The 57356-nt window shown below is 63.8% G+C and carries 43 protein-coding genes, 2 tRNA genes and 3 rRNA genes (2 of these 48 only partly in view); 28 read left to right on the top strand and 20 right to left on the bottom strand.

Features of this window, described 5'->3' with window-relative positions:
- Positions 1-718 carry the 3' portion of an AraC family transcriptional regulator gene (locus NFG57_RS01300; RefSeq protein ID WP_108131769.1) on the top strand. 302 nt of this gene lie to the left of the window's left edge, so only the last 718 of its 1020 coding nucleotides appear in the window; its start codon lies off the left edge, out of view; the stop codon is at positions 716-718.
- Between the two features lie 268 nt (positions 719-986).
- A complete protein-coding gene (locus tag NFG57_RS01305) occupies positions 987-2075 on the top strand; it encodes a hypothetical protein (RefSeq protein WP_108449998.1) in 1089 nt (362 codons plus the stop codon).
- Positions 2076-2181: 106 nt separating this feature from the next.
- On the opposite strand, the gene fba is transcribed toward NFG57_RS01305, so the two are convergent.
- The 5 genes from fba to NFG57_RS01330 all read right to left on the bottom strand — a co-directional run bounded on the left by fba (position 2182) and on the right by NFG57_RS01330 (position 6884).
- Positions 2182-3246, bottom strand: coding sequence for a class II fructose-bisphosphate aldolase (gene fba, locus NFG57_RS01310; RefSeq protein ID WP_045992249.1), 1065 nt, complete (start codon positions 3244-3246; stop codon positions 2182-2184).
- Positions 3247-3391: 145 nt separating this feature from the next.
- On the bottom strand, positions 3392-4555 hold the full coding sequence (locus NFG57_RS01315; RefSeq protein ID WP_045992248.1) for a phosphoglycerate kinase: 1164 nt from the start codon (positions 4553-4555) through the stop codon (positions 3392-3394).
- 67 nt (positions 4556-4622) lie between these two features.
- Positions 4623-5651, bottom strand: a complete 1029-nt coding sequence (locus tag NFG57_RS01320) for a glyceraldehyde 3-phosphate dehydrogenase NAD-binding domain-containing protein (RefSeq protein WP_045992247.1) — start codon at positions 5649-5651, stop codon at positions 4623-4625.
- A gap of 136 nt (positions 5652-5787) precedes the next feature.
- Positions 5788-6504 carry an LrgB family protein gene (locus NFG57_RS01325; RefSeq protein ID WP_108131766.1) on the bottom strand — a complete coding sequence of 239 codons (717 nt, stop codon included), beginning with the start codon at positions 6502-6504 and terminating at the stop codon, positions 5788-5790.
- Complete coding sequence (locus NFG57_RS01330) at positions 6501-6884, bottom strand: CidA/LrgA family protein (protein ID WP_045992245.1); 384 nt, start codon at positions 6882-6884, stop codon at positions 6501-6503. Before NFG57_RS01330 ends, NFG57_RS01325 begins: the two co-directional genes overlap by 4 nt.
- A gap of 174 nt (positions 6885-7058) precedes the next feature.
- On the opposite strand from NFG57_RS01330, the gene NFG57_RS01335 reads away from it, so the two are divergent.
- Entirely contained in the window at positions 7059-8111 is a 1053-nt protein-coding gene (locus NFG57_RS01335; protein WP_045992244.1) for a class I fructose-bisphosphate aldolase, read from the top strand.
- A 165-nt stretch (positions 8112-8276) separates the two neighbouring features.
- On the opposite strand, the gene tkt is transcribed toward NFG57_RS01335, so the two are convergent.
- Entirely contained in the window at positions 8277-10268 is a 1992-nt protein-coding gene (gene tkt / locus NFG57_RS01340; protein ID WP_045992243.1) for a transketolase, read from the bottom strand.
- 371 nt (positions 10269-10639) lie between these two features.
- Between tkt and metK the strand changes: the two genes are divergently transcribed.
- The 5 genes from metK to NFG57_RS01365 all read left to right on the top strand — a co-directional run bounded on the left by metK (position 10640) and on the right by NFG57_RS01365 (position 18070).
- Positions 10640-11860 (top strand): methionine adenosyltransferase, encoded by a 1221-nt coding sequence (gene metK / locus NFG57_RS01345; RefSeq protein WP_045992242.1) that lies wholly within the window; start codon positions 10640-10642, stop codon positions 11858-11860.
- A 917-nt stretch (positions 11861-12777) separates the two neighbouring features.
- Positions 12778-13245 carry a hypothetical protein gene (locus NFG57_RS01350; RefSeq protein WP_045992241.1) on the top strand — a complete coding sequence of 156 codons (468 nt, stop codon included), beginning with the start codon at positions 12778-12780 and terminating at the stop codon, positions 13243-13245.
- A 260-nt stretch (positions 13246-13505) separates the two neighbouring features.
- Entirely contained in the window at positions 13506-15605 is a 2100-nt protein-coding gene (gene ligB / locus NFG57_RS01355) for an NAD-dependent DNA ligase LigB (RefSeq protein ID WP_348815182.1), read from the top strand.
- A gap of 39 nt (positions 15606-15644) precedes the next feature.
- Positions 15645-17072: an adenosylhomocysteinase gene (ahcY, locus tag NFG57_RS01360; protein ID WP_348815183.1), complete on the top strand. Its 1428-nt coding sequence runs from the start codon at positions 15645-15647 to the stop codon at positions 17070-17072.
- A 194-nt stretch (positions 17073-17266) separates the two neighbouring features.
- A complete protein-coding gene (locus tag NFG57_RS01365; protein WP_348815184.1) occupies positions 17267-18070 on the top strand; it encodes a UDP-2,3-diacylglucosamine diphosphatase in 804 nt (267 codons plus the stop codon).
- Between the two features lie 63 nt (positions 18071-18133).
- Here NFG57_RS01365 and NFG57_RS01370 read toward each other — a convergent pair whose 3' ends face one another.
- Positions 18134-18718, bottom strand: coding sequence for a TetR/AcrR family transcriptional regulator (locus NFG57_RS01370; RefSeq protein WP_249742728.1), 585 nt, complete (start codon positions 18716-18718; stop codon positions 18134-18136).
- A gap of 144 nt (positions 18719-18862) precedes the next feature.
- On the opposite strand from NFG57_RS01370, the gene NFG57_RS01375 reads away from it, so the two are divergent.
- Positions 18863-19516 carry a glutathione S-transferase family protein gene (locus NFG57_RS01375; RefSeq protein ID WP_348815185.1) on the top strand — a complete coding sequence of 218 codons (654 nt, stop codon included), beginning with the start codon at positions 18863-18865 and terminating at the stop codon, positions 19514-19516.
- 35 nt (positions 19517-19551) lie between these two features.
- On the opposite strand, the gene NFG57_RS01380 is transcribed toward NFG57_RS01375, so the two are convergent.
- On the bottom strand, positions 19552-20481 hold the full coding sequence (locus tag NFG57_RS01380) for an AEC family transporter (RefSeq protein WP_045992236.1): 930 nt from the start codon (positions 20479-20481) through the stop codon (positions 19552-19554).
- A 248-nt stretch (positions 20482-20729) separates the two neighbouring features.
- Between NFG57_RS01380 and metF the strand changes: the two genes are divergently transcribed.
- Positions 20730-21578 carry a methylenetetrahydrofolate reductase [NAD(P)H] gene (gene metF / locus NFG57_RS01385; RefSeq protein ID WP_045992235.1) on the top strand — a complete coding sequence of 283 codons (849 nt, stop codon included), beginning with the start codon at positions 20730-20732 and terminating at the stop codon, positions 21576-21578.
- 246 nt (positions 21579-21824) lie between these two features.
- On the opposite strand, the gene NFG57_RS01390 is transcribed toward metF, so the two are convergent.
- The 4 genes from NFG57_RS01390 to prlC form a co-directional block, all read right to left on the bottom strand.
- Positions 21825-24011 carry a TRAP transporter permease gene (locus tag NFG57_RS01390; protein WP_348815186.1) on the bottom strand — a complete coding sequence of 729 codons (2187 nt, stop codon included), beginning with the start codon at positions 24009-24011 and terminating at the stop codon, positions 21825-21827.
- Positions 24012-24084: 73 nt separating this feature from the next.
- The gene (locus NFG57_RS01395) at positions 24085-25077 is read right to left on the bottom strand and encodes a TAXI family TRAP transporter solute-binding subunit (RefSeq protein ID WP_045992233.1); all 993 of its coding nucleotides are present in this window, start codon (positions 25075-25077) and stop codon (positions 24085-24087) included.
- A 277-nt stretch (positions 25078-25354) separates the two neighbouring features.
- On the bottom strand, positions 25355-25603 hold the full coding sequence (locus NFG57_RS01400) for a YheV family putative zinc ribbon protein (protein ID WP_045992232.1): 249 nt from the start codon (positions 25601-25603) through the stop codon (positions 25355-25357).
- A 60-nt stretch (positions 25604-25663) separates the two neighbouring features.
- On the bottom strand, positions 25664-27712 hold the full coding sequence (gene prlC, locus NFG57_RS01405; RefSeq protein WP_045992231.1) for an oligopeptidase A: 2049 nt from the start codon (positions 27710-27712) through the stop codon (positions 25664-25666).
- A 111-nt stretch (positions 27713-27823) separates the two neighbouring features.
- Here prlC and NFG57_RS01410 point away from each other — a divergent pair, with 111 nt between their 5' ends.
- From NFG57_RS01410 to NFG57_RS01420, 3 genes are all read left to right on the top strand, one after another.
- A complete protein-coding gene (locus tag NFG57_RS01410; RefSeq protein WP_045992230.1) occupies positions 27824-29164 on the top strand; it encodes a sodium-dependent transporter in 1341 nt (446 codons plus the stop codon).
- Between the two features lie 41 nt (positions 29165-29205).
- Positions 29206-29793, top strand: a complete 588-nt coding sequence (locus NFG57_RS01415; RefSeq protein ID WP_108449989.1) for a gamma carbonic anhydrase family protein — start codon at positions 29206-29208, stop codon at positions 29791-29793.
- Between the two features lie 152 nt (positions 29794-29945).
- A complete protein-coding gene (locus NFG57_RS01420; RefSeq protein ID WP_045992228.1) occupies positions 29946-30629 on the top strand; it encodes a metal-dependent hydrolase in 684 nt (227 codons plus the stop codon).
- Here NFG57_RS01420 and NFG57_RS01425 read toward each other — a convergent pair.
- The 3 genes from NFG57_RS01425 to NFG57_RS01435 are packed head-to-tail and all read right to left on the bottom strand — an operon-like array spanning position 30593 to position 34653.
- Positions 30593-31981 (bottom strand): sigma-54 dependent transcriptional regulator, encoded by a 1389-nt coding sequence (locus NFG57_RS01425; RefSeq protein WP_213227304.1) that lies wholly within the window; start codon positions 31979-31981, stop codon positions 30593-30595. The genes NFG57_RS01420 and NFG57_RS01425 overlap by 37 nt on opposite strands.
- A complete protein-coding gene (locus NFG57_RS01430; protein WP_348815187.1) occupies positions 31978-33873 on the bottom strand; it encodes an ATP-binding protein in 1896 nt (631 codons plus the stop codon). Before NFG57_RS01430 ends, NFG57_RS01425 begins: the two co-directional genes overlap by 4 nt.
- Positions 33874-33876: 3 nt before the next feature.
- Entirely contained in the window at positions 33877-34653 is a 777-nt protein-coding gene (locus NFG57_RS01435; protein WP_045992225.1) for a GntR family transcriptional regulator, read from the bottom strand.
- A gap of 428 nt (positions 34654-35081) precedes the next feature.
- On the opposite strand from NFG57_RS01435, the gene NFG57_RS01440 reads away from it, so the two are divergent.
- The 10 genes from NFG57_RS01440 (at position 35082) to rrf (ending at position 48888) form a co-directional block, all read left to right on the top strand.
- Positions 35082-35837: a (Fe-S)-binding protein gene (locus NFG57_RS01440; RefSeq protein WP_045992224.1), complete on the top strand. Its 756-nt coding sequence runs from the start codon at positions 35082-35084 to the stop codon at positions 35835-35837.
- Complete coding sequence (locus NFG57_RS01445; RefSeq protein WP_348815188.1) at positions 35834-37264, top strand: LutB/LldF family L-lactate oxidation iron-sulfur protein; 1431 nt, start codon at positions 35834-35836, stop codon at positions 37262-37264. The genes NFG57_RS01440 and NFG57_RS01445 overlap by 4 nt, the downstream gene beginning before the upstream one ends.
- Positions 37261-37917, top strand: a complete 657-nt coding sequence (locus NFG57_RS01450) for a lactate utilization protein C (RefSeq protein WP_108449986.1) — start codon at positions 37261-37263, stop codon at positions 37915-37917. The genes NFG57_RS01445 and NFG57_RS01450 overlap by 4 nt, the downstream gene beginning before the upstream one ends.
- A 141-nt stretch (positions 37918-38058) precedes the next feature.
- Complete coding sequence (locus tag NFG57_RS01455) at positions 38059-40122, top strand: hypothetical protein (protein WP_348815189.1); 2064 nt, start codon at positions 38059-38061, stop codon at positions 40120-40122.
- A gap of 85 nt (positions 40123-40207) precedes the next feature.
- Positions 40208-43123, top strand: coding sequence for an FAD-binding and (Fe-S)-binding domain-containing protein (locus NFG57_RS01460; RefSeq protein WP_348815190.1), 2916 nt, complete (start codon positions 40208-40210; stop codon positions 43121-43123).
- Between the two features lie 635 nt (positions 43124-43758).
- Positions 43759-45296: ribosomal RNA gene (locus NFG57_RS01465) — 16S ribosomal RNA — on the top strand.
- Positions 45297-45399: 103 nt separating this feature from the next.
- Positions 45400-45476, top strand: a tRNA-Ile gene (locus tag NFG57_RS01470).
- Between the two features lie 38 nt (positions 45477-45514).
- Positions 45515-45590: transfer RNA gene (locus NFG57_RS01475), tRNA-Ala, on the top strand.
- A 200-nt stretch (positions 45591-45790) separates the two neighbouring features.
- A 23S ribosomal RNA gene (locus NFG57_RS01480) occupies positions 45791-48678 on the top strand.
- 94 nt (positions 48679-48772) lie between these two features.
- A 5S ribosomal RNA gene (gene rrf / locus NFG57_RS01485) occupies positions 48773-48888 on the top strand.
- The 16S, 23S and 5S rRNA genes sit together here with 2 tRNA genes alongside, the layout of an rRNA operon.
- A gap of 556 nt (positions 48889-49444) precedes the next feature.
- On the opposite strand, the gene NFG57_RS01490 is transcribed toward rrf, so the two are convergent.
- The 3 genes from NFG57_RS01490 to hisC all read right to left on the bottom strand — a co-directional run bounded on the left by NFG57_RS01490 (position 49445) and on the right by hisC (position 52013).
- The gene (locus NFG57_RS01490; protein WP_348815191.1) at positions 49445-50437 is read right to left on the bottom strand and encodes a 2-hydroxyacid dehydrogenase; all 993 of its coding nucleotides are present in this window, start codon (positions 50435-50437) and stop codon (positions 49445-49447) included.
- Positions 50438-50503: 66 nt separating this feature from the next.
- Entirely contained in the window at positions 50504-50908 is a 405-nt protein-coding gene (locus NFG57_RS01495; RefSeq protein WP_348815192.1) for a VOC family protein, read from the bottom strand.
- A gap of 49 nt (positions 50909-50957) precedes the next feature.
- Entirely contained in the window at positions 50958-52013 is a 1056-nt protein-coding gene (hisC, locus tag NFG57_RS01500) for a histidinol-phosphate transaminase (protein WP_045994655.1), read from the bottom strand.
- Positions 52014-52149: 136 nt separating this feature from the next.
- Between hisC and NFG57_RS01505 the strand changes: the two genes are divergently transcribed.
- Together NFG57_RS01505 and NFG57_RS01510 are read left to right on the top strand one after the other, a co-directional pair.
- A complete protein-coding gene (locus tag NFG57_RS01505) occupies positions 52150-53046 on the top strand; it encodes an AEC family transporter (RefSeq protein WP_045994656.1) in 897 nt (298 codons plus the stop codon).
- A 101-nt stretch (positions 53047-53147) separates the two neighbouring features.
- Positions 53148-53603 carry a copper resistance protein NlpE N-terminal domain-containing protein gene (locus tag NFG57_RS01510; RefSeq protein ID WP_045994657.1) on the top strand — a complete coding sequence of 152 codons (456 nt, stop codon included), beginning with the start codon at positions 53148-53150 and terminating at the stop codon, positions 53601-53603.
- Between the two features lie 151 nt (positions 53604-53754).
- Here the strand turns inward: NFG57_RS01510 and NFG57_RS01515 are convergent, their stop codons facing one another.
- On the bottom strand, positions 53755-54480 hold the full coding sequence (locus tag NFG57_RS01515) for a PspA/IM30 family protein (RefSeq protein WP_348815193.1): 726 nt from the start codon (positions 54478-54480) through the stop codon (positions 53755-53757).
- 5 nt (positions 54481-54485) lie between these two features.
- Entirely contained in the window at positions 54486-54755 is a 270-nt protein-coding gene (locus NFG57_RS01520; protein ID WP_045994659.1) for a YiaA/YiaB family inner membrane protein, read from the bottom strand.
- A 190-nt stretch (positions 54756-54945) separates the two neighbouring features.
- Here NFG57_RS01520 and NFG57_RS01525 point away from each other — a divergent pair, with 190 nt between their 5' ends.
- The 3 genes from NFG57_RS01525 to selD all read left to right on the top strand — a co-directional run.
- Positions 54946-55722 (top strand): helix-turn-helix transcriptional regulator, encoded by a 777-nt coding sequence (locus tag NFG57_RS01525; protein WP_213230837.1) that lies wholly within the window; start codon positions 54946-54948, stop codon positions 55720-55722.
- A 46-nt stretch (positions 55723-55768) separates the two neighbouring features.
- Positions 55769-57145: a DNA repair protein RadA gene (radA, locus tag NFG57_RS01530; protein ID WP_045994661.1), complete on the top strand. Its 1377-nt coding sequence runs from the start codon at positions 55769-55771 to the stop codon at positions 57143-57145.
- 151 nt (positions 57146-57296) lie between these two features.
- Positions 57297-57356, top strand: the 5' portion of a protein-coding gene (selD, locus tag NFG57_RS01535) for a selenide, water dikinase SelD (RefSeq protein ID WP_045994662.1). It continues 978 nt past the right edge of the window; only the first 60 of its 1038 coding nucleotides appear in the window; its start codon is at positions 57297-57299; its stop codon lies beyond the right edge, outside the window.

Raw genomic sequence — 57356 nt, forward strand, 5'->3', positions numbered from 1 at the left:
TCACTTTTCCGCCCACTCGAGCAGTGCGGTCATCGACATCGAACGTGGCCCCCGCCAAGCCTTTCTCAGCTACACCATGGTGGGGGGCGGGGCGGCTCCCGGTCGCCAGATCAGCGAGTTGCCGGTAGGCGTCGGCCAGCGCCTGCTGTCGTTGCTGCTGGGGCCGCAGTGGCGTCCCAGGGCCATCTATCTGGCGACGTCCCCCAGCGTGCCTGCGCTCCTGTATCAACGTTTGCTGGGGGTGGTGCCGACCTTCAACAGCCCTTCCGATGGCTGGCTGCTGGAATGTTCCGACCTCGAGCGTCCTCTGGTGACCGCCGACGGACGTCTGCATCGCTTGATGGAGCAGTATCTGACCTATCGGCCGGAACAACTCCCTCAAGATCTGGTCGATGAAGTGTCGTGGCAAATCCGTCAGCAGCTGGGGCAGGGGGGCGCTGGACTCGATGACATCGCCAGGCGACTGGCGCTGAACCCGAGAACGCTGCAGCGACGTCTGGCCACCAGGGGGCGATGTTTCCAGGATCTGGTCGATGAGGTCCGCAGGCAGTTGGCGATTCATTATCTTCGGGAAACGTCGCTGCCGTTGACCGATATCGCGAATCTGCTGGGCTACTCCGAGTTGAGCGCGCTGACGCGAGGTTGTCGCCGCTGGTTTGGGGTTGCGCCGAGTCGCTGGCGCCAGCACCAGCGGCGGAGATCGAACGGCGCAGGTTAGGCGCTGGTCTTCGAGTCGGCAGCCCGGGTGGTGGGCGCGAGGCGATTGCGCTGAAGTGCGCTTAGGTTATCGCTTCAGCACAGCTGCAGCCGGGTGTGGTCCGAAGGATGTGTTTCACTCTCCATGGGGACGGCCCGTGTACCCCTGATGTGGCCATGCCAAGGGGCGCCCAGGTCTTGGTGGACACTAGACTTGTTGCTGCTGACATCACTGTCATCAAGGTTGCCATCAAGAGAGCTATCACCATGAGCGAAGGAGAGGCGCGACGATGACGCCGCTATGGAAGGCATATCGGTTTACGCGCCGCGAGCAGCATGCCGCGGAAGCGGCCAGATCACGGGAGTCGCTGATCCAGATCCTGGATCGCGCCCGGGACGAGGACGTGTCGCTCAATCCGCGTCCTTCCTCCACGATTCTGGCGCTGGGGCTTCTCTGCCTGTTGCTGGGCACGCTCGGCTTTATCATCACCCTGGCGGGAGGGCTCTCCTGGCCGTGGCTGATTCCGCTGGCGCTGGTCGGGGCAGCCTTGCTGGGTTTCGACTGGCACGCCACCGAGCGGGTGGCCGCCTTCCTGCGACTGTTGGTGCGGCGTGCGGCGGAGCTCGACTTTCGACTGGCCGAGCCCGATGTCGATCTTGATGCGATGCTGACGACGCTCCGGCGAAAGATCACCGACTTTCAGCGTACCTATGCGGACAATGGCGAGCTTGAGTACTGCCGCAGGGCTGCTGATGAGCGCGTCGGTGGCGAATACTGGGTCTATCGCTTTGCCTATGACGAGGGCATGGACAAGGACCGTCGGACCTATCATCGCAACGGCCTGATCTGCGATCTCTTCGAGGTGGCGGCGGTGGATCTTTGCAACCCGCGAGAGGGCAAGTGGCGACTGTTGCACCACGGTTCCACCGGCGAACGCTGGGGAGAGGGCGCCTTTTCTCGCTATTTCGTCGCCTGCACGGCGGAACATGACGCCCTGGCGGCGTTTCTTACCGATGATGTCGTTGACTGTCTCGTGCGTCTTGCCCGCAGTTATCCGGAACTGAACGTTCAGGTCACCCGGGATCATCTGCTGTGTCTGACCTGGTCCGGCGAAGACCCCTACGCGCGGTTATTCGAGCCGGTCTCGGTGGCGACTCCCGCACTGCGCGCTCCCTTTACCTCGAGCCAGGCGCCGGGGGAAGACCCCGATGAGGTCTATCGGGCGCTTGAAAGGCGACTGCGTGCTCCGCGCCATCTCACCGCGCTGGAGCCGCTGCTCAATGCCATCGAGGACATTCGCGCCGAGCTACCGGTGTCCTCGGCCCGCACGGAGGCCAATATTCCGTTGCGGCGACGGCTGGAAGAGTCTACCTGCTGACACCTGACGAGCGGTTTGGTGTTGTACCAGCGGCGCACAACGAAACGCCCCAAGCCTTGCCGGCATGGGGCGTTTTGCGTTACCGCTGCGGGAACCTGATCGACGCTTACTTCACCTTTGGATCAAGTTCACCTCGGGCGTAGCGCTCGAACATGCCTTCCAGGCTGATCGGCTTGATCCTGCTGGCGTTGCCGGCGGTGCCGAAGGCTTCGTAGCGGGCGATGCAGATGTCCTTCATGGCGCTGACGGTGAGCTTGAGGAACTTGCGCGGGTCGAACTCTGCCGGGTTCTCGGCAAGGAAGCGACGTACCGCACCGGTGGAGGCCAGACGCAGATCGGTGTCGATGTTGACCTTGCGCACGCCGTGCTTGATGCCCTCGACGATTTCTTCCACCGGGACGCCGTAGGTCTCTGGGATGGCACCACCGTTGGCGTTGATCACCTCGAGCCACTCCTGGGGCACGCTGGAGGAGCCGTGCATGACCAGGTGGGTATCCGGGATGCGCTCGTGAATTTCCTTGATACGCTGGATCGACAGGGTGTCGCCGGTGGGCGGACGGGTGAACTTGTAGGCGCCGTGGCTGGTGCCGATGGCGATGGCCAGGGCGTCGACGCCGGTGGCCTTGACGAAGTCGGCGGCCTCTTCCGGGTCGGTCAGCAGCTGGTCGTGGCTCAGCTTGCCCTCTGCGCCGATGCCGTCTTCCTCACCGGCCATGCCGGTTTCCAGGCTGCCCAGGCAGCCGAGCTCACCTTCTACCGAGACGCCACAGGCGTGGGCCATCTCGACGGTGCGGCGGGTGACGTCGACGTTGTAGTCGTAGTCTGCCGGAGTCTTGCCGTCCTCGCCCAGGGAGCCGTCCATCATCACCGAGGAGAAGCCGAGCTGGATCGAACGCTGGCACACAGCGGGGCTGGTGCCGTGGTCCTGGTGCATGACCACCGGAATATGCGGAAACTCTTCCACGGCGGCCAGGATCAGGTGGCGCAGGAAGGGGGCGCCGGCGTATTTACGGGCGCCGGCGGAGGCCTGCAGAATCACCGGGGAATCGGTGGCGTCCGCGGCTTCCATGATGGCGCGAACCTGCTCGAGGTTATTGACGTTGAAGGCCGGCACGCCGTAGCCATGTTCGGCGGCGTGGTCCAGCAATTGGCGCATACTGACGAGTGCCATGGAGGTACCTGATTCTTGAAGAGGTCGAGAGCGCGATGCTGTCGCGCCCATGTCGCTTGGGTTGTCAAAGGGCCGGCGATGGCCGGCCCCGGGGCTTAGGCTTGGTAGAAAGCACCGACGAGCGCCGATGCTTTTTCGGCAAACCTCAGCGAGCGGCCGCCTCGAGGGCGCTGACCGCCGGCAGTTCCTTGCCCTCGACGTACTCGAGGAAGGCGCCGCCTCCGGTGGAGATGTAGGACACCTGCTCGGCGATGCCGTACTTGTCGATGGCTGCCAGGGTGTCACCGCCGCCGGCGATGGAGAAGCCGTCGCTTTCGGCGATGGCCTTGGACAGGGCCTCGGTGCCGCCACCGAACTGGTCGATCTCGAACACCCCGACAGGGCCGTTCCACAGGATGGTGCCGGCGCTCTTGAGCATGTCGCCCAGGCGGGCGGCGGTATCCGGGCCGATGTCGAGGATCATTTCGTTGTCGGCGACCTGGTCCACCGGCTTGGTGACGGCTTCGGCGGAGTCGGAGAACTCGGTGGCCACGACCACATCGGTGGGCAGCGGAATCTCGACCCTGGCCATCAGCGCCTTGGCCTTGTCCACCAGGTCGGCCTCGTAAAGAGACTTGCCGACGTTGTGACCCGCCGCGGCGATGAAGGTGTTGGCGATACCGCCGCCGACGATCAGCTGGTCGCACTTCTCGGACAGGGCGTTGAGCACCTCGAGCTTGGTCGAGACCTTGGAGCCGCCGACGATGGCGGTCATCGGGCGCCTGGGAGTCGCCAGCGCCTTTTCCAGGGCATCGAGTTCGGCGGCCAGCAAGGGGCCCGCGCAGGCGGTCGGTGCGAAGCGGGCCACCCCGTGGGTCGAGGCCTGGGCACGGTGGGCGGTACCGAAGGCGTCCATCACAAAGACGTCACACAGCTCGGCGTAGCGCTTGGCCAGGGCTTCGTCGTCCTTCTTCTCGCCCTGGTTGAAGCGCACGTTCTCGAGCAGTACCACGTCGCCGTCTTCCAGGCTCGGTTCCTGCTCGAGATAGTCGGTCACCAGGCGCACGGGGCAGTCCAGCAGGTCACCGAGGTAGGCCGCCACCGGTGCCAGGGTGAACTCGTCGGCCGGCTCGCCTTCGGTGGGGCGGCCCAGGTGGCTCATCAGCAGCACCTTGGCACCTGCGTCGCGAGCTGCCTTGATGGTCGGCAAGCTGGCGCGCAGACGGGCATCGCTGGTCACCTGGCCGTGTTTGACAGGTACGTTGAGGTCTTCGCGAATCAGTACCCGCTGACCCTTGAGGTCGAGATCGGTCATCTTGCGCACGTTCATGTCGGCAGATCCTCGTCTGGAAAGTCTGAGGGAGACAGCGAATGGCAACGGCTGGTCAGTGGCGGTGTCATCGCTCGGGAACCCGGGGAAGGCTGGCGAGGCGCCCGGCCACGTCCAGCATGCGGTTGGCGAAGCCCCATTCGTTGTCGAACCAGCAAAGCAGCTTGAGCAGGCGGCCACCGGCCACCCGCGTCTGAGTGGCGTCTACGATACCGGAGCGGGGATCGTGGTTGAAGTCGATGGACGCCATGGGCTCCTCGGTATACCCCAGCAGGTCAGGAAGCCGTGACTCGCTGGCCTCGCGCAGCAGTCGATTGACCTCGCTGGCCGAGGTATCGCGCTTGACGCAGATGGACATGTCCATGGCCGAGACGTTGATCGTCGGCACCCGTACATGGAGGCACTCGAAGCGCTCCGCCAGGTGCGGCATCAGGCGATTGATGCCTCGGGCCAGGCCGGTGTCCACCGGCACGATGGATTGCATCGCCGAGCGGGTCAGGCGCAGATCGGTCTGGTGGTAGGCATCGATCACCGGCTGGTCGTTCATGGCCGAGTGAATGGTCGTGGTCACACCGTGCTCGATGCCCAGCGCCTCGTCGAGCACGGTCAGGATCGGCACCAGGCAGTTGGTGGTGCAGGACGCTGCCGAGACCACCCGGACGTCGGGCGTCAGGTCGTCGTCATTGATGCCGCTGACGATGGTGGCGTCGACGTCGCTTTCTGCCGGCTGGGAGAACAACAGCCGGCCGGCCCCTGCCGCGAGATGGCGCTCGGCGGTGGCGCGATCCTTGAAGCTGCCGGAGCACTCCAGCACCAGGTCGATGCCGAGTGACCGCCAGGGCAGAAGGTCAGGGTCCTCTTCGGACAGCACCCGGATCGCATGCCCGTTGATGATCAGGTGGCCGTCGCTGCTTTCCACCCGGCCGGGGAAGCGCCCGTGGGTGGTGTCGTAGCGAGTGAGGTAGGTAATGGTATCGAGTCCCGAGAGCTCATTGATCGCCACCACCTCGAAGCTGGGGTCGTTGCGTTCGATGAGGGCTCGCAGGACGCACTGGCCGATGCGGCCGTAGCCATTGATGGCAATACGCTGGGCCATGGGGCTCGATACTCTCCACGGAGGGATGGACACAGGCGCGAAAGTCTATCTCAAATCGCCCCGCGCGTCGCGGCTCCAGCGGCGTCACACTGGGCATAAAACCGCGCAGGTAGCATAAAAATAAAGCTGAATCGGTTCAGCCGAGCATGCCGGCCAGGCGCCAGGCCAGCGGCATCATCAGCGCCGTCAACACCCCGGTCAGCGTCATGCCGAGAGAAGCGAAGGCACCGGCGGTGGGGCCCAGCTCGAAGGCGCGCACGGTACCGATGGCGTGGCCGTTGATGCCCAGCGCCAGCCCCAGCAGGCGCTGATCGGTGATCTTCAAGAGCCGGCCGAACAGGCTGACGCAGGCGGTGGCCGCGACGCCGGTGATCAACAATCCCCCCATCAGGATCGGCACGGAGCCGCCCAGGCGCTCGGTGATGCCCATGGCGATGGGAGCGGTCACCGATTTGGGTGCCAGCGAGGCCAGCAGTTCCGGCGGCGCCCCCAGTGCCCAGGCGATCAGCAACGCATAGCAGGCGGCCAGCACCGTCGACACCGGCAGGCAGACCAGCAGCGGTCGCCACAGCGCGCGTATGTGGTGCATCTGCTGGTAGAGCGGTACCGCCAGGGCCACCGTGGCCGGGCCCAGCAACAGCATCAGCCACTGGGCGCCCTGGCGATAGTCGACGTAGGCGATGCCGGCCGCCTTGAGCGTCGCGGCGAGCAGCAACGAGGCCAGCAGTACCGGCGGGCACCAGCCGGGAGAGCCGAGCCGCCGAAACAGCGCCATGCCGGCCAAGTAGGCGCCGATGGACAGGGCGATGGCCAGCATCGATGTATCGAGGTGATCGACCACGGCGAGGCTCATGAGGTCTTTCCTTGGGCGGTGGTGGTCGCCTCGGAGGGCGTCGCCGGCAGCAGGCGGCGCATCAGCCACAGGGTGCTGGCAACGCTCAACAGAGTGCCCAGGGTCAGCGCCAGCCCCACGGCGAGCCAGTGCCCCGAGATCTGGTCGAGCACCCAGAACACCCCGACCACGCCGGGCATGATCAGCATCGCCAGCAGCATGATCAGCGGCTGTGCCGCCGCTGCCACGTCTTCGTGCATGCGGCCTCGTAGTACGAAGACACCAGTCAATAGCATCAGTCCGACGACGCCGGGGGACAGCGGCAGTTCACCCAGGCTGACCACCAGGTCGCCGACCAGCCACAGCAGCGAAAGCCATAAAAAGCCTCGTAACACGGACATTGCAATCCTCTTGGGTCATTGTCACTGGCCGGGGCCAGGGGAATTGAGCCATTGTGCCGACTCATGGTGCCTTGGTCAGCAGGGGCTCTCGTTGCAGCGCGTCATCCGCTACCCTGTGTAGACTGACTATTCGCCTACCGCCCGACTGGGTCGGGCATGACAGGGAGATTGATGATGAGTGATATTGCCAGCTGGCTGGGTGCCGAGGCAGAGGACCTTTTGACTCATGAATGTCGCGGTATCGCCAAGGAGCAACTCCACCTGCCGGGATCGGACTTCGTCGACAGGGTGATGATGGACTCCGACCGCTCGCCGGCGGTGCTGCGCAGCATGCAGACGATGTTCAACCATGGCCGTCTGGGGGGCACCGGTTACCTCAGCATCCTGCCGGTGGATCAGGGGATCGAACACTCCGCTGGCGCCTCCTTCGCACCCAACCCGATCTACTTCGATCCGGCCAACATTGTGGAGCTGGCGATCGAGGGCGGCTGCAACGCCGTGGCTTCCACCCTGGGTGGCCTGTCGTCGGTGGCGCGCCGCTATGCCCACCGCATCCCGATGATGCTCAAGTTGAACCACAACGAGACGCTGACCTATCCGGCGATCTACGATCAGACCCTGTTCGCCGAGGTCGACCAGGCCTTCGACATGGGGTGCGTCGCCGTGGGTGCGACCATCTACTTCGGTTCTCCCGAGAGCCGTCGCCAGATCGAAGAGATCAGCGCGGCCTTCGAGCGCGCCCACGAGCTGGGCATGGTGACGGTGCTGTGGGCCTATCTGCGTAACCCGGCCTTCAAGCATGAGGGCACCGACTATCATGTGGCCTCCGACCTCACCAGTCAGGCGGTCCACCTGGCGGCGACGCTCAAGGCGGACATCGTCAAGCAGAAGCTGCCCGAGAACAACGATGGCTATCGCACCATCGGCTTCGGCAACACCCATGAGAAGGTCTACAGCGAGTTGACCAGCGATCACCCGATCGATCTGGCCCGCTATCAGGTGGCCAACGCCTACATGGGCCGTGCCGGGCTGATCAACTCCGGCGGTGCCTCCACCGGAGAGGGCGATCTGACCCAGGCGGTGCGTACCGCGGTGATCAACAAACGGGCCGGTGGCATGGGCCTGATCTCCGGGCGCAAGGCCTTCCAGAAGCCGATGCGCGACGGGGTAAGCCTGCTCAACGCCATTCAGGACGTCTATCTGGCGCCGGATGTCACCATCGCCTGATCCAAGCCTGCCTCAACAACCGCGCAGGATAGAGGACCAGGCCGCCTAGGCCGACCATCAAGGTCGCTAGATACAGCAGGGGCACGGCGTAAGCCGTGCCCCTGCTCGTTTCTGCTGGTCACGCTTTTGGTCGCAACAGGCCGGGCGTGCCGGCCCGCGCTGGACTTAACCCAGCAGCGCCTTGGCGCGTTCCACCAGGTTGTCCACGGTGAAACCGAAGTGCTTGAACAGGTCGCCCGCCGGGGCCGACTCGCCAAAGCTGGACATGCCGATGGTGTCACCGTCGAGGCCCACGTACTTGCTCCAGTAGTCGCGATGGCCTGCCTCGATGGCCAGACGGGCGCGAACACTGCGCGGCAGGACGGACTCACGGTAGTCGGCGTCCTGGCTGTCGAAGACGTCGGTGGCCGGCATCGATACCACACGCACCTGCTTGCCTTCGGCTTCCAGGGTTTCGGCGGCCTGCATGGCCAGTGTCACCTCGGAGCCGGTGGCGATCAGGATCAGCTCAGGGGTGCCTTCGCTGTCCTTGAGTACGTAGCCACCACGCTGGATGTTGGCCAGCTGGCTCTTGTTGCGCTCTTGGTGGGGCAGGCCCTGACGGGACAGTACCAGCGCGGTGGGGCCGGCGCTGCGCTTGACCGCGTGGGCCCAGGCGGCAGCGGTCTCGACCGCATCGCAGGGGCGCCAGGTGCACAGGTTCGGGGTGGTACGCAGACTGGTCAGCTGCTCGATCGGCTGGTGGGTCGGGCCGTCCTCGCCCAGACCGATGGAGTCGTGGGTGTAGACGAAGATGGCGCGCTGGTTCATCAGCGCCGCCATGCGCACGGCGTTGCGCATGTATTCCATGAAGATCAGGAAGGTGGCGCCGTAGGGCACGAAGCCGCCGTGCAGGGCGATACCGTTCATGATGGCGCCCATACCGAACTCGCGTACCCCGTAGTGCAGGTAGTTGCCGCCTGCTGCTTCGGCGCTGATGGCCTCGGCACCCTTCCAGAAGGTCAGGTTGGAAGGCGCCAGGTCGGCGCTGCCACCCAGCAGCTCCGGCAGTTGCGGGCCGAGCTCGTTGAGGCAGTTCAGCGAGGCCTTGCGTGAGGCCACGGACTCGCCCTTCTGCTGGGCGGCCTCGACCAGCGCTTCGCTGTTGAGCTCGCTCGGCAATTCACCCTTCTGGCGACGCAGGAATTCGCGGGCCAGCTCCGGGTGCTCCTGCTGGTAGCGCTCGAAGCGAGCCTGCCAGTCGGCCTGGTGCTTCTGGCCACGCTCGCAGGCGTCCCAGCCCTGGTAGATATCCTCGGGGATATGGAAGGGCGCGTGGGGCCAGTCGAGTTGCTTGCGCGCCGCTGCGACTTCCTCTTCGCCGAGTGCCGCGCCGTGGCATTCTTCCTTGCCCTGCTTGTTGGGGGCGCCGAAGCCGATGACGGTCTTGCAGATGATCAGGGTCGGGCGATCCTGCTGGGTGCGGGCCATCTCGATGGCGGCTTTGATCTCCTCGGGCTTGTGCCCGTCCACCGCCGGTACCACGTGCCAGCCGTAGGCTTCGAAGCGCTTGGCGGTATCGTCGGTGAACCAGCCTTCGACCTCGCCGTCGATGGAGATGCCGTTGTCATCGTAGAAGGCGATCAGCTTGCCGAGCTGGTGGGTGCCCGCAAGCGAGGCGACCTCATGGGAGATGCCTTCCATCAGGCAGCCGTCGCCGAGGAAGCAGTAGGTGTAGTGGTCGACGATCTCGTGGCCCGGGCGGTTGAACTGACCCGCCAGGGTGCGCTCTGCCATGGCCATGCCGACGGCGTTGGCCAGGCCCTGGCCGAGGGGGCCGGTGGTGGTCTCGACGCCGGGAGCGTAGCCGTACTCGGGGTGACCAGCGGTCTTGGCGTGGAGCTGGCGGAAGTTCTGCAGTTCTTCCAGACCCAGGTCGTAGCCTGACAGGTGCAGCAGGGAGTACAGCAGCATGGAGCCGTGGCCGTTGGACAGCACGAAACGGTCGCGATCGGCCCACTTGGGATCGTCAGGGTTGTGAACGAGGTAGTCGTTCCACAGCACCTCGGCGATATCGGCCATACCCATCGGGGCTCCGGGGTGGCCGGAGTTGGCCTTCTGGACGGCATCCATGGAAAGGGCGCGAATGGCGTTGGCCAGTTCGAAACGGGACGGCATTGAGGGCTCCTCGCCTGGGGCAAAGTGGCAATCTGACGTTGGCCTGCCCGGTGGGGGCGGCGCAGCGGCGTCAAGGATAGGCGCCGCCTGTCGTGCCTGTGGACAACGAGGGCGGGAGGGGCGGCGCGGATCGATCGGGGACATATTGTCGCCGGAAATGACAGATCCATCAAATGCCGGGGACTTGATCCATGCCTGGCAGGGTCTGCCATGGCCCGGCCTGTCGCTAGGAACCGGACGGTCGAGCGTGTAGAATTTCGTCCCGCCAGGTCCACGCGGAATCTGCATAGTGCGATCGTCGATCACGGTCGCTCCCGTTTCCATCTTGCCAGGCCCGCCTGCCGATTATCCTACAGAGGGTCGAGGACGCCATGAGCGAATACTCCCTGTTTACCTCCGAGTCCGTGTCCGAAGGACACCCGGACAAGATTGCCGATCAGATTTCCGATGCCGTGCTCGATGCCCTGATCGCGCGGGACAAGAATGCCCGTGTGGCCTGCGAGACCCTGGTCAAGACCGGTGTCGCCATCGTGGCCGGCGAGATCACCACCTCCGCCTGGGTGGATCTCGAGGAGCTGGTGCGCAAGGTGATCATGGATATCGGCTATACCTCCTCCGACGTCGGTTTCGACGGCGAGACCTGCGGGGTGCTCAACCTGATCGGCAAGCAAAGTGTCGAAATCGCCCAGGGCGTCGATCGCGAAAAGCCCGAGGATCAGGGCGCCGGTGATCAGGGCCTGATGTTCGGCTATGCCACCAACGAAACCGACTCTTACATGCCGGCGCCGATCCACTACAGCCATCGGCTGGTGGAGCGCCAGGCCGAGCTGCGCAAGCGTGGCCTGCTGCCCTGGCTGCGTCCCGATGCCAAGAGCCAGCTGACCTTCCGTTACGACGATGCCGGCAAGCCCTGCGCGGTCGATGCCGTGGTGCTGTCCACCCAGCATGATCCAGACATCGACCAGGAGCAGCTGCGCCAGATGGTCCAGCGCGAGATCATCGAGCAGGTACTGCCGGCGGAGTGGCTGTCCGACAGCACGCGTTATCACATCAACCCGACCGGCAAGTTCGTCATCGGCGGTCCGGTGGGTGACTGTGGCCTGACCGGGCGCAAGATTATCGTCGACACCTACGGCGGCATGGCGCGACATGGTGGTGGCGCTTTCTCCGGCAAGGACCCGTCCAAGGTCGACCGCAGCGCCGCCTACGCCGGCCGCTACGTGGCCAAGAACGTTGTGGCGGCGGGACTGGCCGAGCGTTGCGAGATCCAGGTGTCCTACGCCATCGGTGTCGCCGAGCCGACCTCGGTGTCGATCAACACCTTCGGCACGGGTCGTATCGATGACGAGCGTATCGTCGAGCTGGTGCGCGATCACTTCGACCTGCGCCCCAATGCCATTACTCGCATGCTGGACCTGCTGCATCCCATGTATCAGCTGACCGCAGCCTACGGTCACTTTGGCCGTGAGCCCTTCGAGACCAGCTATAGCTGGACCGATACCGAAGGCGAGATCCACACCGAGACCTTTACCGCCTTCCCGTGGGAGAAGGTCGACCGGGCCGACGCTCTGCGCGCCGCCGCCGGTATCTGAGCCCTCATCCGACAGTATCGGCACGGTGTCCGCGCCTGCCGACATGACAAGGCCCGCCTGGTTCGCCAGGCGGGCCTTGTCGCACTGTGGCGGCGGGGGGGGGCCGCGAATGTGCGAAGAGACGTTGGCAGAGCGGTCGCAAGTTTTCTGGTGACCTGATGGTGATTGTGCGTCTTTGCCTACCTCTTTGTCGCCGGGTTATGCGTCAAACGGCGACATCATCTCATTCCTTTTCATATCCGCGCATGCGGGCGGAGAAGCCTTTGGCTCACGGCTAATATTAGATGGAGGCAGGATGCAGATGCCGCTTAGTCGGCAGCGCGGTATCGCATCGGCTCGTCATCATCTGTCAGGCAGCCAGTGATGGTCGTTGGTTCTCGGTAGTCAAAGGTTCGATGTGTCGTTGTCCATCGCCAGATCGTTGTCGAGAAACCACTATCGAGAAACCGCTGTCGGGAAACCGCTGTTCAAGAACCATCGGCGGCCAAGTGGCCTGCACGGGAAAGTGACGCCCACGTCGCCGGAAAAGCGGTTAGAAAGCGGCTGGAAGGCGGCCAGAACGTGAGAATGATCAGCGATAAAAAACGCCGGCGAGCCGCCTGATAGATGTCAGGAAAGAGGCGCTTTCGGCGACAGGCATGTATGGCCTGTGTGAATTGGACGTCGGTATATATCCATGTCCTTGGCATTTGGGGCGCGGGACAGAAGGCGGTTCGTGGAAGGACATGCCTTGGCCGCGATTGAAGTGTGGTCGGCACGATGGTGTGGTCGGCACGATGGAAAGAGGCCATAGCGCCCGTGACAGGAATACTGGCTGGTGCCCCGGGCGGCACGAAGAAGAGCCGAAGTGCGGGTGAGACCAGATCAGGGACATGAGCGCTGCGCCAAGACGGTAGCAACGACAGGGGGATCAGAAGATGGGCGAAGCAAGGCACCACTATCACTTCTATCAGCGCCATCATCAGGGGCACTTTCAGCGTCTTCACGCGGACCCGACCTGCTCGCGAACCAGGCTGGCGTCACAGCAGGAACTCTGGCGCAAGGAGTCGCCGTCGCGTAAGGGGGCTGGCGATGACGGGACCACCGAGGCTGGATGGCGATACTCCCATGACGTGGTATCGCCGGACGGTGACGATGATTATCTCCAGTATCGTGAGCTATTCATGACCAAGTTGGCGCTGGAGGCTACCGCCGCATTGGCAACGTTCCTGGTGACTGCCGCCGCCATCATGATGATTCTGCTTCAGCACCAGGGACTCTTGACCGCCGTCATCGTCATTGCACTGAGCGTGCCCGCCTTTGTGCTGTCGACGCAGCGCCTTTCGTGCCTGGGGCATGATGCAACGATGTTCGAGAGCGAACCCTTGGGAGATATTCGATTATGAGCATCGGTCAACAGGTGCTGCTCGGCGTCGCTATTACCTCGCCGTTGCTGGTGCTGACATGGTGGTCGGTGCGACGTACCGATCGCCACCTGAGAAAGCGTCGCCAGTAACCTCAGCATACGGGCTCTCCGTACAGCTGCGCCGTTCAGGTATGTCGTCTGAGCACGCCGTTCGAATGTGCCGATCGGTCGAGGCGTTCGGCCGTCATGTCAGGACGTGGCCTTCGATGGTGACCTTCGGTCGTGACCAAGGAGGGCCAGATGGCCGGGCGTCTCGTATCTTGTCAGAGTTTCGTATCTTGTCAGAAAAGCACCACCCTCTCGTCTCACCGTTCCTCAGCCAGCTGGCGATGCCTGCTGTTCGTGGTGTCGCTGGTCCTGCCGTCGTGGGCCAACGCCAGCTGTCCTGACTGGACGGCGAGCACGGCGTCCAGTCGCATCACCGAGTTGACCAGCCACCTGCGGCAGTGGGAGCTGGCCTACCGCAAGGACGGCAGCTCGCCGGTCAGCGATGATGTGTTCGACCAGACCGAACGTCGGTGGCGCGAACTCCAGCGCTGTTTTCCCGAGCTCGAGGTGGCGGACTTCAAGGATAGGTCTTCCGCGCCGACAGTGGATAGTGCCACCCCTTGGCAGCGCCACCCTGTGGCGCATACCGGGCTTCGCAAGGCGCAGGGCGCCGCCGAGGTGAAGCGTTGGCTTTCGACCGGTGTTCCAGACTCGCCGGCGCCGCAAGCTTCGTCGCCACAGAGACAGGAGTCACAGTCGGCGACGATAGCACCGGCCGACCGCGCTACCGATATCTGGATTCAGCCCAAGGTGGATGGTGTGGCGGTCAGCCTTGTCTATCACGGAGGCCGCCTGGCGGGCGTGTACAGTCGTGGGGACGGGCGGACCGGCCAGGACTGGACACGCCATGCCGCAGTCATCCCGTCGATTCCCCAGCGCCTGGCAGGTGATTGGCAGTCGCTTGCCGACGGCGATGGTCTGGTGTTTCAGGGTGAGCTGTATGAGCGCCTTGAAGATCATGTCCAGCAGCGGGATGGCGGGGCAGGGGCACGCTCCCATGTGGCCGGCTGGCTTGCCCGCGATGAGTTGTCCCCTGCGCTGGGCCAGCGTATCGGTCTGTTCGTCTGGTCCTGGCCGATGGGGCCGCGGGCGCTCGAGGAGCGACTGTCAGGGCTCGAGCGCCTGGGCCTGGGTCAAATATCGCGATACACCCACCCTGTTGAATCCCAGGAGGACGCCGCCGCCTGGCGCGAGCGCTGGTATCGCTCGCCGCTGCCCTTCGCCACCGATGGCGTGGTACTACGGCGTGGGCGCAGGCCCGACGGTGTGACCTGGCAGGCCGAGCCGCCGCACTGGGCACTGGCCTGGAAGTATCCACCGCGAGAGGCCCTGGCGGAGGTAGCCGACATAGCGTTCCGCATTGGTCGCAGCGGTCGCATCACCCCGGTGGCCCGGCTTGTGCCGGTGGAGGTGGATGGACGCAGGCTGAGCCAGGTCAGCCTGGGGAGCCTGTCACGCTGGCGCGAGTGGGATCTGCGGCCCGGCGATCAGGCGATCATCGAGTTGGCCGGGCTGATCATCCCTCAGCTAAAGGGGGTGGCCTGGCGCGCAGCCGAGAGGCTTGACCTCGAGGTTCCCGCGGAATCGGACTTTCACCTGCTGAGTTGCTGGCACCCGACCCCGGGCTGTCGGCAGCAGTTTCTGGCTCGCCTGGCCTGGCTCAGTGATTCATCGGCGCTGGATCTCGACGGCGTCGGGGAAGGCACCTGGAAGGTGCTGGTGGACGCCGGCCTGGTGGCGGGGTTGCTGGACTGGCGGGAACTGTCGCCAGAGCGACTGGCCCAGGCAAGCGGCATCGGCAAGGTCACCGCAGAGCGTCTTGGTGTTGCCTTCTCCGAGACCAGCCATCGCGGCTTCCCGCAGTGGCTAAGCGCCCTGGGAGCGCCCTCGGCCGGGGGTATCTCCGAGCATGACTCCTGGCGCACGCTGGCGACGTTGGACGCAGCCGACTGGCGCCGCCGCCCTGGCGTCGGTGTTGTCGGCGCCAGGCGCTGGCGGGCGTTTCTTTCGCATCCCGAGGTCGTCGTCCTGGCGCGGCAACTGGCCGACGCCGGTATTGCTGGCTTCGTCGGAGCCTTCGACGATGACGCGACACGTTCGATTGCCACGCCGGGCTCGGCAGGCCCTTTGCACCGTCCTTTGAATCGCCCTTCTCATAGCCCTTCGAACCGCTCTCCAGCTAGTCCCTTACACCGCGCACCAGCTTCCCCCTCAGCGACTCGACTGAAAAGTGATGCTGGCGCCCGGCTAGAGATCGACGCAGCGCCCTGGTTGGCGAGTCCGCCATGGTGACTCCTATAGTGAAGGCTGGATAACCAGCAGGAGGCGAGCATGACTCCGACCGAGGCTTCGCAAAGGGCGCAGTGGGCTCAGCGTCAGGATGACTACCGGGTCGCCAATATCGGCCTGGCCGACTGGGGGCGCCGCGAGATTCGTATCGCCGAAAGCGAGATGCCGGCCTTGATGTCCCTCAGGGCCCGGTACCGTGAGGTCCAGCCGCTCAAGGGCGCACGTATCGCCGGCTGTATCCATATGACGATTCAGACCGCAGTGCTGATCGAGACCCTGGTCGACCTTGGTGCGAGCGTGCGCTGGTCGTCCTGCAATATCTTTTCCACCCAGGACCACGCTGCCGCCGCCATCGCCGCAGCAGGCATCCCGGTATTTGCCTGGAAGGGCGAGAGCGAGGACGAGTTCTGGTGGTGTATCGAGCAGACGGTGGATGGCGCCGACGGCTGGACCCCCAATCTGGTGCTGGATGATGGCGGAGACCTGACGCTGCTGTTGCACGAGCGACATCCGGACAAGCTTGACGCCGTCCACGGCATCAGTGAAGAGACCACCACCGGTGTCCATCGACTGCTCGAGATGCTCAGGGCAGGCACCTTGAAAGTGCCGGCCATCAACGTCAACGACGCCGTCACCAAGTCGAAGAATGACAACAAGTACGGCTGCCGTCACAGTTTGAATGACGCCATCAAGCGCGGGCTCGATCACCTGCTGGCGGGCAAGCAGGCACTGGTGGTGGGCTATGGGGACGTGGGCAAGGGGTCGGCGGCCTCGCTGCGTCAGGAAGGCATGATCGTGCGCGTCGCCGAGATCGACCCGATCTGTGCCATGCAGGCCTGCATGGACGGTTACGAGGTGGTTTCTCCCTATCGTGGCGGTATCAATCGTGGCGTCGACAGTCTCGATCTCGAACTGCTCGGCAAGACCGACCTGGTGGTGACCTGCACCGGCAATATCGGCGCCTGTGACGCCGCCATGCTGGGCGCTCTCAAGAATGGCGCGGTGGTCTGTAATATCGGCCACTTCGACAGCGAGATCGATACCGCCTACATGCGCAAGCAATGGCTCTGGGAGGAGGTCAAGCCCCAGGTGCACAAGATCTACCGAGACGCCGGGCCGGGGCAGACGTACGATCCCGACAGCCGCAATGTGATCTACCTGCTGGCCGAGGGGCGTCTGGTCAACCTGGGTAACGCCACCGGTCATCCCTCGCGGGTGATGGACGGCTCCTTCGCCAATCAGGTGCTGGCGCAGATGCATCTGTATGCCCGGCGTTTTGCCGAGCTGGGCCCCGACGAACGCGACGGCATGATCGATGTCACGGTGCTGCCACGCCATCTCGACGAGGAGGTGGCACGCTACATGGTGGAGGGCTTTGGCGGCGTGATCACTCAGCTGACCGAGGCTCAGTCGGAGTACGTCGGAGTGCCGGTGGAGGGGCCATACAAGCCAGACCACTATCGTTACTGAGGCTTGCCGGATAGGGGGCTGTGCGCCGCGCCAGCCTTGATCGGGGGCAGGGAATCAGGGCTGGGTAGTCAGCCTGGGGCGAGCCTGGGGAATAGCGGGGCAGGGGGCGGCACCGGTCATCGTTTCGTCATGGTCGCGCCACGGCAGTGTCACCGGGACAGGACAGGCTGGGTGGGCGTCACAGGAGACTGCCCATGGCCACATCACTGACCGCTCGTACCCTGTTCATTTCCGATCTTCACCTCGGCACCCGGGATTGCCAGGCCGCCTTGCTGTCGCGGCTGCTGCGCCGCGTGCGCCCGGAGCGCCTGTATCTGGTAGGGGATGTGATCGACCTTATCGCCATGCATCGGCGGGCGTCGCTGCCGGCGGAGCAGCAGCGCCTGGTGGGGCGTCTCTTGCGCCTGGCCAAGGGCGGTTGCGAGATCATCTATATTCCCGGCAACCACGACGCGGCCTTGCGTCAGCTGTGTGGCATCCGTATGCACCGGGTGCGCATCGAGCGCCGGGCGATCCACGAGACCGCCGATGGTCGCCGTCTGCTGGTGAGCCACGGCGACGAGTTCGATACCCATGTGCGCCTGGCCCCCTGGCTGATGGCGCTGGGTGATGGCATGCATCAGTTTGTGCTGTCGCTCAATCGCTGGTGCAACAAAGCGCGCAGCCTGCTGGGCCTGCCTTACTGGTCGCTGGCGGCGGCGGTCAAGGGGCGCATCGGCGCGGCCCAGCGCTATGTCGAACAGTTCGAGCAGGCGGCCATCCACCAGGCGGCCCGGGAAGGACTCGATGGCTACGTCGGCGGGCATATTCACAAGGCCGGATTTCGTGCCCAGGACGGCGTGCTCTACTGCAACGACGGCGACTGGGTGGAGCACTGCACGGCGCTGATCGAGCGTCCCGACGGCAGCCTGGCGCTGATCGACTGGGGAGGGCAGGTGATCGAGGCCGAGCCTTCGATGCCCCGCGCCTGCCCCGAGGGCGCCCTGGCGGGGGCCTGAGAGGCCTCCCCCTTCGCCCGTGTTGTATCCGTTCGCTTTACCGGCCTTGCTCAGTCGTTTTCTTCAGGCTTCCTGGCCGACAACGCCGCTCCGACTGACGGGTAGCGCATTGGCCTTTGCCAGTGTTCTGCCAGCCTCCAGTAATTCTTCCGCCAGCTGCGGGTCATTTACCGTACGCGCCATGGCCAGACTGCCGATCATCGCAATCGTCTGGCCGAGCGCGCGCTTTCGCGTGTCGGTGTCCATGTCAGAGGTGTCGACAAAGCGCGTCAGGAAGCCTTCCAGCAGGGCGGTATAGGTGGTGCGCACCTGCTCGTCGCGCTGCGCCACATCGCTGACCAGGCAGGCCAGTGGGCAGGTTGCCTCGTCCTTGGCGAGAGATTGGCTCAAGTAGGCCTCGATGCGGGCTTCTCGACTTTCGAGGTGATCGAGCGCGATGGCCCCGCGCCTGGCAGCATGACGGATGGCATTGGCGTAGAGCGTCGACTTGCTGTCGAAGTGGGCGTAGAAGGCGCCCCGGGTCAGGCCGGCGGCGGCCATCACCTCGTCGATACTGACGGCATCGTAGCCTTTTCGGGTAAAGCAGCGGGCAGCTGCGTCGAGGATACGGGTGCGGGTCTCGTGCTTGCGTTCGCGGCTCCAGGGCATGGGCCGTCTCCGATGGCAGAATATGTTATTGAACATATGGTGTCAGCGGCCATGCTGCAAGACGAGCGAGCACGACTCGCGCACACGTCGGCGTATATATCGGCAAGGGCCGGCGGTTTATCGTCTGGTAACCAGGAGGTTGGCATGGCAAGCGTACATATCGTGGGTCCCGCGTTCTCGAACTTCGTGCGCAGCGTGGTGCTGGTGTGTCACGAGAAGGGCATCGAGCACAGTGTCGGGATGGAGGTCGAAGGACGTCGGGTCGAGCTGCATTCACCGGAGTTCAAGGCGCTCAATCCCTTCGACAAGATTCCCGTGCTGATTCACGGCGAACGACGCCTGTACGAGAGCGTTGCCATCTGCCGCTACCTGGAGGGCGCCTTCGATGGGCCCGACCTGCTACCCAGGGATGACTGGACGCGGGCCCAGGTGGACCAGTGGTGTGCTGCGCTGGCCACCCAGGCCGACCAGGCCATCGTGCGGCGCTACCTGCTGGAACTGGTCTTTCCCAAGGGGCCCAATGGCGAGGTGAGGGAAGACCGGGTACGCGAGGCGGCCCCGGAGGTGGCACGGATACTGGCCATCCTGGAACACCAGTTGGCGGGGAGAGACTTTCTCGTCGGTGATGGCTTCACCCTGGCCGATGCCCTGGCGGCGCCGATGCTCGACTATCTGGAGGCCACGCCGCCCGCCGCCTCGCTGATGGAGGCGGCGCCAAATGCCCGAGCCTACGTGGAGCGTCTGAGATCGCGGCCTTCCGGCAAGGCGGTATTGGTCGCGCCCGTGTTTCCCCGCTAGTCACTCTCGGCGCTAGCGACTTTCGCCTTTCAGCTTTACTGCACCAGTCCAAGCATCCCGCTCAGGTACAGCGGGATCACCAGCGGCGCGGCCAGGGTGGTGATCAACACCGCCAGGGCGCCCTTCTCGGGCGCGATGCCGAGCTCCATGGCTACCACCACCACGTTGGCGGCCATGGGCACCACCCCGATCAACAGCAGCGCCAACGCCATGTCCTGTGACAGCCCGGTGGTGGCCTTGAGCAACAGGACGGCGCCGAGCATCAGCAGTGGCCACAGGGCATAACGCACCGCCACGCAGGCGCCGATAAAGCGCCCATCCAGCGAGCGCACAGAAACACGACCCAGGGTCATGCCGATGATCATCATGCCGAGCAGGGTGTAGGTCGCTGGAAACACCGACATGGCATCGGTCACCGGCGCTGGCACCGTCACGCCGACCCCTTCCACCAAAAGCGCCGCCAGAAAGGCGTAGATCAGCGGCAGCCTGGCGATCTTGAGCAGGCTGTCGCGCACCGTAAAGCGGCCGCGGGCGCTCAGATAGAAGCCGACGGTGAACTCGTAAAGGGTGACGCCGAGTGCACAGAACAGGTACAGGGTGACGCCGGACGGGGGCAGCAACACCAGCGCCACCGGCAAACCAAAGTAGCCGGTGTTGCCGGTACCGGCAGAAAACGCCAGCACCGAGCCTTCCTCATCCCCCAGCCAGCGCTTTCCCAGCCGATTGATGAGCACGGCCACCAGGCTTGCGATCACGAACAGGGCAGCGGTCAGGGCGAGGTAGACCGGCGTCGGACCGCCCAGTACCAGCGCGCGGAAGAAGGTCAGCGGAGCGATCAGGTAGATCAGCAGGGTGGCGATGGGACGAGGGTCGACCTTGAGCCGCCTGGCGGACAGGACGCCGAGGGCGACAAAGGCGAGCAGGGTCCACAGGGGGCCCATCAGCGAGGTCGGGTCGACGGCCATGTTCATCATCCTTGGGTGCCAGGCCCCGTATCATGCCGTCTGGGCGCGCCGGTGTCAGCCCGGGCCGGCTGCCGAGGTCATTTTTTAGAACAGGTGGTTATGAGATTCCCTTTTCTTATATGAAGAGAATTGAAGTTTACCCGCGAAACTTTCATTGGTCGGGGTGAGACTGAGTCGTCACAATGGCACCCATCACCTTTACGGCCGCCGATTTGCGGTAGCCCGACACGCTTCACGAGGACCCCGAGATGAGCGCACAAGAGCACCCGCTGGGCATCAGTTTCGAATTCTTCCCCCCGAATACCGACGCCGGGCGGGAGAAGCTGATGCGCAACCGGGATCTCTTGGCCGAGCGCAACCCGCGGTTCTTCTCCGTCACCTACGGTGCCGGCGGTTCCACCCAGAATCGCACCATCACCACCGTCAATGCGGTGCGCGAGTGCGGCATCACCACCGCGCCGCACCTGTCCTGCGTCGGCAGCGAGAAGGCCCAGCTGCGCGAGCTGCTGACCGACTACAAGGCCCAGGGCATCAACAGCCTGGTGGCCCTGCGCGGTGACCTGCCTTCCGGCATGGGCGGCATCGGCGAGCTGCGCTACGCCAACGAGCTGGTGGAGTTCATCCGTGAGGAGACCGGCGATCACTTCGAGATCGCGGTGGCGGCTTATCCGGAGTCTCACCCCCAGGCGGCGAGCTTCGAGGCGGATCTTCAGAACTTTGCCCGCAAGATGAATGCCGGTGCCAACCTGGCGATCACCCAGTACTTCTTCACCGCCGACGCCTACTTCCACTTCGTCGAGCGGGCTCGTCAGCTTGGCGTGGAAGCACCGATCATCCCCGGCATCATGCCAATCACCAACTACTCCAAGCTGGCGCGCTTCTCCGACGCCTGCGGTGCCGAGATCCCGCGCTGGATTCGCAAGCAGCTCGAGGCGTACGGTGATGACAGCGCCGCCATCGCCGACTTCGGCGAAGAGGTGATCTCGCGTCTGGCCCAGCGCCTGCTCGACGGCGGCGCCCCGGGGCTGCACTTCTACACCCTCAACCAGGCCGAGCCGACGCTGAAGATCGTCGACAACATCACCGGCCGCTCATGACACCAACAACAACGCTGGACGGGTCGCGCTAGCCAGTCGCGACCACAACAACAAGAACGTCGGCCCCGCCCTGTGCGGGGCCGTCGTCGTTCTGGGGGAGGGTAGAAAAACGAAAACGCCTGGCGGTTCGGGCAGGCCAACGGCGGGCGGCCGTCGTCATGGGGGAGCCCCAGGCACGAAAAAGCCCCGCCATGGGGCGGGGCCAGAGGGCGGGGCTCAAGGTGCGGAGTTAAAAGGGGCCAGGGTTCAGCCTGCGGTGGCGCTGCGGGTGCCGCCTCCGCTGGCGCGCTGCATCACGAACAGGCCGATGGCGATGGCCAGCCCCGCCAGGTCGGTGACGATGCCGCCGTAGATCAGGCACAGGGCGCCGATCAGCATCACCAGCCGTTGCCAGGCCTTCACCGGTCCGAAGAACCAGGCCTGGACGGTGGCCGCCAGCAGTATGATGCCGATGGTGGCGGTCGTGCCGACCCGCAGGATCTGGGGCCAGTCGCCTTCCATCAGCATGGCCGGGCTGTAGAAGAACATGAACGGCACGATAAAGGCTGCCAGACCGATCTTGAACGAGGCCACCGAGGTGCCCATGGCGTTGTCGCCGGAGATACCCGCCGCCGCGTAGGAGGCCAGCGCCACCGGCGGGGTGATTGCCGAGACCACCGCGAAGTAGAACACGAAGAAGTGCGCCACCAGCGGCTGGATGCCGATGTCGATCAGGCCCGGGGCGACCACCGAGGCTGCCACCGCGTAGGCGGCGGTGGTGGGCATGCCCATGCCCAAGAGGATCGAGATGCACATGGCGAAGAACAGCGCCAGCAGCTGGCTGACACCGGCCAGGCCCAGCAGCAGCGACGAGAAGCGCGCGCCGACGCCGGTCAGGGCGATGACGCCGACGATCAGGCCGGCGCAGGCACACACCGCGATGATCTGGATCGACATGGTGCCGGCCAGGCTGAGGGCCCGCAGGATGGAACGAATGCCCATCTTGTGGGGTGACAGCCAGCTCACCACCGCGGCGGAGGCGGTCGCCAGCGTGCCGGCGCGGATCACCGAGTAACCCATGAACAGCGCTGTGATCAGGATGATGATCGGGGCGAACAGGTAGACCTGCTTGATCAGCTTGGAGAACTGCGGAATCTCTTCCTTGCGCATGCCGCGCATGCCCTTGCGGGCCGCCTCGAAGTCGACCATGAAGTAGACAGAGGCGAAGTACAGGATCGCCGGGATCAAGGCGGCCACCGCGATCTCGGTATAAGGAATACCGGTGATCTCGGCCATGATGAAGGCGCCGGCACCCATGATCGGCGGCATGATCTGGCCACCGGTGGAGGCGGCCGCCTCGATGGCGCCTGCGCTTCTGGCCGGATAGCCGACCTTCTTCATCAGCGGGATGGTGAGCGAGCCGGTGGACACCACGTTACCGGCGCTGGTGCCGTTGATCATGCCCATCAGGCCGGAGGCGAAGATCGAGACCTTGGCGGGGCCGCCACGGGCGCGACCGGCGCCGGCGAAGGCGAAGTTGACGAAGTAGTCACCGACCTTGGAGGCCTGCAGGAAGGCCGCGAAGATGATGAACAGGATGATATAGGTGGAGGACACCGCCGTGGTCGGGCCGAGGATGCCGGCGTCGGTGTAGACCTGGCTGAAGAAGCGCCCCAGCGACAGTCCCGGATAGCCGAGGAAGCCCGGCAGCCAGGGGCCCATGAAGACGTAGGTCAGGAAGATGGCGGAGATCACCACCAGCGCCAGACCGGCGACGCGGCGGGTCAGCTCGAGGATCAGCAGCGAGCCGGAGATGGCGGCCCAGCTGATGCCCATGGGCGCGAAGGAGGTGCCGGTGGAGGCGCGCAGCGGACTGTTGAAGACCACCAGCAGGTAGCCGGCCACGGCGGCGGCGCAGACCATCAACACGACGTCGGCCAACAGCAACTGGTGGCGGGCCTGACGGGGAAACCAGGAAAGCGCAATGGCACCGATGGTGGCCAGGATCAGCGGCGCGCCGTAGTGCCAGTTTTCGATGGCCGGCTCGATGCGCATGGCGCCGCCGGCCATGGTCTGCTGCATCAGCACCACCTGGATCAGGGCGTAGCCTGCGGGCAGCAGCAACGCCAGGGCGATCACGCTGGCCCAGCGCGGCGCACCGTCCTGACCGTCCTCGACGAAGCGCGAGCCGGTGTAGAGGCCGAAGCCGAGGATCAGCGCGCCGGCGATATGGATGATGCGGAACGACCAGGTCTCGATGGGGTAGATATTGAGCGAGACCAGGTGAAAGACGGTGTAGGCCACGGCGAGTACGCCGAACAGCCACCACTTGCCGCCCTGGAAGACACGGCGATTGGGTTCGACGGCTTCGTCGTCGACGCCCGAGGCGACGATGGGTTCGACCGAAGCGTCGGCCGCATCCTCGTCGCGGGGAGAATCTGGGGTGTGGGTCATGGAACGATACCTTGAGAAACGGACGACCGGCCGGGTGCCCGCCCGCGGACTGGCCGCGGGCGGGTGATCCTGATTACTGCTTGATCATGGACGGATCGATCTCGTAGCCGTTTTCCTCGTACCAGCGCGCGGCGCCGGGGTGGAACGGCAGCACGGTGTTGTACTGAATGTTCTCGGGAATGGTGGTCGCGGCACTGCGGTGCACGTCGAGCATCTTGTCGTTGTTTTCCATGGTCAGCTTGGTGACCTCGTAGACGAAGTCCTCGGGCAGGTCACAGCCGGCGATGGCGAAGTTCCACATGGACACCGCACGGGCGTCTTCCTCGAGGGTGGTGTAGGTGCTGGCCGGGATCTGGAAGGCCGAGACCGGGAACTTGTCGAGGACCTGCTGCTGCTCTTCCTCGGTGAATTCGACGATGTTGACGTCGGTCTGCACCTCGAGCTGGCTGACCGCGGGGATCGGAATGCCGGCGGCGAAGGCAATCACGTCGAGCAGGCCGTCCTGCAGCTGCCCGCCCAGGTCAGACCAGCCGCCGTTGCGGCGATCGAAGTTGACGCCCAGCTCTTCGAGGATGGCCGGGAAGTAGGTGTCGGAGGTGGAGGCTGCCGGGCCGAAGCCGATACGAGCGCCGTCGGGAATCTCGGAGATCGAGGTGATGCCGCTGTCGGACAGGGCGGTGATGGAGAACGGGGTCTCGTACATCGGGAACATGGCGCAGACGTTGTCCATCTTCACGCCGGGGGCCAGCGGGCTCTTGCCGTTCACCGCGTCGGAGGCGGGACCCATGGTGGTCAGGCCGAAGGCCACGTCGCCGCCGTGCACCAGCGCCAGGTTCTGGGTCGGACCACCGGTGACTTCGCCGCCGCCGGATAGACCGAGCTGGTCGGCGACCAGGTTGGCCCAGCCGGAGCCGTAGACGAAGTAGGTGCCGCCCTGGCTCGCGGTGCCCACGGTGAAGCTTTCGGGCCAGTCTTCACGGTCTGCCTGGGCGGCAGCGGACACCAGCAGGGTGCCGGCGAAGGTGGTGGCGAGGACGCCGGTGAGGAGCCGGGTAGAGGTGCTCATGCAATGTCTCCCAATGCGATGGACGTTGTGGTTATCGTGCTGCGGTCTCAAGCCTAGACGCCAAGACCGAGCCTGACCGGACGTCGGTCAACGCAAGAGGTATCGCAAGGGGTGTGCCCGACCCAAGGATTTATCTGTAAATCAGTTGGTTATAAAAGTCGCTTTAGACATTGGTCGAAAATGTCGACAAGGCCTTTGTCCGAAGTTTCGCACGTTTGCCGAATTAGAGTGTGCGGATATCCGCACACCCTTGGGCGTAAAAGCGTCGCGCGCTGGATCAGTGGCGTTTGCCGGGGTCGAGAATGCGAACCGGCTGGATCTCTTCAGTGGCGGGGGCTTCGGAGTCCTGGTTGACCCGGGTGGCGAGCTCTTCGACCACGTCGTCCTCGATCGGTAGCTGTTCGAAGAAGTCGCAGCTGACGCACTCACGGTAGCGCACGCCGTTCTGCTCCCAGGCGCGGATACGGTCCATGGCGGCGCAGCGGGGGCAGACGACGCCGGCGATAAAGCGTTTCTTGACGGTCATGTCGGTCTCCACAAATGGCAACGCCCCCGCTGGCGGCGGGGGCGTCGACGAGACGGATGGTCAGGCGGCGCGGATGCCGCTGTGGCGCAGCAGCGGTTCGATGCTCGGCTCGCGGCCGCGGAAGGCCTTGAACAGTTCGGCGGCATCCCTGGCACCGCCTTGCTCGAGGATCTCGCGGCGGAAGCGAGTGCCGGTCTCGGCGTCGAAGGTGCCGGCCTCCTCGAAGGCACTCCAGGCGTCGGCGGACAGCACCTCGGCCCACTTGTAGCTGTAGTAGCCCGCCGCATAGCCGCCGGCGAAGATGTGGCCGAAGCTGTTCTGGAAGCGGTTGAATTCGACTCGCGGTACCACCGAGACCTTGGCGCGGACATCGTCCAGCAGCGACTGGATGTCGGCGGCAGACGGCGCTGCTGGCTCCAGATGCAGGCGGAAGTCGAACAGCGACAGCTCGACCTGGCGCAGCATGCCCATGGCGGACTGGAAGTTCTTGGCCGCGGTGAGCTTGTCGAACAGCTCGTCGGGCAGCGGCTCGCCGGTGTCGACGTGGCCGGAGATCAGGTCCAGCCCTTCACGCTCCCAGCAGAAGTTCTCCATGAACTGGCTCGGCAGCTCCACCGCGTCCCAGGCCACCCCGTTGATGCCCGACACGTCGGCCACCTCCTGGCGGGTGAGCATATGGTGCAGGCCGTGGCCGAACTCGTGGAACAGGGTGGTGACCTCGTCGTGGGTCAACAGCGCCGGCTTGTCGCCCACCGGGCGGGTGAAGTTGCAGGTCAGGTAGGCCACCGGCAGCTGCAGCTCGACGCCGTGGCGGCGACGCACCCGGCACTCGTCCATCCAGGCGCCGCCGCGCTTGCCTTCACGGGCGTAGAGATCGAGATAGAAGCCAGCGATGGGCTGGCCGTTCTCGAGCACCCGGTAGAAGCTGACATCCTCGTGGTAGCTGGGGGCATCGGGGTCCTGCTCGACCTGCACGCCGTAGAGGCGCTCGACCACGCTGAACAGCCCGGCGACCGCCTTGGGCGCAGGGAAGTAGGGGCGCAGCTGCTCCTGGGAGATGGCGTAGCGGGCCTCGCGCAGTTTCTCGCTGGCGTAGCCCACATCCCAGGGGGCGAGTTCCTCGAGCCCCAGCTCGTCACGGGCAAAGGCCTCGAGCTCGCTGAATTCCTGTTGGCCCTGGGGCAGGGCCCGTCTGGCCAGGTCGTCTAGGAAGCCGATGACCTCGCTGGGGCTGTCGGCCATCTTGGTCGCCAGCGAGTAGTCGGCGTAGCTGGAGAAGCCCAGCAGCTCGGCCATCTCGCGGCGCAGCGCCAGGGTCTCTTCCATGATCGGGGCGTTGTCGTACTCGCCTGCGTTGGGGCCCTTCTCGGAGGCCCGGGTGACGAAGGCGGTGTAGACCTCACGGCGCAGTTCGCGGTCTTCGGCGTAGCTCAGCACCGGGAAGAAGCTGGGGAAGTCCAGGGTGATGCGATAGCCCTTGTTGCCCTTGGCCTCGGCGTTGGCCGCCAGGGTGTCCAGGGCGCTCTGGGGCAGGCCGGCCAGACGGCTGTCATCGTCGAGTTCCAGCGCCCAGGCCTGGGTCGCGTCAAGCAGCTGGTTGGAGAAGGTGCTCGACAGACTCGACAGGCGCGTGCGGATTTCCGCCGAGCGCTGTTTCTTGTCTGCCGGCAGGTCGACGCCGGCCAGGCGGAAGTCACGCAGGGCGTTGTCCACCGAGCGCTGGCGAGCCTCGTCGAGCTCGGCGAAGGCCGGGCTGTCCTTGAGCGCCTGCCAGGCGCGGAACAGACCTTCGTGCTGGCCGATCCAGGTGCTGTAGGCGGAGAGCTTCTCGAGGCAGCCGTCGTGGGCCTCGCGCAGCTCCGGTGTGCTCATGGTCGAGTTGAGGTGCGATACCGGCGACCAGGCCTGGGCCAGGCGGTCGCTCATCTCTTCCAGCGGCGCCGCCAGGCTGTCCCAGCTGGGGGTGTCGCGCTCGGCTTCGGCCACCAGCTTCTCGACGCCTTCGCGCAGCTCCTCGAGCAGTGCTTCCACCGCAGGGGCGACGTGCTCCGGGCGAATTTCGCCGAAGGGCGGCAGGGTGTGGCGTTCTAGCAGCGGATTGCGGGACATGGGCACCTCTCGGGAATTCGACAATGGTTCAGTAAATGCGGGCGACTGCCGGCGGTTTCAATGTGCTAGTCTTGCGGCCTTCGTTTTTCTCGATCTGGACACCGAAAGACCATGAACCAAACGCTGGAACGCTGGAGTTCGCGCCGCGCCTTTATCCTGGCCGTGACCGGGGCCGCCGTCGGTCTTGGCAATATCTGGCGCTTCCCCTACATCACCGGGGAGAACGGGGGCGCCGCCTTCCTGCTGCTCTATGTAGGCTTCGTGGTGGTGCTGGGCCTGCCGGTGATGATGGCAGAGATCATGATCGGCCGGGCCGGTCGGCGCAGCCCGATGCAGTCGCTCGCTGAGCTTGCGCGTCAGCGCGGCACCTCGAGCCACTGGAAGTGGCTGGGGCTGTTCGGCGCCTTTACGGTGTTCTGTATCCTGTCGTTTTACTCGGTGGTGTCCGGCTGGTCCATCGACTTTATGGTCAAGGCCTTCAGCGGAGGCTTCGCTGGCCAGAGCGCGCCGCAAATCGGCGCAGGCTTCGACGCCTTCCTGGCTGACCCGCTGCGGATGACGCTCAACCATACGCTGTTTCTGGTGATGACCATGGTGGTGGTCGCCGCCGGCGTGGCCAAGGGCTTGGAGCGCCTCAATAACCTGCTGATGCCGGCGCTCTACCTGCTGCTGATCGTGCTGGCCGGCCACGCCGTGACCATGGACGGCTTCGGTCCGGCCATGGCCTGGCTGTTCACCCCGGATTTCTCGGCGCTGACGCCGATGGTGCTGGTGCACGCCATGGGACATGCCTTCTTCACCCTGGCGGTGGGGGCCTGCGCGCTGATGGCCTACGGCGCCTATATGCCCGACCACCAGAGCCTGCCTGGCGCCGCCGGCGCGGTGGCGGTGCTTGATGTGCTGGTGGCGCTGCTGGCCGGTATTGCGATCTTCTCGGTGGTGTTCACCCAGGGCATGGATCCGGGGGAGGGTCCAGGACTGGTATTCGTGACCCTGCCGGTGGCCTTCGCCGAGCTGCCCGGTGGTCCCTTCTGGCTGGGACTTTTCTTCCTGCTGCTGCTGCTGGCGACTTGGACTTCATCGATCAACCTGGCCGAACCGATGGTCTCGACCCTGGTGGGCTGGGGGCTGTCGCGGCGCATGGCCGCCCTGGCGGTGGGCCTGTGCGTATGGCTGGTGGGGCTGTTGTGCGTGCTGTCGTTCTCGAGTCTGAGCGACGTCCACCTGATCGGGGAGATGAACTTCTTCGGCGTGGTCAGCACCATTCCGCCGGAGATCTTCCTGCCGCTAGGCGGTCTGTTGATCGCCATCTTTGCCGCCTGGGTGATGCCTGAGCAGGAAGCGCTGCGGGCGCTGGATGCGGGGCCCAATGGCTTTCGCGTGTGGCGCGCCGTGGTACGCTGGGTGTCGATTCCGCTGGTACTGGTGGTGCTGTTCAGCGGTCTGCTGTAGTGCCGCGACCGACCGGCGCACAACCTTCAGGAGAGACAGTGATGGCAGACAGGGTGGCAACGGAAGCGCACGATGGTACGCCGGGGTATCCGGTGATCCGTTCCTGGCAGGGTGTAAGCCCCAGGCTGGGCGCGCGGGTCTATATCGACCCCCAGTGCATGGTATTGGGTGACGTGGAGCTGGGCGACGACTGTTCGGTGTGGCCGATGGCGGTGATTCGCGGAGACATGCACCGGATTCGCATCGGCTCGCGCACCAGCGTGCAGGACGGCAGCGTGCTGCACATCACCCACGCCAGCGACTTCAATCAAGGCGGCTGGCCGCTGACCATCGGCGATGAAGTCACCATCGGCCACAAGGCGGTGCTGCATGGCTGCACCCTGGGCAACCGGATCCTGGTCGGCATGGGCGCCATCGTCATGGACGGGGCAGTGGTCGAGGACGAGGTGATCATCGCCGCCGGTGCGGTGGTGCCCCCCGGCAAGCGCCTGGAAAGCGGCCACGTCTACGCCGGGAACCCGGCCAAGGCGCTGCGCCCGCTGAAGGATTCTGAGCGCGCCTTCTTCCCCTACACCGCAGGCAACTACGTCAAGCTCAAGGATCAGTACCTGGTCTCGGCCCAGGGCTGACGACAGAGCCGCAGTGGTGAAGAACACGGATCTGCCCGCGCAGGTCCGTGTTTTTTTATCCAGTATGTTTCCAACCAATTGTTTCTATTGAACTGCCGGGCGATAATCTGGTCATTTATCCAGTATATGCCTTTTCGAGGAGCCCGCCCGGCATGGCCAACTTCCGCACCCACCTCAGCGTGGCCGCCGCCGGCGGCGCGGTGCTGGCCCATGGCGGCTGGCAGGCGGGGCTGTGGTCGGCGCTCGACAGCCTGCCGATGCTGGCGCTGACGACCCTGGGCGGCATCCTCCCCGATATCGACTCCGACAGCTCCAAGGCGATCCGGCTGATCTTCAATCTGATGGCGGTGCCGGCGGTGGTGGCCGGCGCGGTGATGCTGCAGGAGCGGTTCTCCGACGGCACCTTGCTGCTGGTGTGCGGCGCCATCTATCTGGCGGTGCGCTATGTGGCCGGCGCGATCTTTGCCCGCTTCACCGTCCACCGGGGGCTCTGGCACTCGCTACTGGCCGCGGCCATGTGCGGCCTGGCGACCGCGGCGCTCAGCCACCATCTGTTCGCACCACCGGACGCCATGGCGTGGGCCCACGGCGGCGCCCTGACCTTTGGCTTTGCCATCCATCTGTTGCTCGATGAGCTCTACAGCGTGGATCTGAACGGGGCGCGACTGAAACGTTCCTTCGGCACCGCCTTCAAACCGTTTGACTGGGGCGATCCCGGCAACTCTCTGGCGATGCTGTGCGTGACCCTGAGTCTGGCGCCCTGGCTGCCGTCCTGGGACGCGCTGCAGGGGCTGGTCGATCAGGGCGTGGCGCTGGTGTCGGGGCGCTGGCGATAGTCGTCGGGCTTGAGGGCGTGCTTCTTGAGCTTGTCGTAGAGGGTCTTGCGCGGCAGTCCCAGGTGCTCGCAGACCTCGTTGATACGGCCGTGGTGGCGGGCCAGCGACTGGCTGACCAGCTGTTTCTCGAACAGCTCCACCTGCTGGGGCAGCGGCAGCTCGCCACCGTCGCTGCCGACGCCTTCCATCAAGGCGTCGAGGCGGTAGTCGCAGGTGCTGCCGAGCAGCACGTAGCGCTCTGCCAGGTTGCGTAGCTCACGGGCGTTGCCGGGCCAGTCGTGGGCCAGCAGCGCGGTGACGCCGGCCGCGTCCAGCGGCGGCGCCTCCATGCCGCTGCGGCTGGCGGCCACCGCGGCGAAGTGGTGAAACAGCAGCGGGATGTCCTCGCGGCGCTCGCGCAGCGGCGGAATCATCAGGGTCACCACGTTGAGGCGGTAGTACAGGTCCTCGCGGAACTCGCCGGCCTCGGCGGCCGCCTTGAGGTCGATCTTGGTGGCGGCGATCACCCGAATGTCGAGTGTCACCGGGGTATTGCTGCCCAGGCGCTCGACCTGGCGCTCCTGCAGTACCCGCAGCAGCTTGACCTGCAGCGCCAGCGGCATGGACTCGATCTCGTCGAGGAAGACGGTGCCGCCGGCGGCATGCTCGAACTTGCCGATGCGCCGCTCCACCGCGCCGGTAAAGGCGCCTTTCTCGTGGCCGAACAGCTCGGATTCGATGGTGCTCTCGGGCACCGCGCCGCAGTTGATGGCGACGAAGGGCTTACCGCCGCGGGCGCTGCGCTCGTGGATCGCGCGGGCCACTAGGTCCTTGCCGGCGCCGGTCTCGCCGAACAGCAGCACGTCGGCCTCGACCTGGCTGATGCGCTGGACCATCGACGACAGCCGCTTGATCGCCGGGGTGCGCCCTACCAGACGTGGGCCTGGCGCGGTCTGCTGGGCCTCGAGCTCGGCCTTGAGGAAGCGGTTTTCCAGGCTCAGTCGACGCTTCTCGACGCCTCGCCGCACGACCTCGCCCAGGCGTTCACCGGGAAACGGCTTCTCGAGAAAGTCCCAGGCGCCTTCCCGCATGGCCTCCACCGCGGTGGATACGTCGCCATGACCGGTAATCAGTACCACCGGCAGGTCCGGGTCGCGCTGACGAATCTCTCTGAGCAGGCTCATGCCGTCCATGCCGGGCATGCGGATATCGCTGATCACCACCCCGCTGAAGTCCCGGTCCAGGGTGGCCAGGGCCTGTTCGGCGCTGGGAAAGGGCAGCGGTCGATAGCCGGCCAGTTCCAGCGTCTGGCCCAGGGTGACCCTCAGGTGCTCTTCGTCGTCGATGATCATCACGGGGGCTTCGTCGGTCATGTGGCGTGGCTCTCATCGTGGGGCGGGAGGACGTGCTCGGCCTGGGGCAGCTCGATGGTAAAGCGTGCTCCGCCCAGAGGCGAGACACCGGCCTGCAGGCGGCCGCCGAGATCATCGATGATCCGTGCGGAGATGGACAGCCCGAGCCCCAGTCCGGCGCCGGGGGCCTTGGTGGTGTAGAAGGGCTCGAACACCTGGCGGCGCTGGTCCTCGGGGACGCCGGGGCCGTTGTCGTCGACCCATAGCCTGACGCAGCCATCGGCGGCGGCCACGCCCAGTATCAGCTGTGGTGACGGCGTCTGTGCCATGGCCTGGAGGGCGTTGCCGATCAGGTTGACCAGCACCTGCTCGAGTCTGACCAGGTCGGCCAGTACCCAGGGCGCTTCCTCCGGGGTGTCGAACACCACTTCGACCTGCTGCTCGCCGAGGCGTGCCTTGAACAGGCGCAGGGCGTAGTCGAGGCAGGCGCGGGTCGACACCGGGCTTGGCGGCTCACCGCTCTTGCGCGAGAACTGGCGTAGCTGGGCGCTGATCTCGGCCATGCGGCCGGTGAGTTCGATGATCTCGCCGAGGTTGGCGTCGACGGTGTCGTGGCGCTGTCGTGCGAGAAAGCCCCGGGCGTTCTCGGCGTAGGCGCGGATGGCCGCCAGTGGTTGATTGAGCTCGTGGTTGATGCCGGCGGCGAGCTGGCCGAGCACCGCCAGCTTGGCGGCCTGGGTCAGCTCGTCACGGGTCTGGCGCAGGGTCGCCTCGGTGCGCCGGCGCTCCTCGATTTCGTCGGATAGCCGGCGATTGGTGGCGAGCAAATCGCGGGTCCGGCTGGCCACGTTGCGCTCGAGCTCGTCGCGGGCTTGCGCCAGGGTGGTGCGCTCACGCTCGGCGAAGGCTTCGCGCTCCCGGCGCAGTCGGTGGCGCTGCCAGCCGATGCCTCCGGCCAGTGCCAGCAGGCCGTATAGACCACCCCCCATCAGCATCGCCTGCCACTGGGCCTCGATCACCGGGGCCATGGGCTTGAGGATATGCATCTGCCAGCCCAGGGTGGGAAAGTCCCGAGTGACGCCAAGGTAGTGCCCGGACGCCAGCGGGCCGCTGTTGAAGCCCACCAGTCTGGCGTCGTTGGCGAGGTGATCGACGACCTCGAGGCCGCTCGGTTTCAGCGCTTCATCGGCGTAACGCCGCGAGTCGCGCAGCTCGGCCAGGCGCGGTGGCGCCAGCGGGGTGAGAGAGGTCAGGCGCAGCTCGGGTTGGCTGGCCATGAACACGATACCGTTCTGATCCACCACCAGCAGGCTGGTCCCCGGACTCTGCCAGCTCGCCTCCAGCGTATCGACGCGGACCTTGACCACCATGACCCCGGCCGGGGTGGCGTCGGGATTGACCTCGTCGAGCCAGACCGGTGCCGAGAAGTAGTAGCCGCGATCCATCGATACCACGCCGAGGCCGTGGAAGCGGCCGTAGTGCCCGGCGATGGCGTCCTGGTAGTAGGGGCGAAAACGATAGTTCTGGCCGATGAAGTTGTCGAGGCGGTGCCAGTTGCTGGCCGCCAGGGTGGTGCCCTCGGCGTCGAGCAGGTAGATGTCGGAGACGCCGGTGGTACTGCGGAAACGGTTGAGCAGTCGGTTGAGCGGCATCACGTCCTGGCCGTCCGGGGCGCTCAGGTATCGCTTGACGGTTTCCCGGGTGGCGAGCAGTTCCGGCAGGTATTCGTGGCGTGACAGGTAACCGGTCAGGCCAGTGGCGGAAAGCCGGAGTTCGGTATCGGCATCACGCTTGAGCGAGGCCAGCGCCTGCTCACGGGCCAGGGTGGCGCTCTGCCACAGCACCAGGGCGAGACCCAGCGCCAGCGCCAGCGCCAGGGTGCGACGATTCAGCCAGCGTGACCAGCGGCGCATCGACTAGCGCGACCGGCGCGGCGGCATGACCTGGGCACGCCGCAGCGCTCGCTGCGAGCGGGTCTCGGCGCGCTCCATCTCGAGCAGACCCTCTTCGACGTAGACCAGGTGTTCGTGGGCCAGCGCCTGGGCGTCTTCGGCGCGCCCCTCGAGGATGGCGTCGAGCAGTGCCCGGTGCTGCTGCATCAGGCGGGGGCGTGCCTCCGGCTTCTCGAACAGATGGGCGAGATTGTCGACGATGCTGCGTTCCAGCAGGTGGAAGATGCCGCGAATGGTGTGCAGCAGAAGGACGTTGTGGGCGGACTCGGCGATCGCCAGGTGGAAGGCGGCGTCGGCCTTGGCCTCACCCTGGGGGTCCTCGCCGAGAAAGGACGTCTCGAGCTCTTCGAAGCGCTGAATCAACAGCGCCCTGTCGGTGGGTGTCGAGCGCAGCGCCGCATAGTAGGCTGACAGGCCTTCCATGGCGTCACGGAATTCGAGCAGGTCCAGGTGGAACTCGCCGTGGCGAGACAGCATCTCCAGCAGCGGGTCGCTGTAGCCGCTGTTGAGGGCCTCGGTGATATAGGTGCCACCGCCCTGGCGGCTGACCAGCAGGCCGCGGGCGGCCAGTTTCTGGATCGCTTCGCGCAACGACGGGCGCGAGACACCGAAGCGCTCGGCCAGTTCGCGTTCGGGGGGCAGGCGCTGGCCGGGGGTCAGGCTGCCTTCCAGAATCAGCGCCTCGAGGCGCTCGGTGATCACATCGGCCAGGCGAGGCTGGCGCACGGGCTGGTAGGCCATGGCGGTTTATCATCGACGTGGGAACGAGGCCGCCAGTGTAACGACAACTAATTGGTATTACCAATAAACGGCGTTGTCCTGTTGCCTGTCCTGATCCTCGTTCTTCCCAGATTATCAACCTGTTACGTTCACGGTCGTCGAGACATAGACCAAAGTATAGCGCAAAGTCCGAGCAAAAATCGGCGTCTGGTTTGACACTCTGGAAGAGCGAACCTACTGTGCCTAGATTCGGCGTTGTCAATTGGTTTTACCAATTTACTCCAACTCTATCCCTGGCGGTCGTTGGCAAGACCGATGATGCTCCGGGGGCCTCGGTTCCGGCGGTGCAGACGAGGCGTGCAGCGGTAGCCTGCTCGCCTCTGTTGTGCCGCTATTGATACCGGGAACAACGACAACGTCCTGCCGTGCCTGACCCTGAGGACCCCGCGATGACCGCCGTCAAGCTTTATCCCCCTCGCCCCGACAAGGTCTACCTGTTCGGAACCTGTCTGATCGACATGCTCTATCCCGAGGCTGGCCTCGATGCCGTTCGGCTGCTCGAGCGTGAAGGGATCGAGGTGATCTTCCCCGACGACCAGACCTGCTGCGGCCAGCCTGCCTACACCTCGGGCTATCACACCGAGGCCAGGGCGGTGGCCAGGGCCCAGCTCGATCTGTTCCCCGAGCCCTGGCCGATCATCGTGCCGTCCGGCTCCTGCGGCGGCATGATGCGTACCCACTATCCCTCGCTGTTTGCCGGCACCCCCGAGGAGGCAAGGGCCAGGGAGGTCGCCGATCGGGTGTTCGAACTGACCGAATTCCTGGTGCACGTCTGCCACCTGACGCTTGAGGATCGAGGCGCGCCGGAGAAGGTCGCCATGCATACCTCGTGCAGCGCCCGTCGCGAAATGGGCCTCGCCGAGACCGGCCCCGCGCTGCTGGCCAAGCTCGGCCAGGTCGAGCTGGTGGAGCAGGAGCGGGCCAGCGAATGCTGTGGATTCGGCGGGACCTTTGCGGTGCGCCATCCGGAGGTGTCCGGTGCCATGGTCGAAGACAAGAGTCGTGCCATCGAAGCCGCCGGCGCCGAGCGTTTCGTGACCTCCGACTGTGGCTGTCTGATGAACATCGCCGGGCGTCTGGCCCACCGCGACAGCACGCTCGAAGGCGAGCACATCGCTTCCTATCTGTGGCGGAGGACCTCATGAGCCAGCCTGTTCAGACCTTTACCCCCCAGGCGTTCCATCGTCAGGCCCACGAGGCGCTGGAGAATCCGCAGATCCGTGCCAACTTCCGCAAGGCGATGGACGGCCTGATGGGCAAGCGGCGCAAGGCCTTCGACGACTGGGACCTGGAGACCCTGCGTGAGCTGGGGGCCAATATCCGGCTACGTGCGCTGTCGAAGCTGCCCGACCTGCTGGAGCAGCTCGAGGCCAACTGCGAGGCCAATGGCATCCGCGTGCACTGGGCCGAGAATGGCGAGCAGGCCTGCGAGCTGATCACCGAGATCTGTCAGCGTCATGGTGCGTCCTCGGTGATCAAGGGCAAGTCCATGGTGTCCGAGGAAATGCACCTGAACGCCCACCTGGAGAAGGCTGGCATCGATGCCCTGGAGTCGGATCTGGGCGAGTACCTGGTGCAGCTCAACGAGCAGACGCCGTCTCATATCATCATGCCGGCGATTCACCTCAATACTGGCGAAATCTCCGACATCATGCACGAGCGCACCGGGACCGAGCGCACCACCGACGTGGACGCGATGACCGCAGCGGCCAGGGCCCAGCTGCGCGAGCGTTTCATGACGGCGGATGTCGGGGTGTCCGGGGTCAATTTCGCGGTGGCCGAGACCGGTACCCTGTGCCTGGTGGAGAACGAGGGCAACGGGCGCCTGACCACCACCGCGCCGCCGGTGCACATCGCCGTGACCGGCATCGAGAAGGTGGTCGAGCACCTGGCCGACGTGCCGCCGCTCTACGCCCTGCTGACGCGCTCTGCCACCGGCCAGCACGTGACCACCTACTTCAACATGATCAGCTCGCCACGCAAGGCCGACGAACACGACGGTCCCGAAGAGGTGCATCTGGTGCTGGTCGACAGCGGTCGCTCGCGGGTCTACCAGGACGATGAACTGCTCGACACCCTGCGCTGCATCCGTTGCGGCGCTTGCATGAACCACTGCCCGGTGTACACCCGGGTCGGCGGTCACACCTACGGCACCACCTACCCGGGGCCGATCGGCGCCATCCTGATGCCGCACCTCATGGGGCTTGAAGCGACCAAGGATCTACCGTCGGCGTCGAGCCTGTGCGGCGCCTGTGGTGAGGTGTGCCCGGTCAAGATCCCGATTCCGGACCTGCTGGTGCGACTGCGGCGTGAGGCCGTGGGCGACGGCGTCGGCAACGTGCCAGGGGCCGGGGTCAAGCGCTCGCGCAAGGAGGTCGCCGCGTGGAAGAGCTGGCAGTGGCTGGCTACCCATCCCGGAGCCTGGCGAGGCGCTACCCTGGTCGCCGGCAGCTTCCGTGCGCTGGCGCCGTCCCACCTGGGGCCCTGGACGCAGTACCGCAGCGCCCCGAAGCCGGCCAAGACGTCACTTCACACGCTGATCAAGCGTCATCGCAAGGAGCAGGGCGAATGAGTGCCAGAGACAATATCCTGGGTCGCCTGCGCGATCGCCAGGGCGGACCGCTGTCGGCCCCCGACAGCGACTTCGGCGTGGTCACCGGGCGCCAGTGGTCGCGCCACGAACGACTCGAGCGCTTCGAGCATTGGATCTCCTCGGTGCATGGCGAGGTGATTCACTGTGACTCTGCCGGCTGGACCGAGACCCTCGCCAGGGTGCTGGCGGACAAAGGCGTCAAGCGCTTGGCGCTGGGCCGGGAGCATCCGGTAGCGCAGCAGGCCCGTGAGGCCCTCGCGGATCATGAGGTCGAACTGGTCGACGCCGACCGTGACATCGAGGGCTGGAAGCGTGAGCTGTTCGACGGCGTCGAGGCTGGCCTTACGTCCACCCGTGGCGCCATCGCCGAGACCGGTAGTCTATGGCTGTGGCCGACCCCGGATGAACCGCGTCTGCTGAGCCTGGTGCCGCCTTTGCATATCGCCGTGCTCGATGCCGACAGCGTCGAAGACACCTTCTTCGATGTCGTCACCGGGCAAGGCTGGGCCAGCGCCATGCCGACCAATGCGCTGCTGATCTCGGGGCCGAGCAAGACCTCGGATATCGAGCAGACGCTGGCCTACGGCGTACACGGTCCGAGAGAACTGGTGGTCATCCTGCGCGACGCCTGATTCACCGTGCTCGCGTGCGACACCTGCGACATCGGAGTGGTTTGCGTCCTGACGCGCGTCATGCAAGTTGGCTATAGTGTGCGTTCCCGACGATGTTCTGTTGTCGGCGCAGGAAGCGAAACTCAACTGATGGAGGCAGGCATGTCCAAGCAGCAGTGTCCGGGGTCGAAACGCCCACTTTGCAAGGCCATTTCCCCGTTGCTGGTGATCAGCGGGGTGTCCATGGCGGTCTTGCTGAGCGGATGCCAGGACGACGGCGGTAGCCAGGGCGGGCGGTTTGTCGAGGCGCCGGATGTTGCGCTGGGCGAAGCGATTGAGGGCGAATTGACCTCGCAAAGCGGGATCAACCTCAAGGATGGCTCGCGCCACGACCGTCGCTGGGTCTGCGGCGAGGCCGAATCTGGTGTGCTGTACCGGCTCGATTCACCCTTTGCCGCCAGCCTCTCGGTGTATTCCGAAGACGGCAAGTGGCAGGGAGGTGCGAGCAGCACCCAGGAGGCGCCGGCATCGCTGTTGCTGTCTTCCGCCGAGGGGTGCTCGCTGGTGGTCGTCAGCAGCGACGACATGGCAGGCTTCGGTCCCTACTCGCTGAAGCCGAGTGAGGCCCAGGCGTCCGAGACGCTGGGCGACGATCAGGACGTCGTCGGGGCGCTGGGAGGCGAGGCGGCGAGCTACAGCTTCTCGCTCGAGCAGGCTCGCCAGGTCTCTCTGGTGCTTGCCGGTGCGTCTGACGCATCGCTGGTGCTCAGTGGCGATGGTGTCGAGCATAAGGCCGCGCGCTGCGGTGATGATCAGCAGACCCTGAAGACCTTCCTCGATCCTGGTGACTATGAGGTGCGTGTGACGCCTGGTCAGCCGGTCAAGGAACGCGTGGACGTGGAATGCCAGGATGACTTCGTCAGCGTCGGTGACGGCTATCGTCTGTCGATGCAGCAAGCCGATCTTTCCAGCGGCGAGCGTAATGCCGGACCGCTGCGCGCCGGTGACAGCATCACCGGTACCCTGGCCGACGCCTCCTCCAGCAACACCTACAGCCTCAAGATCGACGAGCCCACCAGCGTCAATCTGGCGCTCGCCTCCAGCGATTTCGACACCGTGCTGCGGGTACGCGGCGGCCAGACCAATATCGAGGTCGATGATTCGGGCAGCGGTACCGACTCTCATCTCGACAGCGTACTGATGCCGGGCGACTACCGGGTGGTGGTCAGCGGCTACGGGGGCGAGTCCGGCGGCTATTCGCTGGAGCTTTCGACCTCGCCCTTCGACGGCGAATTGAAGAACGAAGGGGCCATCGAGCCAGGTGAGTCTGTGCAGGGCATGGCCGGCGGGTTTCAACCCAATGCCTACACCCTGGACATCGAGCAGCCTTCCGAGGTGACGATTGCACTGTCGTCCTCTGCCTTCGACACCCAGCTCTATCTCGAGGGCAACGGTGTGTCGCTCAGTGACGATGACGGCGGCGGTGGTACCAATTCGCGGCTGAGCGAGGTGCTCGAGCCCGGCAGCTATCGCATCGAGGTGGCAAGCTACTCGGGGGTCGCTTCCGGCATGTTCCGGCTGGAGACCGACGTCACTGCCTTCGATGGCGAAATGCGCAACAGCGGTGAGCTGCAGCAGGGAGAGACGGTGCGCGGCATGGTGGGGGCCAGCGGTGTCAATCAATACAGTTTCACCCTGGAAGACGCCGCAGAGGTGACCTTGGAGATGAACTCCAGCGCCTTCGACGCCATGCTTGGCCTGCGCGGCGAAGGAATCGACACCAGCGATGACGATGGTGGCTCGGGTACCAATTCGCGTATCAGCGCGATCCTCGAGGCTGGTACCTACAGTGTCGATGCGCGAAGCTTCAGTGGCTCCGGCACCTACTCGCTGAGCCTGTCGCAGACGCCCTTCAGCGGCGAACTGCGCTCCGAGGGTGAAATTCACACCGGCGAGACCCTCTACGGTCAGCTCGATGCCAGCGGCAGGCTCAACTACCAGCTGGTGGTTGAAGAGGCTGGCGTCATCAGCATCGAGACTCAGTCTGACGCCGTGGATACGCTGTTGGAGCTCGAGGGTGAGGGCGTCTTCTTCCAGGACGACGACGGTGGCAGTACCCAACTCGGCTCGCTGATCGAAACCCGTCTGGAGCCAGGTGTCTATGACGTTACCGTCAGCGGCTATGGCGGGGGCGGCGGCATCGTCCAGATCGACGTCAGGGGCTAACCCCTAGCGCCAAACGCCACTCTTCGGAGTGGCGTTTTAGTATCTGAACGGCTGCAATAGCGAATAATCAGACAGGGAGCGCACCATGACGGCCATCACCACCACCAAGCCCAGCATTTCCATCGATGAGTTGACGGCGATGCTGACCGAACGCCTGCCCATCGAGCGATTGGTCCAGGATCCGCTGCGCCGGCTGGCCTACGGTACCGATGCCAGCTTCTATCGGCTGGTGCCGAGCCTGGTGGTGAGGCCGGAGACCGAACAGGAGCTTGTCGAAGTCATTGGCGCCTGCCGCGAGGGCAACTGGCCGATGACCTTCCGCGCCGCAGGTACCTCGCTGTCCGGTCAAGCCATCACCGATGGGGTGCTGATTCAGCTGGGACGTGGCTGGCGCGATGCCAGGGTGCTCGATGACGGTGCCAGAATTGACCTGCAGCCCGGTGTTATCGGCGCCAGGGCCAACGAGCTGCTGGCGCCCTTTGGGCGCAAGATCGGGCCGGACCCGGCGTCCATCGCCAGTTGCATGATCGGCGGCATCGCCGCCAACAATGCATCGGGCATGTGCTGTGGCACCGCCCAGAATACTTATCGGACCCTGGACAGCCTGCGCATGGTGCTGCTCGATGGCACGGTACTGGATACCGCCGATGCCGACAGCGTGGCAGCCTTTCGTCAAAGCCATGCGGCCCTGCTCGATGGGCTGGAGCGACTGTCGACCAATGTGCGCACCGATCTCGAGCTGGCCAAGCGCATTCGCCACAAGTATCGCCTGAAAAACACCACCGGCTACGCTCTCAACAGCCTGGTGGATTTCCGTGACGGTGTGGACATCCTGGCCCACCTGATGATCGGCTCCGAGGGTACCCTGGGCTGTATCACGCGGATTACCTATCAGTCGGTGCCGGAGCCGCCACGCAAGGCCGCCGCCCTGATCTTCTTCCCGGATCTCGGCAGCGCCTGCCGTGCCACCATCGCCTTGCGTGGCACCGGCGTGGCGGCGGTGGAACTGATGGATCGTGCGGGGCTGCGTTCGGTGGAGCGGCAGCCGGGCATGCCGGAGCAGCTGCGTGAGCTACCGGACGGCGCCACGGCATTGCTGGTGGATGTCCGCGAGGAGGATGGGCCTCGGCTGGAGGCGCGTATCGAGGAGGTCGGCCAGGCGCTGGAAGGCATCACCACCCTCGAGCCCATCGCCTTCACCGAAGACCCGGTCAGCTACGCGCTCTACTGGAAGGTACGCAAGGGACTGTTCCCCGCCGTCGGTGCTGTGCGTGATCTCGGAACTACCGTGGTGATCGAGGACGTGGCCTTTCCCATCGAACGGCTGGAGGAGGGTGTCGCCGCCCTGACCGAGGCGTTCAAGCGCCATGGCTACGACGACGCCCTGCTGTTTGGTCACGCCCTGGAAGGCAATCTGCACTTCGTCTTCCCTCAGGGCTTTGAGCGTCCGGGGGAGAAGGAGCGCTACCAGGCGCTGATGGCCGACGTGGCCCAGTTGGTAGCCGTGGACTTCGGTGGCTCGCTCAAGGCCGAGCACGGCACCGGCCGCAACATGGCACCCTTTGTGGAGCTGGAGTGGGGCGAAGAGGCCTATGCTCTGATGTGGCAGATCAAGGCGTTGTTCGATCCGGGCCATCTGCTCAACCCCGATGTGATGCTGACGCGCAACCCGACGCTGCACCTCGAAAATCTGAAGCCATTGCCCGAGGCCGACCCCATCGTAGATCGCTGCATCGAGTGTGGCTTCTGCGAAGCCGTGTGTCCTTCACGCGAGCTGACGCTGACGCCTCGCCAGCGCATCGTGCTGACCCGCGAGCGAGCTCGCCTGGCAGCCCTGGATGAGTTGAGCGATGAAGAGCGAGAGCGTCGCGATGCCTTCGAGCAGAGTGCGCTTTACGATATCGATGTCACCTGCGCCGCCGATGGCATGTGCGGGACGCGCTGCCCGGTCGGTATCAATACCGGCGAGATGGTGCTCGCCATGCGCCAGGAACGTCATGTCGGCAAGCAGGAATTGGCAAGGCGAATCGGGCGTCACTTCTCCGGGGCTACCAAGATTGCCCGGGGCGGCCTGCGTGCGGCCAGCCTGGGGCGTGGGATCATCGGCGACGCTTTGATGGCCCGAGCCAGTCAGGGTGCTCACAAGGCCAGCGGCAAGCGTGTCCCACAGTGGATACCGGCGATACCCGCCGCCGCCCCGATTCGGGTGCTCAAGTCGTCGCGGCCATCGGCGGGCGCATCGTCCACCGAGGGGCCGCGCGATTCGGTGGTGTACTTCCCTTCCTGCGCCACTCGGGTGTTTGGCGCCGACAAGCGGGACGACTCGGCGCGTGCGGTGATGGAGATCGTACTGAGCCTGCTCGACAGAGCCGGGTATGACGTCATCATTCCCGAAATGCCAGGCCACCTGTGTTGCGGGATGGCGTTTTCCTCCAAGGGGATGGATAACGAGGCGACGCACAAGGCGCGCGAACTCAACCGGGAGTTGCTGGTCGCGAGCCAGAACGGTCGTTTCCCGGTGCTGTTCGATACCAGTCCTTGCAGCTTGCAGGTCGAGGGGCATCTGGATGAGCGCTTGAAGGTGCAGGAGCCGGTGGCCTTCGCCCATGACCACCTGTTGCCGCGCCTGGAGGTGACGCCGCTGGACTGCAAGGTGGCGGTGCACGTGACCTGCTCCAGCCATCGCAAGGGGCTGACCGACTCCTTCGTGGAGCTGGCGCGTGCGTGTGCCAGGGAGGTGGTGGTGCCGGATGGTATCAGTTGCTGCGGATTTGCCGGCGACAAGGGCTTGCGCGTACCGGAACTGACGGCTTCATCGCTGCGCGATCTGTCGGGGCAGGTGGCGGGCTGTGACTTTGGTGTCTCCAATTCGAGAACCTGCGAGATGGGCATGACCCAGCACTCCGGCCTTACCTATCACTCCATACTGGAGTTGCTGGACCGCGCGAGTCAGCCGACTGCTCAAGGGGGCGTATCGGAAGAGCGCACCGTCTCGCTGTAAGGCCCTGCTCCAGATCGTGACTGAAGCCTGAACCGCTGTCGATGACGCCCCGAAGACAGCTCGATGAACTTTTTTGCATAAGGGTATTGCCAAGGGCGGAGGGGATGCGTAAAGTACGCATCCGCTGCCGGCGACGAGCAAACGTCACAGGCGGTGAAGGGTGGTAAAAGTGATTGTTTTGAAAAGGCTTTTTCAAGTCTTCGAAAAATTTTCCACTTGACGGGCAACGAGAAATCGGTAAAATGCTCGCCACTCGATCGGAGTCGCCCGGACGGCATCGCAGGATGCGCGTCAGGCTCGCTTCGCTTTCTCTTGGGTCCTGCAGGCATCGCTTGTACGGCGAAAAAGAAAGCCTTGACGAAACGCTTCGATTCTGTAGAATACGCCTTCCTCGCAGGGCGCTGTGACAAGGGTTCGGGTTAACGATTCGGGCTGCGGCGCAGCAAAGCGAGACGCTCTTTAAGCTCTCTATAGAGTCAAGAGCATGCTCTTTAATAATTTGATCAGGTAATTCATGTGGGCGCTTGCCGATGAGTCAGTGGCACTGTCACTGAAATATCAAGGCAAGCGACTCGTCAAACGAGACGTTTGAACCTTGAGCCAAGTTTGGTCCGCTTAACGGACTATCAGACTTTAAACTGAAGAGTTTGATCATGGCTCAGATTGAACGCTGGCGGCAGGCCTAACACATGCAAGTCGAGCGGAAACGATCCTAGCTTGCTAGGAGGCGTCGAGCGGCGGACGGGTGAGTAATGCATAGGAATCTGCCCGGTAGTGGGGGATAACCTGGGGAAACCCAGGCTAATACCGCATACGCCCTACGGGGGAAAGCAGGGGATCTTCGGACCTTGCGCTATCGGATGAGCCTATGTCGGATTAGCTAGTTGGTGAGGTAACGGCTCACCAAGGCTGCGATCCGTAGCTGGTCTGAGAGGATGATCAGCCACATCGGGACTGAGACACGGCCCGAACTCCTACGGGAGGCAGCAGTGGGGAATATTGGACAATGGGCGAAAGCCTGATCCAGCCATGCCGCGTGTGTGAAGAAGGCCTTCGGGTTGTAAAGCACTTTCAGTGAGGAAGAAAGCCTTGAGGTTAATACCCTCGAGGGAGGACATCACTCACAGAAGAAGCACCGGCTAACTCCGTGCCAGCAGCCGCGGTAATACGGAGGGTGCGAGCGTTAATCGGAATTACTGGGCGTAAAGCGCGCGTAGGCGGCTTGATAAGCCGGTTGTGAAAGCCCCGGGCTCAACCTGGGAACGGCATCCGGAACTGTCAGGCTAGAGTGCAGGAGAGGAAGGTAGAATTCCCGGTGTAGCGGTGAAATGCGTAGAGATCGGGAGGAATACCAGTGGCGAAGGCGGCCTTCTGGACTGACACTGACGCTGAGGTGCGAAAGCGTGGGTAGCAAACAGGATTAGATACCCTGGTAGTCCACGCCGTAAACGATGTCGACTAGCCGTTGGGCTCCTTGAGAGCTTTGTGGCGCAGTTAACGCGATAAGTCGACCGCCTGGGGAGTACGGCCGCAAGGTTAAAACTCAAATGAATTGACGGGGGCCCGCACAAGCGGTGGAGCATGTGGTTTAATTCGATGCAACGCGAAGAACCTTACCTACCCTTGACATCGAGAGAACTTTCCAGAGATGGATTGGTGCCTTCGGGAGCTCTCAGACAGGTGCTGCATGGCTGTCGTCAGCTCGTGTTGTGAAATGTTGGGTTAAGTCCCGTAACGAGCGCAACCCTTGTCCCTATTTGCCAGCGATTCGGTCGGGAACTCTAGGGAGACTGCCGGTGACAAACCGGAGGAAGGTGGGGACGACGTCAAGTCATCATGGCCCTTACGGGTAGGGCTACACACGTGCTACAATGGCCGGTACAATGGGTTGCGAATCCGCGAGGTGGAGCTAATCCCATAAAGCCGGTCTCAGTCCGGATCGGAGTCTGCAACTCGACTCCGTGAAGTCGGAATCGCTAGTAATCGTGAATCAGAATGTCACGGTGAATACGTTCCCGGGCCTTGTACACACCGCCCGTCACACCATGGGAGTGGACTGCACCAGAAGTGGTTAGCCTAACTTCGGAGGGCGATCACCACGGTGTGGTTCATGACTGGGGTGAAGTCGTAACAAGGTAGCCGTAGGGGAACCTGCGGCTGGATCACCTCCTTAAACGACACGTCATCTGACTGTCGGTAAGTGCTCACAATGAATTACCTGATCAAGCAAGAGCAGTGACTGTTTGGGTTAAATGCTAAGACCCAGCGTGACAAATGGGTCTGTAGCTCAGTTGGTTAGAGCGCACCCCTGATAAGGGTGAGGTCGGCAGTTCAAATCTGCCCAGACCCACCATTTCTCAGCTGGTTCTGGTCAACAACCCAAAGCGATATGGGGCCTTAGCTCAGCTGGGAGAGCGCAACACTGGCAGTGTTGAGGTCAGCGGTTCGATCCCGCTAGGCTCCACCATTTCTTCGGTCTCAAGTAAACAGTCGTCAAGTTCTAAGCAAGATACTTGTTCGCCATCAGGCGGTATCAAGTCTCTCGCTTAGAGCTTTTGCTCTAACGCTCTTTAACAATGTATATCATGCTGACAAAGTAAGATACGTTTCAAGCGTATCCGGCAATTGTCGTGACATCATCGATTGACAGACCCTTTGGGGTTATATGGTCAAGCGATGAAGCGCATACGGTGGATGCCTAGGCAGTCAGAGGCGATGAAAGACGTGGAAGCCTGCGATAAGGTTCGGCGAGGTGGCAAACGACCTGCGACCCGGACATCTCTGAATGGGGAAACCCACCCAAGGTAACTTGGGTATCTCATGTTGAATATATAGACATGAGAGGCGAACCGGGGGAACTGAAACATCTAAGTACCCCGAGGAAAAGAAATCAACCGAGATTCCCCTAGTAGCGGCGAGCGAACGGGGACCAGCCCTTAAGCAACACAACTGGTAGGTGAACAGACTGGGAAGTCTGGCCATAGTGGGTGATAGCCCCGTAACCGAAACCTGAGTGTTGTGAAATCGAGTAGGTCGAGGCACGTGAAACCTTGACTGAAGACGGGGGGACCATCCTCCAAGGCTAAATACTCCTGACTGACCGATAGTGAACCAGTACCGTGAGGGAAAGGCGAAAAGAACCCCGGAGAGGGGAGTGAAATAGATCCTGAAACCGTATGCGTACAAGCAGTGGGAGCCAACTTGTTTGGTGACCGCGTACCTTTTGTATAATGGGTCAGCGACTTATTTTCAGTGGCGAGCTTAACCGTATAGGGGAGGCGTAGAGAAATCGAGTCTTAACTGGGCGACCAGTCGCTGGAAATAGACCCGAAACCGGGCGATCTATCCATGAGCAGGTTGAAGGTTGAGTAACATCAACTGGAGGACCGAACCAGGATCTGTTGAAAAAGATTTGGATGACTTGTGGATCGGAGTGAAAGGCTAATCAAGCCCGGAGATAGCTGGTTCTCCTCGAAAGCTATTTAGGTAGCGCCTCACGTATCACCGCCGGGGGTAGAGCACTGTTTCGGCTAGGGGGTCATCCCGACTTACCAACCCGAGGCAAACTCCGAATACCGGTGAGTGCAAGCGTGGGAGACACACAGCGGGTGCTAACGTCCGTTGTGAAAAGGGAAACAACCCAGACCGTCAGCTAAGGTCCCGAAATCCTGGTTAAGTGGGAAACGATGTGGGAAGGCTTAGACAGCTAGGAGGTTGGCTTAGAAGCAGCCATCCTTTAAAGAAAGCGTAATAGCTCACTAGTCGAGTCGGCCTGCGCGGAAGATGTAACGGGGCTCAAACCAGGTACCGAAGCTACGGGTTCGTCGAATGACGAGCGGTAGAGGAGCGTCGTGTAAGCCGATGAAGGTGTGTTGAGAAGCATGCTGGAGGTATCACGAGTGCGAATGCTGACATGAGTAACGACAAGGGGAGTGAAAAACTCCCCCGCCGGAAGACCAAGGGTTTCTGTTCGACGCTAATCGGAGCAGAGTGAGTCGGCCCCTAAGGCGAGGCCGAAAGGCGTAGTCGATGGGAAACGGGTCAATATTCCCGTACCTCACAGTATTGCGATGGGGGGACGAAGAAGGCTAGGTGAGCCAGGCGTTGGTTGTCCTGGTGAAAGCCGGTAGGCTGAGGATTCAGGTAAATCCGGATCCTCAAGGCCGAGAGGCGAGACGAACTGACTACGGTCAGGAAGTCATCGATGCCACGCTTCCAGGAAAAGCCTCTAAGCTTCAGATACTGTGAGACCGTACCCCAAACCGACACAGGTGGTCAGGTAGAGAATACCAAGGCGCTTGAGAGAACTCGGGTGAAGGAACTAGGCAAAATGGTGCCGTAACTTCGGGAGAAGGCACGCCGCATTAGGGTGAAGGTCCTCGCGACCGGAGCCTGACGCGGTCGAAGATACCAGGTGGCTGCAACTGTTTATTAAAAACACAGCACTCTGCAAACGCGCAAGCGGACGTATAGGGTGTGACGCCTGCCCGGTGCCGGAAGGTTAAGTGATGGTGTTAGCTCACGCGAAGCTCCTGATCGAAGCCCCGGTAAACGGCGGCCGTAACTATAACGGTCCTAAGGTAGCGAAATTCCTTGTCGGGTAAGTTCCGACCTGCACGAATGGCGTAATGATGGCCACGCTGTCTCCACCCGAGACTCAGTGAAATTGAAATCGCAGTGAAGATGCTGTGTACCCGCGGCTAGACGGAAAGACCCCGTGAACCTTTACTACAGCTTCACACTGGACGCTGATGTTGCTTGTGTAGGATAGCTGGGAGGCTTTGAAACCCTGTCGCCAGATGGGGTGGAGCCAACCTTGAAATACCAGCCTGGCATCATTGGCGTTCTAACTCAGGACCGTAATCCGGTTCGAGGACCGTGTGTGGTGGGTAGTTTGACTGGGGCGGTCTCCTCCCAAAGAGTAACGGAGGAGCACGAAGGTACCCTCAGCACGGTTGGAAATCGTGCAGTGAGTGCAAGAGCATAAGGGTGCTTAACTGCGAGACAGACACGTCGAGCAGATACGAAAGTAGGTTCTAGTGATCCGGTGGTTCTGTATGGAAGGGCCATCGCTCAACGGATAAAAGGTACTCCGGGGATAACAGGCTGATACCGCCCAAGAGTTCACATCGACGGCGGTGTTTGGCACCTCGATGTCGGCTCATCACATCCTGGGGCTGAAGTCGGTCCCAAGGGTATGGCTGTTCGCCATTTAAAGTGGTACGCGAGCTGGGTTTAGAACGTCGTGAGACAGTTCGGTCCCTATCTGCCGTGGGCGTTGGAGATTTGAGAAGCGCTGCTCCTAGTACGAGAGGACCGGAGTGGACGTACCTCTGGTGTTCCGGTTGTCACGCCAGTGGCATTGCCGGGTAGCTATGTACGGACGGGATAACCGCTGAAAGCATCTAAGCGGGAAGCCCCCTTCAAGATGAGATCTCCCTGAGGCCTTGAGCCTCCTAAAGGACCCAGCAAGACCAGCTGGTTGATAGGCCGGGTGTGGAAGCGCTGCAAGGCGTTGAGCTAACCGGTACTAATGGTCCGTGAGGCTTGACCATATAACACCCAAAGGGTTTTGGTCGATGATGTCTCGAATCAATTGACGGATACGATGAAACGTATCGTCAGCATGATATACATTGCCTTTTTCCGCCTGACGACCATAGCGAGTGGGAACCACCTGATCCCTTGCTGAACTCAGAAGTGAAACCGCTCAGCGCCGATGGTAGTGTGGGGTCTCCCCATGCGAGAGTAGGTCATCGTCAGGCATTTATTCAGAAGAAGCCCAATTCCGAGAGGAGTTGGGCTTTTTCGTACGCATGGGGAAGACCCCCCTCTTTATATGTGGGGCCGCGCCGATAACCCCCTCGGCGCGGTCCGGCCGCTCGCAAGCTCGCGTCGTTCGTCCCCCCTTGCAGCTTCGCTGCAAACCCTGGGGTGACTCACCCCCATGCGAGCGACCTTGCTGTCTAAGCGTCATCGTCAGGCATTTATTCAGAAGTAGGCCCGATTATCGAGAGATAGTCGGGCCTTCGTTTTGTAAAGAGCGCATGCATGGCTCTCTACAAGTTCAGCCCCTCTCTTTATATGTGGGGCCGCGCCGCCGCCCCCGAGGTGCGGTCCGGCCTGGCTCTTCTAAAGGGCGGGCTCGCGTCGTTCGTCTCCTCTTGCGGCGTTGCCGCAGCCCTTGTAAAGAGCGCTGGGGTGACTCACCCCCATGCGAGCGACCTTGCTGTCTACGTGTCATCGTCAGGTATTTATTCAAAAGAAGGCCCAACTCCAAGAGGAGTTGGGCCTTCTTTTGTTCAGGGCAGCGTCGACTCTCTAGAGCTGACAGTGCTGATCGAGAGAACGCCCTTCCTCGAAGGCGGTGAGGCTTTCCAGCGTGGTCGATGCGATCTCACTCAGGGCTTCCCGGGTGAAGAAGCCCTGGTGGCCGGTGACGACGACATTGGGGAAGCTGATAAGGCGGGCAAAGACGTCGTCCAGCGGGATGTCGTCGCTGCGGTCCTCGAAGAACATGCCGGCTTCCTGCTCGTAGACGTCGAGACCCAGGTAGCCGAGCTTGCGACGTTTCAGGGCTTCGATACAGGCGCGTGTGTCGACCAGGGCGCCGCGGCTTGTGTTGATCAGCATCACCCCGTCCTTCATTCGGGAAAAGGCCGACTCGTCGATCAGGTGGTGGGTGTCTGGGGTGAGCGGACAGTGCAGCGAGATGATGTCGCTGTGTGCCAGCAATTCATCGAACTCGACCTGCGCGATGTCGGCTTGGTTAGGGATGCGGATGGGGGCTGGGTCGGTGACCAGCACGCGGCAGCCAAAGCCGCTCAGGATACCCGCCAGGGAGCGGCCGATCTGGCCGAAGCCGACGATCCCGACGGTCTTGCCGGCGAGGTTGAAGCCGAGCAGGCCATTGAGGTCGAAGTTGTCCTCACGCACCCGGTTGTAGGCCTTGTGGATCTTGCGGCTGAGCGTGAGCATCAGGGCGACACAGTGCTCGGCAACGGCGTCGGGGCTGTAGGACGGTACGCGACACACCTGGATGTTGAGCCGGCGAGCGGCGTCGAGGTCAACGTTGTTGAATCCTGCACACCTGAGCGCGACCAGACGCACTCCTACCACGGCCAGACGCTCGAGCACGGTGCGATCCAGCTCATCGTTGACGAATACGCACACTGCATCGAGTCCCTGGCAGAGGGTCACGGTGCGGGCGCTGAGGCGTTGCTCGAAGTTCACGATACTCAGCTGCGGGTGATGCTCATCGGAAAAGAAGGGGCGTTCGTAGGGCTGAGAGCTGAAGAAGCCTACCTTGAGCATGGTGCTTGCCTCGCGGGTCAGGGACAGTGGCGGAATCGGCTGAAGCGCTGTGTGGTTGCGGTGACGTCAGGCTTGCGTCTCGTAGAGTTCGATAGGCGTTCCGTCAGGATCGGCGAAGAAGGTGAAGCGGGCACCGGTGAACTCGTCGACTCGGATAGGTTCGGGTCGCGCGCCACGCCGCTTCAGCAACGCGACGCTGGCGTCCAGGTCTGATGTTGCCAGGGCAAGGTGACGAAGACCGCAGGCCTCGGGATAGCTTGGCCGAGGTGGCGGAGAGGGAAAGGAGAACAGCTCGAGCTGGATGCCTCCGGGCAGGGCAAGGTCCAGCTTGTAGCTGTCACGCTCGTGGCGGTAGGCCTCGTTGAGGATGCGGGCGTCGAGCACCTCAATATAGAAGCGCCGGGCGCGTTCGTAGTCGGCGGTGATCAGGGCGACGTGGTGCACTCCGGTCACCGGCAGACGCTCACTCATGGGGGCCTCTTGCAAAGAAGGGGCGCCGCGCGGCGCCCGATGTTGTGGCCTAGCGACAGAGGTCGCTGAGCACCTCGATCAGCGAGTCCATCTCGTCATCGGTGCCGATGGAAATACGCAGATGATCGCGCAGCGTCTCGGTATTGAAGTGGCGTACCAGGATGCCGCGCTCGCGCAGACCGACGAAAAGCTGGGCTGCGTCGTGCTTGGGGTGTGACGCCAGCACGAAGTTGGTCTGTGACGGTAGCACCTCGAAGCCCAGGTCATCGAGACGCTGGCGAGTACGTTCGCGTGTGGTGATCACCGCCTGACGCGTGGCCTCGAAGTAGTCGCTGTCTTCCAGTGCGGCGATGCCGATGGCGCTGGCCAGGGCGTCCACCGGGTAGGAGTTGAAGGAGTCCTTCACCCGGGTCAGGCCCTCGATCAACTCCGGTGAGCCCACCGCGTAGCCAAGGCGAAGCCCTGCCAGGCTGCGCGACTTGGAGAAGGTGCCGGTCACCAGCAGGTTGGGGTAGCGCTCGACCAGGGGAACGGCGCTCTCGCCGCCAAAGTCCACGTAGGCTTCGTCCACCAGCACCACGCGGTCGGTGACCTTGTCGAGCAAGGCCGCGATGGCCTCGCGGCCATGGCCGTGACCGGTGGGGGCATTGGGGTTGGCAAAGATCACGCCGCCGCTGTCGCTGGCCAGGGCGTCCAGGTCGACACGCCACTGATCGTCCAGCGCGAAACGCTGGCTGTCGATGTCGTACATGCGGCAGTAGACCGGATAGAAGCTGTAGGAGATATCCGGCATCGCCAGCGGCTTGTCCTGGCGGAAGAAGGCCTGGAAGGCCAGCGCCAGCACCTCGTCGGAGCCATTGCCGGCGAAGACGTTGGCGGAGGTCGTGCCGAGGGCCTGGGCCAGGGCCTCACGCAGGGCGCTCGAGGTGGGGTCCGGGTAGCGCCGCAGATGGTCCGCCGAGAACTCGCGCAGGACCCGTTCCACGCCAGGCGCGGGCGGGTAGGGGTTCTCGTTGGTGTTGAGCTTGATCAGCTTCTCGCGGGGCTGTTCGCCCGGCACGTAGGGGGTCAGTTCCCGAACGTTGGGACTCCACAACTGGCTCATGGTCTCTCGCTTGGCAGGCTTGGCAGAATCGAAGGCTTGATTACCACTTTGGTCATGGTGACCGCTGCCAGGGCCCTGCGCAAGTCGCTGACGTGCTAGGCTGCGAGCGCTGACCGTTTGCCGCCTAAGAGACTCCATGACCGCTCAGATCCTCGCCACTCTGCTACCGGTATTTCTGATTTCGGGGGCCGGTACCCTCTATGGCAAGTTGCGCTCTCCCGACATCCGTAGCCTCAACACCCTCAACATGGAGCTGTTCGTGCCCATGCTGGTATTTGTGGTGCTGGCCGACCGCCAGGCGCCGCTTGAGGACTACGCCTGGCTGGCGTTGGCCGGCGCCGTGGTGGTAGTGGGGTCGGGGCTGCTGGTATGGCCGGTGGTGAAGTGGCTCAGGCTCGAGCCGAAGACCTTTGTGCCGCCGATGATGTTCAACAATTCCGGCAACATGGGCATCCCGCTGCTGATCCTGGCCTTCGGTGAGCAGGCGCTGCCGGCGGCAGTGGTGCTGTTCATCGTCGAAATGCTGCTGCACTTCTCGCTGGGACTGAAGATGCTCAGTCCCCATACGCCGCTGTGGCGCCTTTTGCGCATGCCCATCGTGCTGGCGAGCCTCGCTGGCCTGGCGGTCAATCTGTCCGGGCTTTCGCTACCGGGCTGGCTGCTGGAGGCGATGCATATGCTCGGTGGTGTGTGCATCCCGCTGTTGCTGTTCGCCCTGGGCGTGCGGATGCTCGACATCGACTTCGGTGACTGGAAGACCGGACTGCTCGGAGCGGTGCTGTGCCCGCTTTCCGGGTTATTGCTGGCCTGGCCGTTGATCATGCTGCTTGAACTAGAGGGGCTCAAGGCCGCGTCGCTGTGGGTGTTCGCTGCCCTGCCGCCGGCGGTGCTCAACTACCTGGTGGCCGAGCAGTATCGCCAGCAGCCGCATTCGGTGGCGTCGCTGGTGCTGATCGGCAACCTCGGTAGTCTGATCGTGATGCCGATCGTGCTTGGCCTGGTGTTCGCCCACGTGATGCCTCCGGTGTCGTGAGCCGGCAGCGATACAGGGCTGTGCGCAACGAAGCTGGGAGGTTATGCTGTCGGCAGGCTGCCGATTCGTCGGTTCCATGCTCAATGGTTAGGAGGACTAATATGCAACTCAGGACTTTGCTGGCGGGATCCGCCATGCTCGCCCTTTTGGCCGGCTGTGCGAGTGGCCCCAGCGACGAGGGATCCGGTGGTGAAGCCATCCAGGCGACCTCGGCGACCTACCAGGGGACCCTGCCGTGCCGTAACTGCGACGGCATCGCCCTGACGGTTACCATGGAAGGTGAAGACCAGAGCGCCCCGGCGCAGCGCACCTTCGATCTGACCGCGGCCTACCAGAACCATCCCCAGAATCCGCCGAACGAGAACTACTCCGGCAACTGGGATGTGCTGACCGGTACCGCCGACAATCCGGAGGCCACCGTCTACGAGCTGGTCCCCAACGGTGAAGGCCAGACCTACTACTTCATGCGCGTCAATCCGCAGACTCTGGAGCTGATCGACCCCCAGCGTCGTCGCTTCCAGAACAACGACATGCTGCAGCTGACCCGCCAGCAGTAAGTCGCACGACATGCAAGTGTCGAACACAAAGGGCGGCCCCAGGTGGGCCGCCCTTTGGCGTCTTGACGTGATGGTATTGTGCCGACAGGCCCGCTCGGCACCGCCTGGAGCTGTTTCGAAGCGCTGGCGGTGCTCGCGCTGATCGCAGGGCTCATGCCCCACTGGGCGATTCGCCTGGAACGGCGGCCGCGCTCCCTTGGGCCTTCAGCCGGGCAAGCACACTCCTGGCGTCCATCGATCCCTCGAGGATACCCGACGTCCTGAGGCGTCGATCCAGATCCTGGCCGCTGGCCTCTTCATCCAGCTCCTTGAGGGCCGTCGTGACCTCTGCCTGGTGTTGCTGGGACGTGCGGATGCGTTCGTAGCTGGTTGCAATTTCGTCCATGTGTCGCTGGAGCCCGGTACTGCAAGCGCCCAGCTTCCGCCCAAGGCCAGCATTGCCGCCTCGCGCCTTGGCCAGTTTCATTTCGCGCTGGTAGTGGCGCAGTGACTGGGCTGCTTGTCCGAGATCCTCGCGCAGGGTCTGTTCCTGTCGCGACAAGGCCTCGGCGTGCTGTCGCTGTGAGGTCAATTGGCTTTCGACCTCGGCGATGCGGCTGGCCACGGCCAAGGCCAGCGCTTCATCGTCCTGTTCGAGGGCCGCGCGAGCCTGGTGCTCTCTGGCTTCGAGCTGCTCGGCCAGTTGCTGGTTGTGGCGCTCGAGCTGTCTGCGTTCGGCGATCAGGCCAGCGAGATCGAGGCGTGCCCGGTGCAAGGCCTGCTCGGCCTCACGGATCTCCTGGGCCATGATCCGCAATGCGTTGGCATCCACCAGCTTTTCTACCGGTTCGTGAGCTGTCGCCCGAACCAGGGTGTGCAGTTTCGTCCAAAGTGACATGGTGGCTACTCCGTGTATTCCTTGAGAAGTTGCTGGGTGCGGGCCTCGGAGATGCGGTTGTGGAAGCGCCGGCTCTCGTGGTCATCGCGTAGCGTCTTGGACAGGGTGATGGTGGTGGAGACCAGAAACAGTGAACACACGCCGAGATAGCCTTTGACCAGCAGGTCGATGGGCGCCATCACGATACCGACCGCCATGGCGGCCAGCGCGATGGCAAAGGTGACCTTGACGAAGAACAGCCAGCCTGACGAATTGTTGCTCGCTTCATTTTCCATGGAGATCTCCTGCTTGCTGGGTGGTGGAGCCGACATCGCCTACAGGGTGTGGCGAGCGCGGCGTCGATGGCACTATGGCGAGGTCGGGGCGCGGTACGCCAGCAGGATCCGGAAGGTAGCGTGTTGTTGAGCCGTGAGTCGCGTATTCTGCTACCTTGGCCGGGGCTTTCGGCGATGAGGGATGTGAGTCATGGCGCAGACGGTGGCGATTGTGGATGCGCTCAAGGCGGCACTGCGGGCCAATGGCGTCACCTATCAGCAGGTGGCGGCGGCGCTTGGCCTGTCCGAGGCCAGCGTCAAGCGGCTGTTCGCCGAGCGCCAGTTTTCGCTGCAGCGCCTGGATCAGGTGTGTGCCCTGGTCGGTCTCGAGATCACAGACCTTGTACGCCAGCTGGAGCCCCAGGCGCTGGTCGACGCGATCGCCCCTGAGCTTGAGCAGGAGCTGGTCTCTGACATGTCGCTGCTGCTGGTGGCCTTCTGTGCGCTTAATCGCTGGCGCTTTGAAGATATCTGTGCGACCTATTCGCTCGGCGAGCCTCAGGTGATAACGCACCTGGTGCGGCTCGATCGTATGGGATTGATCGAGCTGCTGCCGGGCAATCGCATCAAGCTGCTGATCAGCTATGACTTCCAGTGGCAGCCGCAAGGGCCTATCCAGCGCTTCTTCGAGTCCCGGGTCCAGGAGGATTTCCTGGCGTGTCGCTTCGATCGCCCGGGCGAGATAAGACTGTTCGTCAATGGCATGCTGTCGGTGCGCTCCAATGAGGTGATGCAGCAGAAGCTTCGGCGGCTGGCGCTGGACCTTCGCCACTGTCATCAGGAAGATCTGTCGCTGCCGCTGGAGCAGCGCTTTGGTGTCAGCCTGATGATCGCCATGCGCCCCTGGGAGATGGAGGTGTTTCGCCGCTACCGCCGTGTTGAGGACGACAAGTGCTACCCGGGACACGGCGGCAAGCCGCAGTGTTGACCATCGCTGACGAACGAACCCGATTGAACCGATAGAGAGAGGATTCATGGCCAAGGCCAAGAGCGCCTTCGTGTGCACCGAGTGCGGTGCCGAGTACCGCAAATGGCAGGGGCAGTGTTCCAGCTGCCAGGAGTGGAACACCTTGACCGAGGTGCGTCTGTCCTCGCCTGCCAGAAGCGGGTCGAGCGCCGGCGCGACGGCGCGCGGTGGCTACGCCGGCAGCCTGTCGCGTGAGGTGGTGGATCTGGCCAACGTGGATCTGTCGGAGGTGCCGCGGTTGTCGTCGACCTTTGCCGAGTTCGACCGCGTACTCGGTGGCGGTCTGGTGCCGGGCTCCGCGGTGCTGCTGGGCGGCCACCCCGGGGCCGGCAAGTCCACCTTGCTGCTGCAGACCGCCTGCAAGCTGGCTCAGGAGCGCAGCGTACTCTACGTCACCGGCGAGGAGTCGCTGTCCCAGGTGGCGATGCGCGCCCACCGCCTGCAGCTGCCGACCCAGGGGCTCAAGATGCTGGCGGAGACCAGCGTCGAGACCATCCTGGCGGTGGCCGAGCGCGAGCGCCCCGAGGTGCTGGTGATCGACTCGATCCAGACCATGCATCTGGAGGACATCTCGTCGGCGCCGGGTGGTGTGGCCCAGGTACGCGAATCCGCGGCGGCACTAACCCGTTTCGCCAAGCAGTCCAGCACGGTGCTGCTGCTGGTCGGCCACGTCACCAAGGACGGCAGCCTGGCCGGGCCCAAGGTGCTCGAGCACATGATCGACGCCTCCCTGCTGCTGGAAGGCGGCGCCGATTCCCGCTTCCGTACCCTGCGCGGCCAGAAGAACCGCTTCGGCGCGGTCAACGAGCTGGGCGTCTTCGCCATGCTGGAACACGGCATGAAGGAGGTGAAGAACCCCAGCGCGATCTTCCTTTCGCGTCAGCAGGAGCAGGCCCCCGGCAGCCTGGTGATGGTGGTGTGGGAAGGCACCCGGCCGATCCTGGTGGAGGTGCAGGCACTGCTCGACGAGTCGGCGCTGGGCAACCCGCGCCGCGTCGCGGTGGGGCTGGACGCCAATCGCCTGTCGATGCTGCTGGCGGTGCTGCACCGTCACGGTGGCCTGTTTACTGGCGACCAGGACGTCTTTCTCAACGTCGTCGGCGGGGTCAAGGTGCTGGAGACCAGTGCCGACCTGGCGGTATTGCTGGCGGTGGTGTCGAGCCTGCAGGGCAGGGCACTGCCGCGCGAGCTGGTGGTATTCGGCGAGGTTGGCCTGTCCGGGGAGATTCGCCCCGTGCCGAGCGGCCAGGAGCGTATCGTCGAGGCCGCCAAGCACGGTTTTACCCGTGCCATCGTGCCCCGGGGTAACGCTCCCAAGAACTCCCCGGCGGGGATGGAGGTGGTGGCGGTGGACAAGCTCGCCGACGCCCTCGAAGTGCTGTAACCCCATCCATGAACTGATCACCAGGGCGCCAGACCATACCCTGATCACAGCCGGTTACCCGGGTTGTGATCAGGACGATGGTGACTGCGCCGTGCCGATTCCGCCGGTCCTGCTGGTGTAGAATGGGCCCATCATTGCCAAGGAGACTTCCATGAGCGCCATCCGCTTGACCCAATACAGTCACGGTGCCGGCTGTGGCTGCAAGATCGCC

Origin of the sequence: Halomonas sp. H10-59 (genome assembly GCF_040070555.1) — a bacterium.
Lineage (GTDB): Bacteria > Pseudomonadota > Gammaproteobacteria > Pseudomonadales > Halomonadaceae > Halomonas > Halomonas litopenaei.

What these genes read in the sequence shown, in the direction of transcription:
- NFG57_RS01305 (WP_108449998.1), top strand. Translation starts at nt 987, where the DNA reads ATGACGCCGCTATGGAAGGCATATCGGTTTACGCGCCGCGAGCAGCAT.
- fba (WP_045992249.1), bottom strand. Translation starts at nt 3,246, where the DNA reads ATGGCACTCGTCAGTATGCGCCAATTGCTGGACCACGCCGCCGAACAT.
- NFG57_RS01315 (WP_045992248.1), bottom strand. Translation starts at nt 4,555, where the DNA reads ATGAACGTGCGCAAGATGACCGATCTCGACCTCAAGGGTCAGCGGGTA.
- NFG57_RS01320 (WP_045992247.1), bottom strand. Translation starts at nt 5,651, where the DNA reads ATGGCCCAGCGTATTGCCATCAATGGCTACGGCCGCATCGGCCAGTGC.
- NFG57_RS01325 (WP_108131766.1), bottom strand. Translation starts at nt 6,504, where the DNA reads ATGAGCCTCGCCGTGGTCGATCACCTCGATACATCGATGCTGGCCATC.
- NFG57_RS01330 (WP_045992245.1), bottom strand. Translation starts at nt 6,884, where the DNA reads ATGTCCGTGTTACGAGGCTTTTTATGGCTTTCGCTGCTGTGGCTGGTC.
- NFG57_RS01335 (WP_045992244.1), top strand. Translation starts at nt 7,059, where the DNA reads ATGAGTGATATTGCCAGCTGGCTGGGTGCCGAGGCAGAGGACCTTTTG.
- tkt (WP_045992243.1), bottom strand. Translation starts at nt 10,268, where the DNA reads ATGCCGTCCCGTTTCGAACTGGCCAACGCCATTCGCGCCCTTTCCATG.
- metK (WP_045992242.1), top strand. Translation starts at nt 10,640, where the DNA reads ATGAGCGAATACTCCCTGTTTACCTCCGAGTCCGTGTCCGAAGGACAC.
- NFG57_RS01350 (WP_045992241.1), top strand. Translation starts at nt 12,778, where the DNA reads ATGGGCGAAGCAAGGCACCACTATCACTTCTATCAGCGCCATCATCAG.
- ligB (WP_348815182.1), top strand. Translation starts at nt 13,506, where the DNA reads ATGGCCGGGCGTCTCGTATCTTGTCAGAGTTTCGTATCTTGTCAGAAA.
- ahcY (WP_348815183.1), top strand. Translation starts at nt 15,645, where the DNA reads ATGACTCCGACCGAGGCTTCGCAAAGGGCGCAGTGGGCTCAGCGTCAG.
- NFG57_RS01365 (WP_348815184.1), top strand. Translation starts at nt 17,267, where the DNA reads ATGGCCACATCACTGACCGCTCGTACCCTGTTCATTTCCGATCTTCAC.
- NFG57_RS01370 (WP_249742728.1), bottom strand. Translation starts at nt 18,718, where the DNA reads ATGCCCTGGAGCCGCGAACGCAAGCACGAGACCCGCACCCGTATCCTC.
- NFG57_RS01375 (WP_348815185.1), top strand. Translation starts at nt 18,863, where the DNA reads ATGGCAAGCGTACATATCGTGGGTCCCGCGTTCTCGAACTTCGTGCGC.
- NFG57_RS01380 (WP_045992236.1), bottom strand. Translation starts at nt 20,481, where the DNA reads ATGGCCGTCGACCCGACCTCGCTGATGGGCCCCCTGTGGACCCTGCTC.
- metF (WP_045992235.1), top strand. Translation starts at nt 20,730, where the DNA reads ATGAGCGCACAAGAGCACCCGCTGGGCATCAGTTTCGAATTCTTCCCC.
- NFG57_RS01390 (WP_348815186.1), bottom strand. Translation starts at nt 24,011, where the DNA reads ATGACCCACACCCCAGATTCTCCCCGCGACGAGGATGCGGCCGACGCT.
- NFG57_RS01395 (WP_045992233.1), bottom strand. Translation starts at nt 25,077, where the DNA reads ATGAGCACCTCTACCCGGCTCCTCACCGGCGTCCTCGCCACCACCTTC.
- NFG57_RS01400 (WP_045992232.1), bottom strand. Translation starts at nt 25,603, where the DNA reads ATGACCGTCAAGAAACGCTTTATCGCCGGCGTCGTCTGCCCCCGCTGC.
- prlC (WP_045992231.1), bottom strand. Translation starts at nt 27,712, where the DNA reads ATGTCCCGCAATCCGCTGCTAGAACGCCACACCCTGCCGCCCTTCGGC.
- NFG57_RS01410 (WP_045992230.1), top strand. Translation starts at nt 27,824, where the DNA reads ATGAACCAAACGCTGGAACGCTGGAGTTCGCGCCGCGCCTTTATCCTG.
- NFG57_RS01415 (WP_108449989.1), top strand. Translation starts at nt 29,206, where the DNA reads ATGGCAGACAGGGTGGCAACGGAAGCGCACGATGGTACGCCGGGGTAT.
- NFG57_RS01420 (WP_045992228.1), top strand. Translation starts at nt 29,946, where the DNA reads ATGGCCAACTTCCGCACCCACCTCAGCGTGGCCGCCGCCGGCGGCGCG.
- NFG57_RS01425 (WP_213227304.1), bottom strand. Translation starts at nt 31,981, where the DNA reads ATGACCGACGAAGCCCCCGTGATGATCATCGACGACGAAGAGCACCTG.
- NFG57_RS01430 (WP_348815187.1), bottom strand. Translation starts at nt 33,873, where the DNA reads ATGCGCCGCTGGTCACGCTGGCTGAATCGTCGCACCCTGGCGCTGGCG.
- NFG57_RS01435 (WP_045992225.1), bottom strand. Translation starts at nt 34,653, where the DNA reads ATGGCCTACCAGCCCGTGCGCCAGCCTCGCCTGGCCGATGTGATCACC.
- NFG57_RS01440 (WP_045992224.1), top strand. Translation starts at nt 35,082, where the DNA reads ATGACCGCCGTCAAGCTTTATCCCCCTCGCCCCGACAAGGTCTACCTG.
- NFG57_RS01445 (WP_348815188.1), top strand. Translation starts at nt 35,834, where the DNA reads ATGAGCCAGCCTGTTCAGACCTTTACCCCCCAGGCGTTCCATCGTCAG.
- NFG57_RS01450 (WP_108449986.1), top strand. Translation starts at nt 37,261, where the DNA reads ATGAGTGCCAGAGACAATATCCTGGGTCGCCTGCGCGATCGCCAGGGC.
- NFG57_RS01455 (WP_348815189.1), top strand. Translation starts at nt 38,059, where the DNA reads ATGTCCAAGCAGCAGTGTCCGGGGTCGAAACGCCCACTTTGCAAGGCC.
- NFG57_RS01460 (WP_348815190.1), top strand. Translation starts at nt 40,208, where the DNA reads ATGACGGCCATCACCACCACCAAGCCCAGCATTTCCATCGATGAGTTG.
- NFG57_RS01490 (WP_348815191.1), bottom strand. Translation starts at nt 50,437, where the DNA reads ATGCTCAAGGTAGGCTTCTTCAGCTCTCAGCCCTACGAACGCCCCTTC.
- NFG57_RS01495 (WP_348815192.1), bottom strand. Translation starts at nt 50,908, where the DNA reads ATGAGTGAGCGTCTGCCGGTGACCGGAGTGCACCACGTCGCCCTGATC.
- hisC (WP_045994655.1), bottom strand. Translation starts at nt 52,013, where the DNA reads ATGAGCCAGTTGTGGAGTCCCAACGTTCGGGAACTGACCCCCTACGTG.
- NFG57_RS01505 (WP_045994656.1), top strand. Translation starts at nt 52,150, where the DNA reads ATGACCGCTCAGATCCTCGCCACTCTGCTACCGGTATTTCTGATTTCG.
- NFG57_RS01510 (WP_045994657.1), top strand. Translation starts at nt 53,148, where the DNA reads ATGCAACTCAGGACTTTGCTGGCGGGATCCGCCATGCTCGCCCTTTTG.
- NFG57_RS01515 (WP_348815193.1), bottom strand. Translation starts at nt 54,480, where the DNA reads ATGTCACTTTGGACGAAACTGCACACCCTGGTTCGGGCGACAGCTCAC.
- NFG57_RS01520 (WP_045994659.1), bottom strand. Translation starts at nt 54,755, where the DNA reads ATGGAAAATGAAGCGAGCAACAATTCGTCAGGCTGGCTGTTCTTCGTC.
- NFG57_RS01525 (WP_213230837.1), top strand. Translation starts at nt 54,946, where the DNA reads ATGGCGCAGACGGTGGCGATTGTGGATGCGCTCAAGGCGGCACTGCGG.
- radA (WP_045994661.1), top strand. Translation starts at nt 55,769, where the DNA reads ATGGCCAAGGCCAAGAGCGCCTTCGTGTGCACCGAGTGCGGTGCCGAG.